The sequence below is a fragment of the Rhizobium sp. RAF56 genome (assembly GCF_052113965.1).
GTDB lineage: Bacteria > Pseudomonadota > Alphaproteobacteria > Rhizobiales > Rhizobiaceae > Rhizobium.
Genome location: NZ_JBFRDU010000003.1, coordinates 168,811 through 225,539 on the forward strand (window position 1 = coordinate 168,811; position 56,729 = coordinate 225,539).

Genomic DNA, 56,729 nt, shown 5'->3' on the forward strand with positions numbered 1-56,729 from the left:
TTCTCTTCGCTGCCGGTCGCATGGGTGCAACCGACACGCTCAACCTTCCCGCGGTTGGGCTGGAGGCGGACAGCCGCGGCCGTCTAAAAGTCAATCCGGAAACCTTCGCCACCAGCGTGCCGCATATCTTCGCCGCCGGCGACGTGGTCGGCTTCCCGAGCCTTGCCTCGACTTCGATGGAACAGGGGCGAATCGCTGCCCGCGTCGCCGTCGGTGCGATCGCCAAGGAGCCGCCGAAATATTTCCCCTACGGCATCTATGCGGTACCGGAAATCTCGACGTGCGGGCTGACGGAGGAAGAGGTAAAGGAGCGCGGCATCCCCTATGAGTGCGGCATCGCACGGTTCCGCGAAACCTCTCGCGGCCACATCATGGGCCTCGATACCGGCCTGCTCAAGCTGATTTTTTCCTTGAAGACACGCCGTCTGCTTGGCGTCCATGTCATCGGCGAAGGGGCGACCGAACTGGTCCACATCGGCCAGGCGGTCCTGAACCTTAAGGGAACCGTCGAATATTTCGTCGAAAACACCTTCAATTATCCGACGCTTGCGGAGGCCTACAAGATCGCAGGGCTCGACGCCTGGAACCGCATGGGCGACATCAAATCGGAGCTTTGATTCGGCTCCGGACCGGCTTCCAATTCGGAAAATGTGCTGTAGTCTGCCTCCACGGCCGGAGGCGGCCGGCAGCCCCGCGCTCCCTAGGGAGCATGGCGAACGCCTCCCATATCCTTCCTGACCGTTTCAATCGTCAGGCGAAGACGTCGGCAATGCGGGCACTGGCGAAGGCTTCGCCGGAGCGAAAGGAACGGATATGCGCGATTATCGCGATGCAAAAGTCATGGCGAAAGCAATGCGGGAAGCGCTTGCAGCACGCGGCGCCACGATCACCCATAGTGAAGCGCTGGAAATCGTCGCCCGGCAGTTCGGGCTAGCGAACTGGAACATCCTGTCGGCGAAGCTCGACGACGTCCCGGCCACTTCAGCCAATGGATCGATCGACTTCGAAGAGGTCGCACCGATCGTGCGCATCTTTGACGTCGAGAAAGCTCATGAATTCTATCTCGGCTTTCTGGGCTTTACCGTCGATTGGGAACATCGCTACGGCGACAACTTCCCGCTTTATACGCAGGTCTCTCGCGCTGGACTGAAGCTCCATCTTTCCGAGCACGCAGGCGACGCGACGCCGGGTGGCAACATGGTCGTCTATATGCGCGGGATCCGCGCGCTGCATGGTGAGCTTACGGCGAAGAACTACCGCTACATGAAGCCGGGCCTCGAAGACGAGGGCACGAGGCTGGAACTGACCGTGATCGACCCCTTCAACAATCGCATACGCTTCATGGAGCTGAAGGATAGGTAAGCCGCGTTGCGCGGCGGTCGATACGCAGCTCAAGGGCAAAAAAAGAAGCCACCCCGTGGGGTGGCTTCAGCAATCGTCGTGTAACGGCCGTTACTCGGCGCTGTCTTCAGCAGCCTTCTTCTTCGGAGCGGCCTTCTTCTTAGGGGCAGCGGCTTCTTCGCCTTCGCCAGCAGCTTCGGCGGTTTCAGCCTTGGCAGCCTTCTTCTTCGGAGCAGCCTTCTTGGTCTCGGCCTTCTCGGCGCCTTCGGCGTCGTCATCGGCGAGCAGCACTTCCTTCGAAACGGTCTTGTCCGTTACGTCGACTTCGGTGAGCAGGTGGTCGATTACCTTCTCTTCGAAGATTGGAGCGCGCAGGTTGGCCGAAGCGCCCGGGGTCTTGCGGAAGAACTCGAGGATCTCCTTTTCCTGGCCCGGGAACTGGCGGAGCTGGTCGTAAAGCGCACGCTGCAGTTCGTCTTCGCTCACGTCGACGCCGGCCTTTTCGCCGATTTCGGAGAGAACCAGGCCGAGGCGGACGCGACGCTCGGCGAGCTTGCGATATTCCTCGCGCGCCTTTTCTTCCGTCGTGTCTTCATCTTCGAAAGTCTTGCCGGACTGGGCGAGATCGGTCTGGATCTGACGCCAGATGTTGTCGAACTCGGCTTCCACCAGGCGCTGCGGCGTGTCGAACTGGTAGAGTTCGTCCAGCTGATCGAGGATCTGGCGCTTGACCTTCTGGCGGGTGACCGAGCCGTACTGGCTCTCGATCTGGCCGCGGACGATTTCCTTCAGGCGATCGGCCGATTCGAGGCCGAGCTTAGTGGCGAGTTCGTCGTTGATTTCGACTTCGCCCGGGGCCGCAACGTCCTTGATCTTGACGTCGAAGGTGGCTTCCTTGCCGGCGAGGTTCTTGGCCGGATAGTCGGCCGGGAAGGTAACGGTGATGGTCTTCTCATCGCCGGCCTTCACGCCGACGAGCTGGCCTTCGAAGCCCGGGATAAAGCGGCCGGAGCCGAGAACGAGCTCAGCGTCTTCGTCCTTGCCGCCTTCGAAGGCTTCACCGTCGACCTTGCCGAGGTAATCCATGGTGACGCGGTCGCCGTCGGCGGCCTTGCCCTTCTTGGCTTCGTAGGAGCGTGCGCTATCGGCGATGCGCATGATCTGCTCGGTGACTTCGTCTTCCGAGATTTCAGCGACTTCGCGGGTAACCTTGATGCCCTTGTTCGACTTCAGCTCGATCGCCGGAATGACTTCGTAGGAGAGCGTGAATTCGAAATCGGCCTGGGCGGCGAGGATCTTTTCCGCCTCGTCCTTGTCTTCGGTCATGGAAATCTCAGGCTGCGTCGCAGACTTTTCGCCGCGCTCCGTCAGGATCGCCGGCGGCTGGTCGCGCACGATCTCGTTGACGAGATCGGCCATGATCGACTTGCCGTAGACCTTCTTCAGATGGGCCGCCGGCACCTTGCCGGGGCGGAAACCGTTGATGCGGACCTTGTCCTTGACTTCGGCCAGGCGCTCATTCATCCGGCTTTCCATATCCTTGGCCGGAATAACGACCTTGATTTCGCGCTTCAGCCCTTCAGCGAGCGTTTCGATAACCTGCATTTTCTTACCTTCATTTCGTGGCGGCCGTGCCCAGACAGCCGTTTGTTTCGGTGAGCACGACGCCGGACGAGGGCCGGACGTGGCTTTCATGCAATCTATTCATCATTTTGCCGAGCAAAATGGCGCGTCGTATTGCGGGCGTTGGGAAAACAGGTCGGTTCCTCAACCTCTCCCCGCCAGCAAGGCAGCCTTGGTGCGGGTAGAGAGACTTGAACTCCCACGCCTTACGGCACCAGAACCTAAATCTGGCGTGTCTACCAATTTCACCATACCCGCGTTTCGCAAAACCTCATGGCAATGCCTGCGCATGACGCCTTCCGGAGCGCGGCGTCTCTATATCACCCGTTTCAAACCGCGCAAAGGAAAAATGACGGTTACGCGACGCTATACGCGGACCAACGGTAGCAAGGCTCAATAAAGTGGCTCGTCATAGACGGATTGCCCATCGAGCAGCAGGCTGCGGATCTGCGCCGTACCTTCGGGAGAGACGCGAGCGGCGATGGAAACGCGATGTTCGTTGCGGGCCTCCTCGAGATCTCGGCCCTTACCTTCCGGCACGTAGTATCGCTCTATGCCGTAGGTGACCCGCATCGTCGTGCCGGCCGATACTTGAGAATAGTTGCTGGGCAAGCTCTTGAGAATAACCGTGTCGGGCTTGGGCTCCAGCGTGCCGAAAGACGATTCGACGACGCTCCAGAACCCATCCTCGCCTTTCGCGAGCCGGACGGAAAGGATCTGGTCCGAGAGATCTTCGCTCGGAGGTCCGCCGACAAGGGTCGAGACCGGCACGCTGGAGATATCGTAGTTCAGCGTGACATAGTCGCCGCGCAGCAGATCGGTCGGGTCGATCGGGGCGGTTTTCAGCAACACCTCGGTGCCGCTTCTCAGTATCCAGATGCTTTGACCGACCATATAGCCGAGAACGGCCGTCTGCAGTCCGGCAACGACGATCGCCGCGATCCAGATGCGGCGGGCAAAGCGAATGCCTGTGATTTCGCTCGTAAGCATCATGACTGCGCCTCCGAGAGCCTCGGGTGAGAAAATCGCCGTTCCAGACGGATCACCAGCCAGGCGGCAATAGCTACAAAAATCCCGGCTACCAGGAAGAAGCCTGACGTGCCGATGATCGAGCCTACAGTCTGGTTGGCGATGTAAAGCACCTCGCCGGCGAACATTGCGTAGGCGAGATATCGGACAGCGCCGTTATCGCGGCCGGCGAGCACGATCGCCACCACCGCCGCTGTAAGCGTCGCGCCGCCGAGTGCCAGGAACCGCGGCCCGCTCGCGATTTCGATGTGAGCGAGGAAAAGCCCGATAGCGGCCAGAAGAAACGCGTAGAAAGCAGGTGCCGCCCCCGCCGATTGCGAGAGCCGCGCCAGCGGTGACATCGGCAAGCTCACCGCCAGGAAAGCGGCCATGCCGAACGCGGCGAAGAGAACGGCGGTATGCAGATTTGTGGGAGAGAGCCAGATCAACCAGCCGATCACCATCAGATACGCCAAATGTCGCGCGACCGGCGCGTCGGCGTAGCGGACAAGCGCAAGGATGATTGCCGCCATGACCGGCGGCGCCCAGGGCATCCAACCAGCACCAGCCGTCCAATGGCTATCATAATAACCAAGATAGAGGCCGCAGAACGCCCAGGCGAGAAGGCCGGCAACGACGACTTGAATGCCGGAGCGAAACATCAACGCCACTGTGCAGGCGGCCACGAACCAGACGAGTACCATCATCAATTCGTCGCCAGAAAGATTGTACATCTGTCCGACCAGGGACATGGCACCGCCGAAGGAGAGCGTGCCGACGACAAGGAGGCCGGCCGCGGCGGTCGTCCTGCCCCGCACCAGGCAATAGGCACCACCGAGGTAGAACCCCCATATCAGCGCGACGATGCCGATGAGGCGGGCGAGACGTGGGATCTCCTCCCAGTTGGACGCGATGAAGAGCAGTAGCGCCGCGCCGACGAGAAGGGCTGCAAGCACGGTCAGCACACGTCCGAGGCTGAAGCTTATCGGTCGACTATCATATTCCGCCATCATCGCAGCGGCAGCGTCGGCGCCGATCAGGCCCTTGTCCACCCATTGCGCAAGGTCTCTGGAAAGCCTGCCTCGATACATCTTCACCTCGCCTTGACGCCCTCGGCTCTTAAAAGGGCCGTTTCCTATCCCTATATAATCGGGAACCATGGCCCGGCACAAATCGTGCGACTATCTGATTTTTGGGGCACACAAATTCCTTACGCGGCCCGCAAAGCGCACTTGATGCCTCGGGTGGTAAAGCGAGGGTAGCAGCCTACGCGATGATATGCAGCAGCGACATGCCTCGTATGAATATATTGCAGTGCACAATCTTGGTTCGCATACTTATCTTCACATAGCGGAATGCGCAGGGAATGATTCCCTCGAACGAAACTCGGAGCCGCACCCTCCTCCTCCCAAAAGTGCGCTCCGATGGATCAGCAACACCTCCTCCCAGTTGCCGATCCCGCAAATGACGCCCACCGCCTCCTCCTCCCGCGGTGGGCGTTATTCTTTTCTTAACTCAACGCGTTATGGCCCGTCGTTACCGAAAGCGGAGTGCTACCCCGGCCTCGTCGTCGCCCGCAAGCAGCACTCGTCCAGCCGGGGAGGATAAAGACGCTCACAGCGTAGGCGTGGGACGATCGCGTCCAGGATCCCGAAGAGATCGACAATTGCCTCACCCCGATCCGCTTCCACAGGTGCTCCTGCACAACATCACGCCACTCCATTAGGCAATTCGGCCCTAGAGTTGCATCAGACGCATGGGTGGCATGAAACATTCGCTCTTTTAGTTTTTGCAGCGCACCATATATTCCAGTTCATCAGACAGAGGCCAGCGCCGAACGGCAGCTGGCAAAACCCGGAACCCTAGGAAAGGGGACAGACATGAACATCGCACGCTCTTTCAACAATTGGCGCAAGTACCGTCAGACCGTCAGCGAACTTGGCCGTATGACCTCTCGCGAATTGCACGACCTCGGCATCGACCGCGCTGACATCGGCCGCGTCGCCCGCGAAGCCGTCGGCCGCTAATCAAAAAGGCCTGGCGTCCGGGTAACCGGTAACCGCCTTCCATAACGCCCGTTGCGGTCTTCCGCGGCGGGCGTTCTTTTTGTGCATTGCAGCACGAACTTATTCATAAGCGTCGCTCAGAACAACTGCCCTCTGCCTGGATCCAAGGGCAGACTTCGTACGCCCACCTGCACGTAAGAAATCAATAATTTAGGCAAAAGATGCAGCGGTTTGCAGTCTGCCTCTAATTTGGTATGTGAGCGTTGAATAGGCACGTTATTGCACAATTGCATAGCAGCCGCCTTTTAATTGCACTGCACAATTATCCGCCGATCGCCTATATAAACGTCAACCCGCTGAGACGGCAATCACGCCGCTCGCGAATTGATCTTCGAGGAGAAATACCATGAACCCGCTTCGTATCGCCAAGAGCTGGATTAGCTACCGCCGCACGCTTAACGAACTCGGTGGCCTTTCCAACCAGACGCTTTCGGATATCGGCATCACCCGCCATGACATCCGCACAATCGCTTCGCGCTCCTTCCGTTAATCGGATCGAGCGTGCTGCCGGCACCGCAGGGTGCCGCTCAAGACGGCACCATACGGTGCCGTTTTTGATTCCAGGTGATTGGAACCGAGGCACTCTCATGATAATCACCCGCTCATGAAAACGACCTCCCCACACTCCCCCATTCATGTCGTCGGCGGCGGCCTTGCCGGTTCCGAAGCTGCGTGGCAGATCGCCAATGCGGGCGTCCCCGTCATTCTGCATGAGATGCGCGGCGTGCGCGGCACCGATGCCCACAAGACCGATGGCCTCGCCGAGCTCGTCTGCTCCAACTCCTTTCGCTCCGACGATGCCACCAGCAACGCCGTCGGCGTCATCCACGCCGAGATGCGCCTGGCGGGCTCGCTGATCATGGCCTGCGCCGACAAGCATCAGGTGCCGGCCGGCGGCGCGCTCGCGGTCGACCGCGACGGCTTTTCTGACGCCGTGACGCAAGCGGTCTCATCCCATCCGCTGATCACGGTGGTCCGCGAGGAGATCTCGGGCCTGCCGCCGACAGACTGGGACCTCGCAATCATCGCCACCGGCCCATTGACCGCGCCTGGCCTTGCCGCGGCGATCCAGGCGGAAACCGGCGCGGACTCGCTTGCCTTTTTCGATGCCATCGCGCCGATCATCCATCGCGATAGCATCAACATGGACGTCTGCTGGTATCAGTCGCGCTACGACAAGGTCGGGCCTGGTGGCACGGGCAAGGACTACATCAACTGCCCCATGGACGAAGCACAGTACAACGCCTTCGTCGACGCGCTCATCGCGGGCGATACGGTGGGCTTCAAGGAATGGGAAGGCACGCCATACTTCGACGGCTGCCTGCCTATCGAGATCATGGCCGAGCGCGGGCGCGAGACGCTTCGCCACGGCCCGATGAAGCCGATGGGGCTGACCAACGCGCATAATCCCACGGTCAAGGCCTACGCCGTCGTGCAGCTGCGCCAGGACAATGCGCTCGGCACGCTCTACAACATGGTGGGCTTCCAGACGAAGCTGAAATACGGGACGCAGGCCGAGGTCTTCCGCCTGATACCCGGCCTGGAAAACGCCGAATTCGCACGCCTCGGTGGCCTGCATCGCAATACTTATATCAACTCGCCGACGCTGCTCGACCCTTCGCTGACGTTGAAATCCCGTCCGGGTCTGCGCTTTGCCGGTCAGATCACCGGTTGCGAGGGCTATGTCGAGAGCGCGAGCATCGGCTTGCTCGCAGGCCGCTTTGCTGCCGCCGAACGCAAGGGTGAAGCGCCCGCTCTGCCGCCGGCTACGACGGCGCTCGGTGCTCTCTTAAATCATATCACCGGCGGCCACCTCGTCTCCGACGAGGAGCCCGGCAAGCGCTCCTTCCAGCCGATGAATATCAATTTCGGCCTCTTCCCGGAGCTGGAGCCCGGCTCGATCGTCAAGCCGGAGGGCGTTAAGCGCTTCCGCGGCAAGGATAAAACGATCATGAAGCGCCAGCTTGTCGCTAGGCGTGCACTTTCAGACTGCGCCTCGTGGCTGGGCGTCGAGCCTCCGGTCGCGCAAAGCGCCTGAGGCGCTGAACCGCGCCGCCTCGTTCTTGGAGCAATCCCAGGAAAAGTGTGACGCGGTTTTCCCTCCGGATTTGCGTGAAAACAAACAGATGGCGAGCGTCTGCGATTCGTAGAAAAGCAGAAACACTCTCAAGCGGCGGCGCAGGCACTCACCGCTGCGCGCGCGTGCCGTCGTCCGCTGTCCCGGGATGGTCTGCGGCGACATAGTTCCCAAGCAGCCAGAGCGCCACTTCGGCGGCCTCGGAAGGCGAGGCAAACTCGAATATCCCGTCATGATGCGGGGCATCCAGAAACTGGACCCGCAGTCCTCGGCCAGAGACCGTGTCCGTCGCGCGCGCCCTGCCCGGCTCGATCAGATAGCAGGCGTAATGTCTGCCCATGTTGCGCATGAAACCGGCCTTGTCGTCGTGCAGGCGCACGAACACCGACTTACCGTCCGCCGTGTTCTGCAGCTGACGGATCGCCTCCATCGGGAAAGCGCGCCCGAACTCCAGGATGACGAAGCCGGCATCCGCCAGGCCCTCGTCTTCCTTTCTGCGCGCGCTGATGCGTACCGCGGCAAATGCAAAAAGCACGACGAGCGCGAAAACGACACACCAGATGATCAGGCCCATGGCAATGCCTTCCTCGATATGGATGGGATCTTTGTCTTCTTACAACGCGAAGCTTACGCCAGCTTAGCCAGCGGGACAGCACTCGCTAGAGTTTGCGTGTATAGGCCGAAAGCGCCATGCGCAGCTGCCGTCGCCATTGTGGTTGCTGTAGCGATTGGCCAAGGATGCGAGCGCCGGCCTTCTGCGCGTGCAAAAGCACCGGCTCTGCAAGCGTCACCGGCAGGAAGGCGGGGAATACCGACCGTGCAACAGGTCCAGCCGCCCTCGCCTTCGCGAGGTGCTCCAGCCCAAGGCCAGCGAACGCATCGATCGCGGCGGATATGCGCGGCGTGTCCTTTCCGGCAAGGAAGCCGTCGCGATCAAGGCCGGTCGCCTTCAGGATTTCCTGCGGCAGATAGACCTGTCCTCGGCGCCTATGCAGCGGCATGAGCAACAACAGCCCGGCAATTGCCTGGGCCACGCCCGCGTGACCGGCGGCATCCGCGGACGCCCTTGCGTCGCCCGGAGACAGCACGATGCTTGCAAGCTGGATGAGCGCGGACGCCGTTTCGCCCGCATAGCCCTCGAGAGAGCTGCGCGTCTCCATCGGATCGTCGTAAAGATCAAAAATGCGCGCCTCGGTCATGTCGATCAGGCTCTTGACCGGCAGCCGGTGCTCGCCGACCACCTCAAGCAGGGCAGCGGCTATCGGATTGGCCGCGCTCGATCCGTGCGCCTGGCCTTCGAGCAGGTCGCGCCAATACTGCAGGCGGACTTCGCCCGGCAGCGGCTCGTGCACCAAGTCGCGCACGCGCGCCAATTCCGCATTGAAGGCATAGAGCGCCGCCAGCGCGCCGCGCTTGTCTGCCGGTGACAGCAGACAGGCAAGGTAGCGGTCGCGATCGGTCTCGCGCAGGGTTTCAAGGCAGATGTCTGTGTTGCTGCGAACGGCGGCGTTCATCGTCATCGTCATGCCACGCCTTGTCAGACCGCGATCAGGGCGGCCGCAACGGCCCGCGACTCGGCAAGCATGATGTTGAAGGTGCGCACGGCGGCACCCGTGCTCATGGGGTCGGATGAAATCTGGCGCGCCCGCAACGCCGCCTTGAGCTCCGCAGGCAGTACCCGCAGGTTCGGGCCTGTGCCGACAAGCAACACCTCGATCTGCGCCGCCTCGTCGAGCACCTTCTGGAAATGCGCAGGCGTGAGCGCGTCTTCAAGCGTCATGTCCCAGCCGTAGATGCCCGATGGAAGGCACAGCAGGGAGCCGCGATGGGACATTTCGGCAAAGCGGAAGCCGCCATTGCCATAGGCGTCGATCGGCGCGCGGCCTGGAAAATGAGCTTCGCGGATTTCTATACCTTTTGCCACGTTATCGTACCGCCCTCTCGCCGGGCTGGACCCCGCCCGCGGGCTTTTCCTTTTGCTTGGCGTCAGGCGAAATAGGGTCGCGACGCAACCCGTTCCGGCCCGCCGTTATACTGAGCTGCCGCCATGCATGGGCGCGTCTATCACAACGCGCCCGTGCCGGAACACTAAGCCGCGTCTGCCTTGACCGGTTCGCCCTTGACGCGCACTTCCGAGATGGCGCTGCGCACGACGCGTACACGCACGCCATCGGCGATTTCCACATCCAGTTCCTTGTCGTCGACGACCTTGAGCACCTTGCCGACGATGCCGCCGCCGGTCACGACCTGATCGCCACGGCGGATGTTCTTCAGAACATCCTCGCGCTTCTTGGCCATGGCGCGCTGCGGACGGATGAGCAAGAAGTACCAAACGACCATAAGCGGCACAAACAGGAACAGCATTTCCATGCCCGAGCCACCGAAAGCGCCGGCTACGGAATCTGTCGCGCTCTGCGCATAGGCGTTAGTGATAAACATTGAAAACTCCCTAGAAGTCACCGCGGGACCACTGCCCGCTGAGCCGCCGGACTATAGTTGCGATGATGATGAATGCAACAAAAACAACAGCCGACCGTACCGTTTTCCCGCCCCTTTAGCCTTTCGGCATGCAAGGGCTCGTGCTACCCGGCGGCATAGAGCAACATAGTACTACTTTCCCCACGAGTTTTCTGGAGGAATACGGTGACAAACGACCAGACCACCTTGATCCTGACTGAAATCCGCCGCCTGGCCGATGCGCTTGACCGGCTTGCCGGACCGCCGATGGCGCTCAACGATTGGGACGCGGCCGACTGCTTCGTCTGGGCGCCGGCACGCCTCCATCTGCAGCCAGTTCCGCGCCCGAACCGCGTGGCGTTGACGCTCATCCGTGGCGTCGATCATGTCCGGGACATCCTGCACGAAAACACCCTGCGTTTCGCCGACGGTTTTCCGGCAAACAACGTGCTCCTCTGGGGCGCGCGAGGCATGGGCAAATCTTCGCTGGTCAAGGCGGTGCACGAAGATGTCCGCAGTGCAACCGGCGTGTCGCTGAAGCTCGTCGAGGTGCACCGCGAGGATATCGCCACGCTGCCGCAGCTGCTCGACATGCTCAAGACCACGCCTCACCGTATCATTCTCTTCTGCGACGATCTTTCCTTCGACCATGACGACACGGCCTACAAATCGCTGAAAGCGGCGCTCGACGGCGGCATCGAAGGCCGGCCGGAGAATGTGCTTTTCTATGCCACATCGAATCGCCGCCACCTCCTGCCGCGCCACATGATGGAAAACGAACAGTCGACCGCCATCAATCCGTCGGAGGCGGTGGAGGAAAAAGTATCGCTGTCGGATCGCTTCGGCCTCTGGCTCGGCTTCCACAAATGCAGCCAGGAAGACTACCTGCGGATGATCGACGGCTACGCCGATCATTTCAAGCTCGGCGTCGAGCACGAAGAGCTGCATCGCGAAGCGCTTGAATGGGCAACCACGCGCGGCGCCCGCTCCGGCCGCGTTGCCTGGCAATATATTCAGGACCTGGCCGGGCGCCGGCGTATCGTTCTCGATCGCGACTGATCGAAAGGGAAGAACGACAAAAAGCCCGGGGTTACCCGAGCTTTTTGCACACTCCTTGAAACGCACTACCTACTCAAGGAAAGTCATCGGATTGACTGGCGACGCATTCTTGCGCACCTCGAAGTGCACCTGCGGCGACTTGGCATTGCCGCTCATGCCCGAGGTCGCGAGCGTCTGCCCGCGCTGAACCTTCTGGCCGCGAGCGACGCTCAGCGCATCGGCATGACCGTAGACGGTGACCGTACCGTCGTCGTGGCGCACGAGAACGGTGTTGCCGAGTTCCTTCAGGCCGTTGCCGGCATAGATGACAACGCCGTTTTCGGCGGCCTTGATCGGCGTGCCCTGGGGAACCGATATATCGATGCCGTCGTTGCGGCTGCCTTCGACGTTCGCACCGTAGCCGGCGACGACGGCACCGCGCACCGGCCAGCGATATTTGCCAATCCCCGTTGCCTCAGGCGCCACGGACGCGACGTCCGACTTCTCGGCGGCGTCATCGACCGATTGGGTCGCAACGACAGCAGCCTGCGCGGGAGCCGAAACCGTTTGCACGGGCTCCGCGACAGCCTTCACCACGGGTTTCTGCGAAACGATCGAGGCAGTCTTGACTGGATCTGCTGCCGGAGCGGTCGCTCCGTGCGGCAGGTTCAGGGTCTGTCCAACACGGATGCCACCCTTGCCGAAATCGTTCGACGCTTTCAGATCATCGATGTTTGCGCCGGTCGCCTTGGCGATCTTGGCAAGCGAATCGCCCGGCTTGACGACATAGGTGCCGCCGCCTGGCAGCCGGCCTTTGCCCGCGCCGGAGGCGATCTTGCCGGCCGATTGATCGGACTGCGACTTGTCACGCAGCGAATTTCCCGAAGGCAGCATGGCCGAATTCTGGTCCTGGCCCTTCGCCGGAGCTGGCAGTTGCCCGCCCTTGGAAAGGTCAGTCGCCGCGGAAGCGACCTTCGCGGCGCTGGCGCCGTTCATGGTCGGAATGATGATCCGGCGGCCCGGCTCGGCGGAATTGACGGTCTTCAGCTCATTCGCCCTCAAGATCTCCTTCGCGGGGACGCCATAGCGGCGCGCCAGCGTATCGATCGACTCGCCGGGACGAAGGGTGACACTCGGCGCATTGGCGGTTGTCCAGCCGTTGGCTGTCTTTTCCGCACTCGCCTGCAGGCCCGCCGGCGCAAGCCGCTGGGCGGCCGGCGCAGAGAGCATTTTCTTTACGGCGGGCTGCGGTTCGGCGAGCGCCGCGCGCTGCGTGCTGACTGCAACGGGAGCCGACGAAGCGGTCGGGGCCGCAAGCTCGGCGCGCTGCACGACCGCCGGAGCCGACGCGGCGCGTGCCGCTGACGGATTGTAACGGGGGGCTGGCGCGTTGGGATATGACTGGTTCATCGCCGAGCCCTGACCCGAGTAGTCCTGCTGGACCTGCCCGGCGGACGCGACATCCTGGCTCGGAACCGGATCGCCATCGAGACCACTCAGATTGCGACGCGGGATCGAGCTTGTCGTTAGATTGTCCGTACCGGAGAAAAGACCTCCGAAACGCGACGAATCCGAACTACAGCCCGTGGCAGCGCTCGCCAGGAAAGCTGCCATCAGAACTTTTCCTGCCGACTTACCGACGCTTGACGATACACTGAAACCCATGACTCGACCCACTTGAGACGCCACCATTCGCAGGTCTGATTAGAGCGCGTTAATCTTACCATGGGGTTAAGGCACTGGCGTCGCGGGCGTTTTTTTGAGGAATCGCTAACCATAGACGCGAATCGGGCGCGGAAGCGACAGATCGCCCCTGCCGAGCAGTCCAAATCTCAGAGATAGGAGGCGAGCTGCGGCACGATCGGCAGGTATGGAGCGTCGAACAAATCCTCGCGTTCGAAGCGGCTGCCGGTCTTTGTGAGGCGCACGAGGCGGCACTCATTCTCGGAAATCATCAAAGGCGCAATCATGGAACCGCCCGAGGCCAGCTGGTCCGCATAGAAGCGCGGCATGGCATTGAACGCTGACGTGACCAGGATCCTGTCGAACGTTCCCTCGCCCGGCATTCCCGCGCTGCCGTCCGCGTGCCGGATGACGATATTGCGCAGACCGAGATCGTCCATGCGCCGCTGCGCCGCCGCCGTCAGCGTCTTGTAGCGGTCGATGGTCAGCACCCGCTCAGCCATCCGGCCCATCACCGCCGCGGTAAAGCCGCTGCCGGTACCGACCTCCAACACACGATGGCCGGGCCTGACCTTCAGATGATGCAGAATGCGCACGACGAGGTCGGCGCCCTCCATGAAGGACCCGCAGTCGAGGGGAATTGTGCAACTCGAATAGGCATCGTCGGCAAACTGCGCCGGCACGAAAAGGGAGCGCGGCGTCTGCTCGACCGCGGTCAGCAGATCGATGTCGGATATGCCTTCGGCGCGCAGCCTGAGGACTACCGCCGCAAAGCCTTCCTTCTCGACCAGTCTGTGTGCCACTTCGCCACTCCTAAGCCAGTGCCCGCGCCACACGATCCTGCACCGAGTAATCGGTCAGATCGAGTTTCAAAGGAGTAACCGAAATACGATTCTGTCTCAACGCATGGATGTCGGTACCGGGGCGGAAATCCCCGCTTCGTTCGCCGAAACGCAGCCAGTAATACGGAAAGCCGCGACCGTCGGCGCGCTCGTCCACCTGGAGATTGAAGGCAAGGTTGCCCTGGGCGGTCACTTCGGTGCCCTCCACCTCTTCGGGACGGCACTTCGGAAAATTCAGGTTGAGGAACGTGCCGGTCGGGAGATCGACATGCATGAGCTTGTCGAGGAGTGCCGGTGCGTGCGTCTCGGCGACCTCCCACGGCACGCTGCGCCGGCCGTCGTCATAGATATAGGCCTGGCTTAGCGCAAAAGACCGCACGCCCTGTAGCGTACCCTCGATCGCGCCGGCGATCGTTCCGGAGTAGGTCACGTCGTCGGCAACGTTGGAGCCGGAATTGACGCCGGAAAGCACGAGATCGGGCTTGCCGTCCAGCACCTGCCGGATGCCCATGATGACGCAGTCGGTTGGCGTGCCGCGAAGCGCGAAATGCTTGTCCGACACCTGGCGCAGGCGCAGCGGTTCCGACAGGCTCAACGAATGGGCAAGCCCGCTCTGGTCAGTTTCAGGCGCCACGATCCAGACGTCGTCGGAAAGGCTGCGGGCGATGCGTTCCAATGACGCCAGCCCCTCTGCGTGAATGCCGTCGTCATTGGTCAGAAGAATACGCATCGTGCCCGCCTTACGCCGCCCGTTCTATCTTCTTCAAGCCGCCCATGTAGGGCAGCAGCGCGTCTGGAACAGTAACCGATCCGTCGTCGTTCAGGTAGTTTTCGAGAACGGCGATCAGCGCCCTGCCGACAGCGACGCCCGATCCGTTCAGGGTGTGAACGAACTTCGTCGCCTTGTCGTCCTTGCCGCGATAGCGCGCGTTCATGCGCCGGGCCTGGAAATCGCCGCAGACCGAGCAGGACGAGATTTCGCGATAGGCGTCCTGCCCCGGCAGCCAGACCTCGATATCGTAGGTCTTGCGCGAACCGAAGCCCATGTCGCCGGTGCACAACGTCATGGTGCGGAAATGCAGGCCGAGCCGCGTCAGCACCGCTTCGGCGCAGGCCGTCATGCGCTCATGCTCGGCGATCGCGCTTTCGGCATCCGTGATCGAAACCAGCTCGCACTTCCAGAACTGATGCTGGCGCAGCATGCCGCGCGTGTCGCGGCCGGCAGATCCCGCTTCCGAACGGAACGAAGGCGTCAGCGCGGTGAAGCGCAGCGGCAGCTTCTCCTGCTCCAGGATCTCGCCCGAAACGAGGTTCGTCAGCGTCACTTCGGCGGTCGGGATCAGCCAGCGGCCGTCAGTCGTCTTGAAAAGGTCCTCGGCAAACTTCGGCAGTTGCCCGGTTCCGAACATGGCGTCGTCTCGCACCATCAGCGGTGAGCTGACTTCGGTGTAGCCGTGCTCGGTGGTGTGGAGGTCGATCATGAACTGCCCGAGCGCCCGCTCCAACCGGGCAAGCTGGCTCGTCAGCACCGTGAAACGCGAACCGGAAAGCTTTGCCGCGCGCTCGAAATCCATGTAGCCGAGCGTCTCGCCGATCTCGAAATGCTCCCGAGCCGCATGGTTCCAGCCGGGCTTCTGCCCGACGACGCGCTTGACGACGTTGTCGTGCTCGTCCTTGCCGACAGGCACGTCGTCCAGCGGCACGTTCGGAATGCGCGAGAGCGCGTCGTTGAGTGCAGCCGTAAGCTCGCGCTCTTCCACTTCGGCGGCGGGAAGGGACGTCTTGATCTCGGCAACCTCTGCCTTCAGCTTCTCGGCGAGTTCGCTGTTCTTCTGCGCCATCGCGGCGCCGATCTCCTTCGAGGCGGCGTTGCGGCGCGTCTGCATGTCCTGGGCGGACTGGATGACGGAACGGCGCCTTTCATCGAGAGCGATCAGACTTTGAGACTGAGCCTCGGCACCGCGCTTTGCCAGCGCCGCGTCGAGGGCCTCGGGATTCTCACGGATCCATTTGATATCGAGCATCGTCGTTCCAGATCGCCAGATGGGAGAAAAGCCCCGGCGGGGACCTGACGGAGCACCCGGCCGGTGGTCGAAACCGGCCGCGCTTCAAGGGTCAGCTGGCCGTCCGCTCAAACGTTGTCCGTCCGGGCAACGTCGGTCGACTGGCCACTCTCGTCGAGCGCACGCCGGCTACGCTGGCGCTCCACGAGTCGCGCCGCATAGATGGAAATCTCGTAGAGAAGGATCGTCGGGACTGCAAGACCGATCTGGGACATCGGGTCGGGCGGCGTCAGCACCGCGGCGACGATAAAGGAGAGGACAATCGCGAATTTCCGCTTTTGCGCCAGCCATTCCGAGGTGATCAGCCCAACACGGGCAAGCAATGTCGTGATCACCGGCAGCTGGAAGACAAGGCCGAAGGAGAAGACGAGCGTCATGATGAGGCTCAGATATTCGGAGACCTTCGGCATCAGCGAAATCGCCACCTGCCCGTCGACCGGCGCCTGCTGCATCTTCAGGAAGAACCACATCACCATCGGGGTGAAGAAGAAATAGACGAGCGCCGCGCCCATCAGGAACAGGATCGGCGATGCAATCAGGAACGGCAGGAAGGCGTTGCGTTCGTTCTTGTAAAGTCCGGGTGCCACGAACTTGTAGATCTGTGCCGCAATGATCGGGAAGGCAATGACCAGCGCGCCGAACATCGCCACCTTTACCTGCGTGAAGAAGAACTCCTGCGGCGCCGTATAGATCAGCTCGGATTTGGAGAGATCCAGCCCCGCCCAGATCACCGCCCATTTGTAGGGGTAGACCAGATAGTTGAAGAGATGCTTTGCGAAGGCGAAGCAAGCCACGAAGGCAACGAAGAAGGCTGCCAGCGACCAGATCAGTCGCGTCCGCAGTTCCATGAGGTGTTCGATAAGCGGCTGGGGCTTATCGTTGATATCACCGGTCATGCATTGTCCTTCTTCCTAGGCGCGACGCGCTTCTTGGGTGCGGCCGGTTCCGGCGCGGGCACGGTGGCCACGCTCTTTCGCGGTGCGCGTTTCGGCTTTTCAGCGGCGATCTCCACGGCCGGAGCGGCCGCTGCGACCGCGCGCGGCTTGCGAGCCGCCTTCGGCTTTGCAGGCGCTTCCGCCACAGTCGTCGCTGTTGCGACCGGCATCGGAGCAACGGCGGATGCAGCCACAGCACCTAGGCTCATCGCCGGTTCGGCGACCGCGACCGCGGGCGTCGCCGCAGGCGGGGCGTCGACCGTGGTCGACCGTTGCAGATCGGCCTTGATATCGTGGCCCATCTGCCGCAGCGGATCCATCGCTTCGCGCAAGGTATTCATCGGATTAAGCTTCTGTGCATCGGCGATCGTCTGCCGGACGTCGTCCAAATCCGCTTCGCGCAGCGCTTCGTCGAACTGCGCGCGAAACTCGCCGGCGACCTTGCGCGCGCGCGTCGTCATCTTGCCGAATGCGCGAAGCATTGGCGGCAGGTCCTTCGGACCGACGACCACGATGAGAACCACCGCTATGACAAGCAGCTCGGTCCAGCCAATGTCGAACATGAAAGGCTCCTGAAAAGACGCCGCGGCAGAGAAGGCAGCAGCGTCCGAAGATAATTACTTCGTTTCGTCGGCCTTGTGATCGACGGTGCGGTTCGCTTCGGCGCGCGCCGCTTCGTCTTCGTCGGTCATGCCCTTCTTGAAGCTCTTGATGCCCTTTGCGACGTCACCCATCAGCTCGGGGATCTTTCCGCGACCGAACAACAACAGCACGATGACCAGAACGATCAGCCAGTGCACCATGCTAAAAGAACCCATGCCTATTCTCCCTGTTTTTTGTCATTCCGATGTAGGATGTTTGCCAATCTTTTTCAAACACCAAAATATGCGGCGGATCGGCATCCATGCGCATCGAGTGGCATTGCGGCAGTAAGCGCTCCGAAGATCGGAAACGCTTTCTTCCAAATTCGCATTTGCAGGTGGCAAAACAAAGACCGGCCGTCAATCCTCCGCGCCGCCAGGCGCCAGCAAGCCCAGTTCTTCCAGGTCCAGCTGCGTGATCGGATCCTCGTCCTCGGTCAACTCGTCGTTTGTCAACGGCGAGGGTATATTGAAATTCGCCGGTATGCGCCCGGAAAGCAGCCCCGCCCCCTTCAACTCTTCGAGACCAGGCAGGTCGCGCAGCTCCTCGAGCCCGAAATGGTCGAGGAAGTCCTTGGTCGTGCCGAGCGTCACCGGACGCCCCGGCGTGCGCCGCCGGCCGCGGAAGCGAACCCAGCCCGCCTCCATTAGCACGTCGAGCGTGCCCTTCGACGTTTGAACGCCGCGAATATCCTCGATCTCGGCGCGCGTCACCGGCTGGTGATAGGCGATGATCGCCAGTACTTCCAACGCCGCGCGCGAGAGTTTCTTGACCTCGTTCTCGTCGCGGCGAATGACGAAGGAGAGGTCGGCGGCAGTGCGAAACGCCCAGGAGTCGTCCACCTGGACGAGGTTGACGCCGCGGCCGGCATAGGCAGCCTTCAGCCGGAGCATGACGGATCGCACGTTTAAACCTTTGGGCAGGCGATTGGCGATGAAACCTTCCGAGACCGGCCCGGCCGAGGCAAAGACAAGGGCTTCGGCGATGCGTTCCGCCTCCAGCGTGCCGCGTTCGTCGATCGGGCTTTCCTCTGCCTCGCTGTCGCGCTCGTTTTCGGGGATTTCTTGGGGCTCGGACACGCGCCCTCTCCTATTCCGCAGCCTGAAGCGTCTCGTGGTTGGGGCCACGGCGCATGAATATCGGCTGGAAAGCGCCCTCCTGACGGATCTCCAGCGTTCCCTCGCGCACCATTTCCAGCGACGCTGCAAAGGCGCTGGCGATCGCCGTGGCGCGCTCGGCAGGATCGGCCAGGTAGCGCAGCAGGTAGTGCTCGAGCGCAGTCCAATCGACGATCTCTCCGATCATGCGGGTCAGGATCGTCCGGGCATCGGCTAGCGACCAGACGCGTCGGCGCTCGATCGTCACCTGCGTGATCGCCTGTCGCTGGCGCAAGCCGGCATAGGCCGTCAAAAGCTCGTAGAGGCTCGCGTCATAGGCCGACTGGCGACGGTCGGGAATGTGCTCCGGCGCGCCTCGTGCGAAGACGTCGCGGCCAAGCCGATTGCGGTTGACGAGGTCGGTCGCCGCATCGCGCATGGCTTCAAGGCGTTTGAGGCGAAAGGCGAGCGTCGCCGCCATCTCCTCGCCGCTCGGGCCGTCATCCTTGCTCTGCTGCGGGATCAAGAGCTTGGATTTCAGGTAGGCGAGCCAAGCCGCCATGACGAGATAATCGGCCGCGAGCTCGATACGAATGCGCCGCGCGCTTTCGACGAAAAGCAGATATTGCTCTGCAAGCGCCAACACCGAAATGCGCGACAGATCTACCTTCTGGGTGCGGGCAAGGTGCAGCAGAAGGTCCAACGGCCCTTCAAAGCCGGCGATATCGACAACGAGCGCCGGCTCCTGGCTGGAGCGTTCAGCGGAACCCTCCTCCTGCCACAGCCGATCCATGGGCGTTACCCCTTGGCTCGTCTCCGCGCTCTTGACCTTGTTCAACGCCGGTACCCCGTTTCCTATGAGGACTGTTCTAGACAGTCGCGAACATCGCATCGAATTCCGCGCGGATCGCGGCTTCGTCCGCTCCGTCGCCGCGACCGAAAGCGGCTTCGACCGCCTTCGCGCGGACGAGCGACTGACCCGCCAGCGGTCCGACATTGTGGACGACCTGTAGCATCTCGTTCATGACGCCGTTGCAATGCAGCACGATATCGCAGCCACCCGCCAGAATATTGGCAGCGCGTTCACCGATCGTGCCGGCAAGCGCGTTCATCGAGGTATCGTCGGAAAGCAGCAATCCATTGAAGCCGATATAGCCTCGGATGATCTCCTGGATGACCCTGTGCGACGTCGTCGCCGGATTGTGCGGATCGATGTCGGAAAAGACGACGTGGCAGGTCATGCCCATCAATTCGTCCCTCAGGGCAACGAAGGGCGCGAAGTCATGCGCCTCCAGCTCGGCCCGCGGCACCGCGACAACAGGCAACTCGTGGTGGGAATCGGCAAAGCCGCGGCCATGGCCGGGGATATGCTTCATGACCGGCAGCACGCCGCCGGCCTTCAGGCCTTCCGCCGCCGCCCGTCCCATTTCGGTCACCGTCTTCGGGTCGCCGCCGTAGGCGCGATTGCCGATGACATTGCTGCTGCCTTCGACCGGCACATCGAGTACCGGCAGGCAATCGACGTTGATGCCGAACTTCAGGAGATCAAAGGCATGCAGCCGCGACATCAGCCATGCCGCGCGCAATCCCGCCTCCCGGTCGCGCCGGTAGATATCGCCGAGCGCCTGGCCGGAGGGGTAGTGTTGCAGGATCGGTGGACGAATGCGCTGCACCCTTCCGCCCTCCTGATCGATTAAGACGGGCGCAGCGCGGCCGACGCTGTCGCGCAGTGAGGCAACGAGATCGGAAATCTGCTCGGGCTCGGAAATATTACGGCCGAAGAGGATGAAGCCCCAAGGCTGCTCGCCCGCATAAAGGGACTTCTCTTCCGATGTAAGGGATAGGCCGCTGCAGCCCAGGATCATCGATTTTGATTCGGTCATCCTCGAATCATAAGGGACGCCGGTGAAATTGCGAGTGACGTCAAGTTTGCATACACAAAAAACAACGGCGAGCCCGCGCCCGCCGTTGTTTTCATTGCTATAACGTCTGCCTTTACTTCGATATGAGGCAGGTACCGCCGACCTGGCGGAGCTTCACGCAGAGATCGGCGGCCTCATCCTTCGAGCTCGCCAGGACGCGAACGCGATAGTAGGTGCCCTTGCCGGCAATATCCGCCCGCTTCACCTCGGTCGAGTGACCGCCGATGACGGACGCGAACTTGGAAGTAAGGCTGGCCTGCGACTTCCTGGCTTCGGCTTCGGAAGGCAGAGAGGCAATCTGCACCGCATAGCCGCCCGCACCGGCAGCAGCTGAGGGCGCGGCCTTGACCGGTTGCGTCGCCGGGCTCGCCGACGCGACCTGGGTCACCGGCTGTGCCTTCGGCTTGTCTGCAGCAGCTGCGACCACAGGCTTGGCGGCGGCAACAGCAGGCTTCTCGGCGACAACTGCGGGCTTCACAGGTTGCGTCGCTGGGGCTGCCGGCGCAACGGCGCTCGGGGTTGCCGGCGCGGATGCGACCACGGCTGCGGCCGGCTTGGCCACGCCTTCGGTCTTTGTCGTCTTCACGACGCGGATCGGCGTGCTCTCGGCGCTTGCAGCATCGCTGTCGGCTGCCTCGGCAAGCGCTGAAGCGGGAGCGGATGCGGCCTTCTCGCTGGCCGGACGGAGGGTCGTCGACGCGACCTTGCCGCTGGTCTTGTCGATCGGCGGTGCGGCGGGAGAAGCGGATGTCTTGACCGATGTGTCGACGGTTGCCGGCGCGGCATCTTCGCGAGCGACAAGCGTACCGTCCGGCTTGACGATCATGGTTCGCACCTTGCGCGGCGAGACCGACGGGATAGCCTGATCGGTGTCCGCAGCGGCGGTATCGGCACCGGAATCGTGGTTGGGCAGCAGGCGGGGATCTTCCGTTTCGCCGACGGGCGTCGGGCTTGCCTGCATCTCCGGATTGTCGCTTTCGTCGGGCGCTTCCGTCTCCAGCGTCTTCTGGACGACGTCGATGGGCTGCTCGGCCGAGGCGATCAGTTCCTTCTGTTTCGGCGCGGCTGCCGCGTCGCCAGCGACACGATCGTAAACAGCCTTGTCCTGGTTGGGCACGACCTTGCCACCCGGATCTTCCGGCACGACCTTGACGGGGTCCTTGTCGGCGGTGATCACGCGTGGTTGGCCGGCTGCAATCCCGATTGACGAGCCGCCCGAGACCCACTCGCGCACGCCATAGACGCCGACGCCGAGGACGACGATCGCTGCAATTCCGGCAGCAAGGCCCCGCATTGAGCGGACGCGCCGGCGATCGGCGACGGCACTCGCGGATTCCAGCGTCATGCGGGTGGCGGCTTCCGTGGGGCCGGGGCTCGAAGCCTCGCGCACGCTCCGGCGGAAATCCTCCTCCAGCGCCCGTTCGAATTCGTCGAGCTCGTCGTCCTTGCTTGGCGCAGCGGAGACCTTGGCCACAGCATGCTTGGCCCAGGCCGCGGGCATTGCCGGATCGGCAGACTTTGCCGGCGTCACCGCTTCGCTGACTTCCGCCTTCTCGGCCGCGCTGAACAGGCTTGCCATTTCGGCGTCAATATCGAAATCAAACTCCGGCGAGACCGCGACCGGCTCTTCGTGGTCGGTGTGCGGCAGAGCCGGCACATGGGTGCCCTCGAACGTTTCGAGGCGCTCGCCCGTGTCGGAAATTTCCGACGGATCGAAGGGAAGCGGCTGGTCTGCATCTTCTACAACCCGGCGTCCTCCCGACATCGGCGCCGAAGCAGGCGCGACGGCTGCCGGAGCAGGCCGATCGGCCATTTCTGGCCGTACGGCTTGGGCGAATTGCGATGCTGCGACCGCAGCCGCCGCAATCGTCGGGGTGATCGGCGCCGGACGGGAACCCGGGGCCGCAGCTACGGGCTGCGGAGCAACCTGGCTCGACTGGGATGACCGGAAATCGAAATCAGCCAGTTCCAACTCGATGCCTGCGAGATCGAGTTCAAAATCGTGGCCGGCAAAGGGATCTTCCTCGTCCGCCGCTTTCGCTTGCGGCTGGACAGCAGACGGAGCCGCCGCCACAGGCACTGCCTGCCGCACGGGCGCAACGTCGGCTACCGGCGTCTCTATGGACGGCTTCATCGCGTCACGTTCGGGAACCGGATAGCGGGAAACGTCGTCCAAGAGATCATCGATTTTGCGCGACAGCGAGGCTGGTTCGTCGGCGTAGGCCGGCTCGGTCAGCGCGGCATCCGCCTGCACGGCGCGGGCATCACCCGCAGCCGCGGCAAGATCAAATACATGCTCGGATGGAGCGACTACGGGCTCGGCGACCGTCTCGGTCGACTGATGGGCGACCTCTACCTCGTGACGATCCTGTTCGGCAGGAAAGCCGAGGGTCGGCGACTGCTGGGATCCAGGCGACGCATCGAGCGCCGGCAGATTTTCCTCAACGACCACGACCGGCTCGGGCTTCACTTCCAGGCGACGCGCCGTATTGAAATTGGCAAGCGGCAGGCGAATGCTGGCAGCGGCCCATTGCGGGGTGCGCTGGGCAGGTGTCGGGGACGAAACCGGAGCGATCGACATTTCCAGCTCGTCGGCCAGATCCTGCGCCTCCGAAGCCAGCGCCTGGGGCGCTGCTGCAGCAGGGGGGATCCCGTCACCGTAGACAGGCGCGAGCTCGACTGCCGGCACTTCCTCGAACTGCCAGCCCGAGACTTCCTCGGCCTCCGGTTCGACTGCCGTGAATTCATCTGCCCGATCGAGGGCGGCGAATTCCGGATCGGCGCGCTCGGCCTGCACTTCAGCCACGATGGGGGCTTCGAGATCCGCCTCCGGCTCAGACTGAGCATGGCGGTGAGCCTCAACGTCGTCGGAGGGGATGACGATGTCATCAACGGGACTCAAAGCCGGCGCATCATAACGCTCGAACTCGTGCAAAAGCTCGTCTTCGAGGTTGAACTCCGGCTCCCGGCGAGGAGCGGCCTGCGCCGCGGGAGCAGCGGACCGTTCGTCGAAGCCGACGATACGGGCGAGTTCCGCAAGCGGATCATCATCCGCAAAGAACTCTTCTTTTCCGCTTGCGCGATACGCCAACTGTTTTTCAGCCATCACCAAATCCACTCGCAAAAGCAAAACGCTTAATGCCAGCGCATTATGGGGAAAAGGTGACGTTTATCGCATTTCATCCGGAGCAGCGGTCCCGGTTATACCGAGACCAGACTTCAAGACAGACGCGACAGCGTACACCAGCCCAAGTCTGGCAATGCTCAATTCTCGGTTTTTATCGTTAACAAATCGTAATTCCGGTGAATCTTTACCTTTATTCCAGTGAGCATGGAAAGAACTTGCGAGATCATAGAGGTAAAAAGCGATGCGATGCGGCTCGTGAGACTGTGCCGCAGCTTCCACGACGCGCGGGAATTCCGATAGCTTCGAGACGAGTTGCAGCTCGGTCGGATCGGTTATGCCCACAACCACCGCTTTTTCGAGCTCGGGCGCAGAGAAATCGGCATTTGGAAACGCCTCTTTCGCCTGTCGAAACACAGACATACACCGGGCGTGGGCATACTGGACGTAAAACACCGGATTGTCTTTCGACTGCTCTGTAACCTTGGCGAAATCGAAGTCCAGCGGCTCGGAATTCTTGCGATAAAGCATCATGAACCGCACCGGATCACGGCCGACTTCATCGACCACCTCGCGCAGTGTCACGAAGTCGCCTGAGCGCTTCGACATTTTCACCGGTTCGCCGTTCCGGAACAGCTTCACCAGCTGGCAAAGGAGGACGGTGAGTCGCGATTTGCCTTCCGAGACCGCCCGCGCCACCGCTTCCAGCCGCTTGACGTAGCCGCCGTGATCGGCGCCAAGAACGTAGATCATCTCGGAGAAACCGCGATCGAACTTGTTCTTGAAGTAAGCGACGTCGGCCGCGAAATAGGTATAGGAGCCGTCCGACTTGATCAGCGGGCGGTCGATATCATCCCCGACCTCTGTCGAGCGGAACAGGGTCTGCTCCCGGTCTTCCCAGTCTTCGGGGAGCTGGCCCTTCGGCGGCGGCAGCGTACCCTTGTAGACGTGACCCTTGAAGGTCAGATCGTTGATCGCGGTGCGGATGGCGGCTGCACCGTTGTCATGCAGCGTCCGCTCCGAAAAAAACACGTCGTGCGTCACGTTGAGCGCGGCCAGGTCCTCGCGGATCATCACCATCATCGCGGCAATCGTGCGTTCCTTGACGATCGGCTGCCACTGGTCTTCCGGCATCGCCCTCAGTTTGCTGCCGAACTCTTCGGCCAGCGCCTTGCCGACGGGAACCAGATAGTCGCCGGGATAGAGACCTGCCGGAATCTCGCCGACCGGTTCGCCGAGCGCTTCGCGATAGCGGATGAAGGCCGAGCGCGCGAGCACGTCGATCTGAGAGCCGGCGTCGTTGATATAGTATTCCTTGGTAACATCGTAGCCGGCAAAGCCGAGCAGGTTGGCGAGCGCGTCGCCAAGGACGGCGCCGCGGCAATGGCCTACATGCATCGGTCCCGTCGGATTGGCGGAGACGTATTCGACGTTGATCTTCTTGCCGGCGCCGAGCGTCGAGCGGCCATAGCCGCTGCCGGCGGCGACCATCGCGGCCAGCAGACGCTGCCAATAGCCGACAGAAAGGCGGATGTTGATGAAGCCGGGGCCGGCGACGGATACGTCCGCCACATCGGCATCCTCTTTCAGCTTGGCAGAGATGATATCGGCCAGCGCCCGCGGATTGGTGCCGACCGCCTTGGCAAGCACCATCGCCGCATTCGTCGCCACGTCGCCGTGGCTCGGATCGCGCGGCAGTTCGACGCCGACACGCGCGAAATCGAGCTCTGATCGCTTTTCCTTAACGATATCAATTTGCTCGAGAACGTTCTTAATTCTGGCTTCGAAGTCTGTGAAAAGATTCATCTTATTGTCCACGCAAAGGCTTCGCCAACGGTCTGCCGCGGCGACCGCTGCCTAGCGCAAATCGGGAGTCTGGTCAAACAGCCGCCTATGGGTGCTGACGGCGTAGGTGTCGGTCATACCGGCCAAATAGTCGCCGACGTGGCGCGCGCGCGCCGCCTCGGAAAGCCCGGCAATGTGGTCGACCCAGTAGTGGCTCTGCATTTCCTTGGGGTTCGCCATATAGGCCCGGAACAAGTCGGTGACGATCTGTGCGGCGCCGGCGCGGATGCGCATGATATCGGGATGACGATAGATACGCTTGAACAGCATCGCCTTGATCTGTTTGTCTGTTTCGGCCATCGCCGCAGAGAAGGTAGCGATGATGCGCCCGGCCGAGCGGATATCGTCCGCACTTGCCGGCTTGATCTCGGCGAGCGCGTCCTGCGCAACGGAGATGACGTCTTCCACCATGCGCGTGATCTGGCGACGCATGATCTCGTGGGTGAAGCGGCTTTTTTCGAGACCCGGATATCGGTCCCGCACTTCCGCCATCAGCTCGGCGAGAAACGGAATGTCCTCCAGCATGTCGAAGGTCAGATACCCCGAACGCAGGCCGTCATCGATATCGTGCGTGTTGTAGGCGATGTCGTCGGCGATCGCGGCGGTCTGTGCCTCGAGGCTGGCGTAGGTTGCGATTTCCAGATCATGGACCTCGCAATAGTCGAGGATCGGCTGCGGCACCGGGCCGCGCGTGCCTTGCCCGTCGGCCGTGAGCAAGGGGCCGTTGTGCTTGACCAGGCCCTCCAGCGTTTCCCACGTCAGGTTAAGGCCGTCGAAATCCGCGTAGCGCCGCTCCAGCTTGGTGACGATGCGCAGCGACTGGGCGTTGTGGTCGAATCCGCCATAGGGCAACAGCGCCTCGTGCAAGGCATCCTCGCCGGTGTGGCCGAACGGCGTGTGGCCGAAATCGTGTACCAGTGCCACGCCCTCCGCCAAGTCTTCGTCCAGCTTCAGGGCGCGGGCGAGCGCGCGAGCTACTTGGGCCACCTCGATCGTGTGGGTGAGCCGGGTGCGATAGTGGTCGCCGTCCTGGGCAATGAAAACCTGCGTCTTGTGTTTCAGCCGGCGAAAGGCGGTCGTGTGGACGATGCGGTCGCGGTCGCGCTGGAAATCGGAGCGCGTAGGGCTATCACCCTCGGGAAAAAGACGTCCGCGCGTCCGCCAGGGATCCGCCGCGTAGACCGCCCTCTCTCCATAGCCGAAACCTAATGCATGCCTGTCGATCGTCATTGTCCGTCCCATTCCGGCGTCAGCCCATTGACGCCGCTTCTCAGCCTTCATACCTATAACCTAGGCAAACAGCAAAGCGGCCCATCGCCCCAGCTGTCCCCGGCGGCCATTCGATGGTAAAGGCATAAACCGCAAGCCATTTAAACGGCCAAGGCAATTTGAGAGTCTCTCCGGATCTTGACCCCGGCAGGAGGAAAGCATGACGGATCAAAGTGTAACTCTTTCGGACTCGGCAGCAAAGCGAATCGCGGCGATCGTCGGCGCCGAGGCCGGCAAAAGCGCGCTCAGGGTCGCCGTCGAAGGCGGCGGCTGCTCCGGCTTCTCCTATAAGTTTGACCTCGCCGAAGGGCCCGAGGCGGACGATGTCGTCGTCGAAAAAAATGACGCAAAGGTTCTCATCGACCAGCTGTCGTTGGTCTACATGGCCGGATCCGAGATCGATTTCGTCGACAACCTGCTCGGCCAGTCGTTTCAGATAAAGAATCCGAACGCGGTCGCAAGCTGCGGCTGCGGCACGAGTTTTTCCATCTGACGCGAAGCAGACGGATCCCTAATACCGCCGGCCGGCGCGAGACGCTCGGCCGGTTTTCTTTTGCGCGCAACCGGGTGGCCAAGCGCGATCGGCCTCGATAAAAGAAGGCTGTCGCGGAGGAAACATCGCCCATGAAGATCGCCACCTGGAACATCAACGGCGTCAAGGCCCGGATCGAGAACCTGTGCCAGTGGTTGAAAGATTCCAGTCCCGACATCGTCTGTCTGCAGGAGATCAAGTCGGTTGACGACGGTTTTCCGCGTTTCGAAATCGAGGCGCTCGGCTACCACGTCGAGACCCACGGCCAGAAAGGCTTCAACGGCGTCGCGATCCTCTCCAAGCAACGGCCGGACGAGGTGACCCGCGGCCTGCCGGGTGACGACACCGACGAGCAGGCGCGCTTCATCGAAGCAGTCTTCTCCCTGCCGAACGACAGTGCGCTGCGCGTCTGCTGCCTCTACCTTCCGAACGGCAATCCGATCGAAACCGAGAAATACACCTACAAGCTTGCCTGGATGGAACGGCTTGCGGGCTTCGCCGCCGAGCGCCTGCTGCTAGAAGAGCCGCTCATTCTTGCCGGCGACTACAACGTCATCCCCGAGCCGCATGACTGCTTCGACCCCAAGGTCTGGGCCAACGATGCGCTGTTTCTACCGCAGACACGCCAGTCGTTCCGGCGGCTCGAAAATCTCGGCTTCACCGACGCCGTCCGCGCCACGACCGACGCGACGAAGCTCTATTCGTTCTGGGATTACCAGGCGGGCGCCTGGCAGAAGAACAACGGCATCCGCATCGACCATTTGATGCTGTCGCCGGAAGCCGCGGACCGCCTCTCCTCCGCCGCGATCGAGAAGCACGTCCGCGCATGGGAAAAACCCTCGGACCACGTTCCGGTCGTCGCGCATTTTGATTTCGAGGGATGAGGTTTTTATGCGCCTTTGATCGATCGCGATCAAAGGCTGGAGCTGCCAGAACGTTTCCGTCTTTCTTCGAAACACGTGAACGTTCTATCTGTTTGTTTTTACGTTGCTCTAGTCGTTACCGGCAACATCGAGCTGATGGGCCATCGACACCGCTACGCGGCGATCGTTCTCATTGGCGACAGAGAAAGCCTGCTCCTGCAGGTCTTCCATCCACTTGCACTCCTTCGGCGCGCACTTGTCGAGCGCCGCGGTCATGAAGGCAAGCCCGCGGGGCGCCTGCCCTTCCTGGAAGAGCAGATTGCCGAAGACCGCCATCGCGCCGGGATGGCCGCTCTTGCGCGCCTGATTGAGCCACTTCTTGGCCTGCTGGACGTTGGCCGAACCGCCCTCGCCGTTCAGCATCATCTCGGCAAGCTGGAACTGTGCTTCGGCAACGCCGAAGGTGGACGCGACCTGGAAATAGAGCTGGCGGGCTTGGGTCAGGTCGGTCTTGACCGGGCTGTTGGGAATGCCGGCCTTGTAATAACCGGCGAGCGCCAGCAATGCGTTGATGAAGAAGCCGGTATCTTCCGATCCGGGCTCGACGCCCTGCTGGGCGATTTCGTTGTAGATCTTGAAGGCTTCGAAATCGTTCTGCGTCACGCCGTCGCCGTCTGCATACATGTTCGCAAGCGCCCAGCGGGAACCGGTGTGGCCCTTTTCGGCGGCATATTTGTAGGCCTCGACCGCCTCTTCCTTCTGCCCGTTCTTGTACGCCTTGAATCCGAATTTGAAGAGGTCGAAGGGACCGGATTCCTTGGAGACTCCGGCATTGATATCGAACGCTCCGGCCGGCTGAGCAAAGCCGCATGCGACAGCCAGGGAAACGCCCAGCACCGCCATTCTCAAAGATATGAACTCGGACTTAAACATAGCAGTCGATTTTCTTTCGCTCCCGTCCGCGTTCGCTCCAGTGACTCCAACCGCACTGCCAAGCGTACCGACGTATTCCCTACGGGCAGCCCTGCCGTCACTGAGCGCCTCAACGGACGCCCGCGCCTTGCATTCATGCCCTTGCCTCCGAAAAGCGGAGACCCATTCCTGTGCGCCCCTCTCAGCCGGCAATATCCGGCAAAGGATTGGGCACTTCCGTATCTTCCTGGCGGCGCCGATTAACACCGTCCGCCACAATCCGCAGCCTATCGCAAAATTGTGACCAAACCGGTATTGACGCACGCCCAAACGCCACGCGACCTTCGAGCAGCGTTAACAGTCGCGCTCCCAGATGCATTGCATTCAATCATGTGAGATGAAGGATTTCCTTGAAGACAGGCGGCTTGCGGCGTCGGGGGAGCATCCTGCGCTCCTTCGCCCTCATACCACTCCAGCCAAAGCGGAAACTCACTCATTTACCAACTACGCACTTTCTACCCCAGGCCCGACACCTGCCCGCCTCTACCGCTGCGCTCAATTTGTGGCGGGAAATGGACGAATTAGGCCGCATTTGGGTTACGAAATCAGTTCAAAAGGAGTGTTGCGGATTCGTCACAAGCGCATATGCCGTATAGGCGCTACTCACCTCCGACATGGTGCAAAAAAGGCCCGACGTTGTGCCGGGCCTTTCGGTGATTGGGTCTAGGACGAGACCAAGTTCAGAACCTCACCTTCAGCGAGGTAGAGAGCGCGCCGACGATGTCATTGCCGTAGTCGTAGGTGACATCGCCGCCGTAGACGACCCCGTCCTTGGTCACGGTGCCGGAATGACCGCTGGTCAGCACGCCAAGCGCGCCGGCAAACAGCAACTCAACCTGCTTCGTCGGCTTGTAGGAAACGCCTGCACCCATCGTCCATGAGTCCGAGGAGATGCCGATATCGGTACTGGTGCCACGATCCCACGTCAGGCTGAGGGCGCCGCTCCACTGCTCGTTGAACTGGTGGCCAATGCCGCCGGTCACCGTCCATCCGTCCTGATAAAGCAGATCGAGCGAAGTCGCCGCGCTGCCCGGCTTGCATGCAACTTTGCCCTTGGTCGAGGTGGGGCAGAAAGCGATGCTTTGCATCGTGCTCCAGTTGGTCCACTTGACCGAACCGAACGCTAGCCATTCTGGCGCGATGCCGGTCTGGAACTTCAATTCCAGGGAGTCCGGAGCCGTCGCCTCGCCATAGACTGCGGTATTGCGACCGAACAACAACGTCTTCTGATTCTTTGGATTGACCAAGGAGGACGGGACCTGCCTCAAATCCAGCGTGCCCGTGAGGTCGTCGTATTTCACCTGACTGTTGTAGACCAGGCTCGTGCGGAAGGCATACTCAGGAATTTCGTAGGCAACGCCCCCGCGCCAGCCCCACGCGCTGTCCTCCATGTGCAAATGGCCAACGCCATTGTAGAGGGCAGCAGCCGGGCCGGGAACCGGGACGACCAGCGCTTCCTTGTCACCGTCCACGGTCTGATAGAACGTCCCACCGATCAGGCGGACCTGGCCCTTGCCGGCATCGAACTTGTACGAGCAGGTCGCCCCATAGTTGTCGGTACTGAGTTTGATTTCCGATTCCGAATTGGCGCCGGCCCAGTTCAATCCGGGATTCGAGTGCGCGCCAAACGGCTGGGAATAATCGACCAAGCAATCGACATCATCAGTAATGCCAATCTTCGCGCCGCCGTATGGAATTGCGTAGTTTTCAGTATCTCTGGCCGAACTCGAGCGGTTGTTCAGATTGCCGTTCTGCGGGTTCACGTCCTTCGCATTCTTCAGCTTGCGATCCGGCATGACGTAGGTCACACCTGCCTCGAACGCGTAACGCGACTTGTCGAACAAAAGATCGATATCATAGCCGCCGCGCTCGAGGCCGCCAGCAAGCGCGGTCTGCGCGAACGAGGCGCCGATGGCGAGCGTCAACACGCCCTTCAATGCAATACGAGATACCATAAATGTCTCCCCCCACTTCGTATTGAGACTACTTCATACGGGCATCACCCAAATAGGCAATGCGCCGCTCCCTGTGCGGTGGCTTCACGCCGGTTGGTCGGATTTACGTAAAACTGCGACGAAATGCGCAGTTCGGTCATAGTTTGAAAATACTTTCGCAATTCCGGCGCAAAAACGGCGTATTTGAGATGAAATTTCTTCAAGCTGACACCGCTGTCACAATAAGACAACAGTCCGCGTTTTCGCGTAACCTACCAAATTTGGGTTAGTCGCTCAGCGTGAAATTCGCCCCGAAACGCCCCGGATCAGGCATTTTCCGCGTGATTCGCGTCGCTCTAATGCAAAAAGGCATGCGGAGCGACCCGCATGCCTTTCGATTGAAACGATCGGAACCTGAACTGCGTCCGCCTCCAGGCCCTCAGAGCCTCATTCGACCTCGCTGACGCGTGCCAGCGCCGTCATCAGGCTCGCGCGCTGGCTTTCGAGTTCAGCGCGCCGCTCGCGTTCTGCGGCAACGATGTCCGGATTGGCGTTCGCCACGAACTTTTCATTCGACAGCTTGCCGACGATGCGGGCAATTTCCGCATCCGCCTTGGCGATCGCTTTTTCAAGGCGGGCTTTTTCGGCCGAGAGGTCGATGAGACTGCCAAGCGGCAGGCAGACGGTCGCCTCTGCAACCACGATCTGCGCGGCACCCTTCGGCGCCGTGTCCGCGAGCGAAATGTCCGTCACGCGCGCAAGTCGCTTGATCGCGGCATCGTGCCGGTGAAGACGCTCGCGCGTCAGGCTGTTGGCGCCGATAACGACGAGCGGTGCGGTCGCCGACGGCGGCACGTTCATTTCCGCGCGAACCGAGCGCAGACCCGAAACGAGGTCGATCAGCCAATTGATCTCATCGGCGGCCACGTCGTCCGCATAAGACGGCGCCGGCCACGCCGCAAGGCAGATCAGCCCGTCGCGCTCGGCGCCCTCGGCCGCGGTATGGGCCCAGAGTTCCTCGGTCATGAACGGCATGAAGGGATGCAGCAGCTTATAGGTTTCTTCCAGCACATAAGCCGCGCAGGATTGGGCCTCTGCCTTGGCGTTGGCATCGTCGCCGCTGAAGATTGGCTTCAGTAATTCCAGGTACCAATCGCAGAACTGGTTCCAAATGAAGCGGTAGAGCACACCGGCCGCGTCATTGAAGCGGTAGGCTTCGAGAGCCTCGGTGACGTCGCGCTCGGTCCTTGCCAACTCCGTCAGGATCCAGCGGTTGATCGTCAGCTCGGCCGCTTCCGGCACGAAATGCGGATCGCTCTTGGCGCCGTTTATCTCGGCGAAGCGGGTAGCGTTCCAGAGCTTCGTGCCGAAATTCCGGTAACCGGCGATGCGGGCCGGATCGAGCTTCACGTCGCGCCCCTGCGCCGCCATGATGGCAAGCGTGAAGCGCAGGCTGTCGGCGCCGTATTCGTCGATCAGCTCCAGCGGATCGATGACGTTGCCCTTCGACTTGGACATCTTCTGGCCGTTCTTGTCGCGGACCAGCGCATGAACGTAGACCGTCTCGAACGGCTCGACGGGATTGCCGTCGTCGTCCTTCATGAAATGCAGCCCCATCATCATCATGCGGGCGACCCAGAAGAAGATGATGTCGAAGCCGGTCACGAGAACGTTGGTCGGATAATAGCGGGCAAGCTCCGGCGTCTGTTCCGGCCATCCAAGCGTCGAGAACGGCCAGAGCGCCGACGAGAACCAGGTGTCGAGCACGTCTTCATCGCGCGCCAGGATCTCGCCCGGCTCGAAGTTTTCGAGCTTCTCCTCGACCCAAGCCTTCCACGGGCCCTCGTGCGAAAGATAATGCTGGATGGCGGCCTGCAGCGCTTCCTCTTCGCTCTTCTCGACGAAGACCTGACCGTCCGGACCGTACCAGGCCGGGATCTGATGTCCCCACCAGAGCTGGCGGGAGATGCACCAGGGCTGGATGTTTTCCATCCATTCGTAATACGTCTTGTCCCAGCTCTTCGGCACGATCTTGGTGCGGCCTTCGCGAACCGAGGCGATTGCCGGCTGGGCCAGGGTCTTGGCGTCGACATACCACTGCTCGGTCAGCCGCGGCTCGATCGGTACGCCGCCGCGGTCGCCGTGCGGCACCGTGTTCTTGTGCGGCTCGATCTTGTCCAGCAAGCCTGCTTCTTCGAAGATGCGCACGATGATCTTGCGCGCCTCGAAGCGGTCCTTGCCCTCCAGTTCGTCCCAGGCGCCGTGAAGCGCTGCGGGATGCTCCAGACCTTCAAGGAAATCCTCGTTGTCCTTGATCGTGATGCTGCCTTCCGGGGTCAGCACGTTGACGGCGCGCAGGCCGGTGCGGCGGCCGACGTCGAAATCGTTGAAATCATGCGCGGGCGTCATCTTGACCGCGCCCGTACCCGCCGTCGGATCCGGGTATTCGTCGGCGACGATCGGAATGCGGCGACCGACGATCGGCAAAATGACGTGCTTGCCGACGATCGCCTTGTAGCGTTCGTCGCTGGGGTTCACGGCGACGCCGGTGTCGCCCAGCATGGTTTCGGGGCGGGTCGTGGCAACCACCAGATAGTCGCGGGTCTCCCATTCGGTCGGCTTGCCGTCTTCATCGAAGGCGATCGGATGCTGGTAGGTAACCCCCTCCTCAAGCGGATAGCGCAGATGCCAGAGGTTGCCGTTGACCTCGACCTGTTCGACCTCAAGGTCCGAAATGGCGGTCAAAAGCTTCGGGTCCCAATTGACCAGCCGCTTATCCTTGTAGATCAGGCCTTCCTTGTAGAGCGACACGAAGACTTCGACGACAGCCTCGGACAGGCCCTCGTCCATGGTGAAGCGCTCGCGCGACCAGTCGCAGGAAGCGCCGAGACGCTTCAGCTGGTTGAAGATCAGTCCGCCGGACTCGGCCTTCCATTCCCAAACCTTCTCGATGAAGGCCTCGCGTCCCATCTCTCGGCGTCCGGGCAGCTTCTTCTGGGCAAGCTGGCGCTCGACCACCATCTGCGTCGCAATGCCCGCATGGTCCATGCCAGGCTGCCACAGGACGTCCTTGCCGCGCATGCGCTCGAAACGCACCATGATGTCCTGCAGCGTGTTGTTGAGCGCATGGCCCATGTGCAGCGAGCCGGTCACGTTCGGCGGCGGGATCACGATGGTAAAGGATTCGGCACCCGGCTTCGCATTGGCGCCGGCGCGAAAGGCATCCGCCTCATCCCACTTCTTGGCGATCTTCGGTTCGACTGCGGCGGAATCATAGGTCTTGTCGAGCATTTTGGGACCGGATCTGGAGGGTTCGATGATGCCCGGTTGTAAATAGGATGGTGGCGGGCAAGTCAATAAAAAAGCCGCCCCGGCGGCCGGAGCGGCATGGTTCCATAAGCGGTGCGAAGAGCTTAGCGGCGCGGGCCTCGCGCCACCCGTTCGATCTCTTCGCGGACGAGGCGTTCGACCAGCGTCGGAAGGTTGTCGTCCAACCATTCCTGCAGCATCGGCCGCAGCATCTCCTGGGCAATCTCGTCAAGCGAGCGGCGCTCGCTGCCATCGACCGCAGCGACCAACTCGTCGAAAGAGCGTGCGACCTGGGCGCCGGCGGCTTCCGACAGCAGCGCCGGGTGATTTTCCTCTTGCGTGAACGGCAGAAGATAGTCGCTGCTCCCCTGCACGGCGGGCAGCGAAGTCTTCACGGCGGCATTGGCCGGCACGGCGAAAGGAGCCTCCATGCTTGCCTCTGCGGCGACCGGTGCCGCTTCGACAGGCATCTTCTCATCGGCTGGAACGTCGACAGTCGCCTGGGCGGGAAACGGCGCGATAACCGGTGCTGGGGAAACGATCGCCGGCTGCAAGGGCTCGGACGCAAAAGGCGACCTGGGAGCCGCGGGTTCCGGGCGCTCGTCTGGCCTACCCTCCATATCGGCGGCAGAGCGAGCCTCGGCGAAACGCGCCGCCATTGCGGGCGGCAATTCGCGCTGCTGCGGCGCCTCGCGCGTGCCGGCCGTTTGCGCGGCACCCCGTTCGGATGCGGCTCGAACGCGCGCTGCAACATCGGCAAGCGACATGGTGCGCTGCGGAGCCTCGACGGGCGCCGCCTCGCCGGGCGAATTGGCCGCAACGAAGCGCGGATCGGCTACGCGTCCGCCGCTGAACTCTTCGGTCTCGAACGCGTCGTCGACGGTCAGGTGAATATCGCCGTCATCGTCTTCATCGGACACGGCATAGAGCGGCGGCGACGCGGGCTTTCCGGTAGCCGGCTCATTGCTTTCGATAATCCGGCGAATCGACGCCAGGATTTCTTCCATGGACGGTTCACGCGCAACATTTGGCTGAGCCATTTTTCATCCCCGTTGTCATCTGCAACGATCGGATTCCGTTAACGACGGCTCCGAATCACCGTCACCTTAGGATAGTACCACGAGGAAAAAAATTACTGAAAATCAACCAAATCCGGTGATGCACAGCTTTTATCGCAGCTGGCGGAGGCGTTAACTTTTACCACGAAAAACGGGCGCCTCGGCGCCCGTTTGAATGAGATCGTCAACGTGTCCCGTCGGCTTAAAAAACGAATTCCCTGGCCTTCGCAAAGCCCGGAAGCGGCTTGACGGACGCATTGAAGAAAGCATTTTCGGAGAAGGTGTCGCGTTCGCGAACGAATACCTTTGCGCAGGCGGCGTTACCGTAGCCCTGAACGGCTACCAGCCGGCCACCGTCGCGAAGCTGGGAAAGAAGTGTTGCCGGGACTTCCTTCACCGCACCGTCGATGAAGATAAGATCATAGGGTGCGGCCGCGGCGTGACCCTGAGCAAGATTTCCGGTGACAACGGTGACGTTGGCGCAATTCAGTCGAGCAAGGGCCTCTTTTGCCTGGGCAGCAAGCACATCGTCGCATTCGAGCGCGACGACCGCGCCGGCCAGCTGCGAAAGCAGAGCAGACGTGTAGCCAGTGCCGGCGCCGACTTCGAGCACGACGTCATCCTTGGTGATCGCTGCCAGCTGCAGCAGCTTGGCAAGCGGGGAAGCCTCCATCAGGTAACGGGGCTGCCTGCCATCAGCGGCGGCGGCTATCTGTACGTCGTTGTCGATATAGGCGAGCGGTTTCGACTTTTCCGGAACGAAGGCCTCGCGCGGCACGCTCAGGAATGCGTTGAGAACGGAATGCGACGTAACGTCCGTCGTCCGGATCTGGTTCTCGACCATCTTCACGCGCGCTGCTTCGAAATCCATCTTAAACCTGCCGTCCAGCCCGAGGGCGCAATTGCTTCTGCTGCTTGTGTCTTAATCGCGAGCCGCCACGCTTTCAAGACGTCGGGGCAGTGGCGCGACAAATACTTGGGTCGTTGCGGCGCGGATGCCACGGCGCTGAAGACCCGCCGCAGCGATCGCTCAGGCAACCGACCAGCCTCCATCCACGAGCAGGTTCGCGCCGGTGATCAGCGAAGCTGCCGGCGAAGCAAGGAAAACCACCGCGCCGACGACATCGCCGGTCTCGCCGATCCTGCCGAGCGGAATGTGGGCAAGCGTCCAGTCATGGAAGCTGCTATCTGAAAGCGCCGGCTTGGTTCCGTCAGTCCAGATGAAGGTCGGTGCAACCGTGTTGACGGTGATGCCGTACTCGGCCCACTCGGCCGCAAGGCAGCGGCTGAGATGATTGATGGCGGCCTTGCTCATACAATAAAGGGCTTCGCCGCGAAGCGTGACCGTGCCTGCCTGCGAACTGATGCTGATGATGCGGCCCGATCGCTGGGTGATCATCTGCCTGGCAACGGTCTGCGTCATCAGGAACGTGCCCTTGATGTTGACCTGGAGAATCTCATCGAGCGCCGATTCGTCGACCACTTCGGCGAGGTCGCCGGGTGCAACCCCAACGTTGTTGATCAGGACGTCGATCCGCCCAAAGGTCTCGACGGCAGCCTGAACCGCCGCCTCGATCTCCGTGCGGCTTGAGATGTCGAGCCGCACCGGCAGGATTTGTCGCCCGATGTCTTGGAGTTCAGCGATGAGTTCTTTCGATGCTGCGAGGTCCCGAACGCCGAGGACGATGTCCGAACCGGCGGCGGCGCATGCAAGCGCGCAAGCCCGGCCGATCCCGCGCGATGCGCCAGTGACCAGCGTCACCTTGCCGGCAAGACTGAAATCGGGAGCGTAATTCGTTTGACCTGCCACCTTATCCTCCCTCGATTTCGCCTCTTTTCAGACCGGGCTTAAACACGAGAATACGTGCTTTTGCGGATATCCGAAAGCCGCCGCCCTTGCCGACGAGGTCCTGTCGCTATCGCGATACGCGAAGTCTGCCATGAAAATACCTCACGGCTTACAAATATGGTTAATCTTTCGTTGCTAATATTCGAGACGGCAGCAGCCGGTGGGCTGTTTACGCCACGAAACGGAGGTAGACCGACGATGTTGAAGATCTTCACGAGCAAGCGCGTTGAAATCGAGCCGGGCGAGGATACCGGCACGTTCCCCGACGGCTACTTTGAAGTCCAGACCGCCGATTCCCGCCGCAACACTTCTCCGCGCAACGCCCATGAAAGGGATTACGGGGCGCTGCGTCAGGCAACCGAGGTGCGGCACGGCTTTGCATGATCTGCGAAGCGACGGATGGTCCGCTCCGGACCATCCGATAGCGACGGCGGTCGATCAGTCGATATCGACAACGAGTTTGCCGTCGATCTTGCGCATTTCGATCGCCTCGTAGGCCGCTGCGACATCGCTAAGTCCAAAACTGCGATGGTCGAGCCGGGGTTTGATCTTGTCTGCCTCGACCAGTTTGGTCGCTTCTCTCATGATCTCGCCCTGGTGCTCCCGCCCCTCGCCCGACAACAGCGGCGCAAGGGTAAACACGCCCGAATAGGTCGCCGATTTGAAAGATAGCGGCGCAAGGGCGTGTGTCCCCCATCCCAGGCTACTGACGACGTGGCCGCAGCGCTTCACCGCCTTGAAGGCCGCATCGAGGCTCGGCCCTCCCAAGGTGTCGTAAACGACGTCGAACCCGCGACCGCCGGTATACTTGCGTACATAATCGTCCACATCTTCAGAAGCGTAGTCGATCGGTGTCGCGCCGAGACTGCTGAGATAATCTGCCTTGCGAGCGCCGTCGACCGCACAGACGTCCGCGCCGAGGGCCATCGCAAGCTGAACTGCGATATGGCCGACACCACCGCCGCCGAGTACAAGCACGCTCTGTCCCGCCCTTGCGCCAACGCGGTCGACCAGGCCTTCCCACGCGGTGATGAAGACGAGCGGCAATGCCGCTGCTTCGCGCATCGTCAGGTTAGACGGCTTTCGCGCCAACAACCGGGCGTCAACCGCGGCATACTCGGCCAGCGAACCCTGGATACCGCCAACGCCCCCGGTCATTCCGTAAACCTCGTCGCCAGGTCTGAACCCTGCGACATCAGGCCCGACCGCCTCCACCACGCCGGCAAGATCTATGCCAAGGATGGCAGGCACAGGATGCCGCGCATGCGCGGCCGCGCCTTTACGGATTTTCGTGTCCAGCGGATTGATCCCGCTGGCATGGATTCGAACGAGGACTTCTCGCTCCGCCGGTGTGGGCTTTGGGATTTCCGCCAACCGGAAAGGAGCATCATGACTATCGAGAACCAACGCCTTCATAGTGGCCATTGCGAACACTCCTGTTTTTTGATGGCCGATATTGCGTTCAATGCGTTTGAATGAAAATCATAGAGTTTGAATAAAGCTCATGCGTTTTTGAATGGAGAACGGGATGGCCCCGGAGTGGAGTGACTTGCGTATCTTCCTCGCGATCGCCCGCGAGGGCACACTCGGTGCCGGCGCCCGTGCAATCGGATTGACCCAGCCGACCATGGGCCGCCGGCTGAAAGCATTGGAAACAGTCCTTGGCCACACGCTCTTCCAGCGCACGTCCGACGGCTTCGTGCTGACCGACGAGGGCCAACTGCTGATGCCGCATGCCGAACACATCGAAGAGGAACTGCTGACCTTTCAACGTCAACTCTCCGGGACCGGCGATGCACTCGACGGATTGCTGCGGGTCTCCTGCTCTGACTGGTTCGGCCTTCATATCCTTGCACCCATCGTCGCCCGTTTCTCCAAGGCCTATCCCAAAGTCGTGGTGGAACTGCTGACGGATCAGCGATTGCTCAATCTGTCGCGCCGCGAGGCCGATCTGGTCTTCCGCATCCGGCCTTTCACAGAGACCGACGTCGTATCGCGGCGGTTGATGCATATTCAGTACGGTCTCTACGCCCCAAAGGACGCCGCGGACCCCGTTGATGGCGATGGGGAGGGCTCCTGCATCATCACCATGGATGAAGCCTTTGCCGGCATGCCTGATGTCGCTTGGCTGCGTGAGCACTTTCCAAACGCCACAGTCCCCGTCCGCAGCAACAGCCGCGATGTGCAAGCGGCGCTCTGCGCGGGCGGCGCGGGCATGGCGGTTCTGCCTGTTCCGCTTGGCGACGAAGTCCCCGGTATTCGCCGCCTCGCACTTTCGCAGCCGCCTCCCGGCCGCGACACGTGGGTCGGCTATCATCGTGATCTGAGGCGACTGCCGCGTCTCAGGGCATTCCTCGACATGGTGGTTCAATCACAATCAGGTCATCCCTCGCCGGAGGCGCGCGGAACGATTTGAAATGTCTTCCCCTTGCGCCATATTCGTCAGGGTTGGAGAAGGAGTTGCCCATGAAGGCAGTCAGCTACACGCTATGGACTATCGGCCTGTCGCTAGTCGCGGCGGTGCTTGCCAATCCTGAAGCAGCAATGGCCTGCAATCGGATACTCGGCAACAGTTGAATATGCCGCGGCTCTCTGGCAGCGGCGCAGGAAACGGTGGCGTCGCGGCAATACCGCGACGCGCTTTCGGAGCTATTTGACGTATACCTGCGTATACCCCGCGCCGCTTCTACCTGCGTATACCCCGCGCCGCTTCGGACGAAATAACCTCCGCCACATCCCCGTTCGTTATGATGGAGCCGAGCCTCTGGCCACCGGCCTTGATACCAGCGCCCCTCATCACCATCTCGAATCTGTGAGAAACAGGAGGATGTCATGAGATCCAAGATCATCGGCAACGGCTAACAGGCAGCGGATGCGCCCTGAGCAAGTAGCCGTCTCCAGGTTTTCGATTGGTTTCAGCGCCACGGACTTAACAAGAGTCCGTGGCGCTTCGTTTTGACAGATACCGGCTTGGCGTCGTCGCTCAGCCGGCCTGGGCTTGCGCTTCGGCCGCCTTCTTCTGCGCAATCGCGGTGTTGGTCGCAAGTGCTGCGGCAGTCGCGGTCGCGTCGGCGCTCTTTGTTCCGCCATGGTCGTCGCCGGCCACCTGCACCGTCGGCGAGGCAAATTCGATGCCGTTGGCGATGAAGGCTTCACGGATCATCGCATAGGCGCGACGGCGAATGCCGGACTGATGGCCCGGCTTGGTGGTCATCGCAAAGCTGAGATTGATGCCGTAGTCGGTGAATTGCTCGACGCCTTTCATCTTTACGGTCTCAATGATCTGCGATCCGACATCGGGATCCTCGAGCAGCTCAGCGCCAACTGCCTTGACCAGCTTTTTCACCTTGGGGAGATCCGTCTGAAAGCTGACGGAGATGACGAATTTGTCGATCGCCCAGTCGCGCGACATGTTCTGCACGGCGCCGAGCACGCCAAACGGCACGGTGAAAACAGGGCCCCGGTGATGGCGGAGCCTCACCGAACGGATACTGAAGGATTCGACCGTCCCCTTGTAGCTGCCGCTCTGGATATATTCGCCAACGCGGAAAGCATCGTCCGTCATATAGAAGATGCCGCTGATGACGTCCTTGACCAGCGTCTGCGACCCAAAGCCGATCGCAACGCCGAAGATGCCGGCACCCGCGATCAGCGGACCAACCGCGATCCCGAGGCCCGAAAGCACCATCAGAACCGCAATCGTTGCGATGATAACCGCAAGGAAGTTCCGGAAGATCGGCAGAAGCGTCAACAGGCGCCCGCTTCGCGCCAGCTCTGCCGGATCGCCCTCGGCATGCCGCGCCCGATCGAGGCGATAATTTATCAGCGCCTTGACCATCTGCCAGACGATATCGGCGGCCAGGAGAATAACCACGCCGCTCAGCGCCCCGCGCAGGATGCGGCTCGCGGTTTCTTCCTGCATCATCATCGTCGAATTGACACGCATTACGGTGGCCAGCCAAAGAACGGCAACGGCGATGAAGGCAGCCCTTGCGCTACGCTCGATCAACACTTCAAAAAACGGACTGTCTCGCCCCTCGTCACTACTATGACGCCTGAAAGCGGTGTGCACCACCGAGCTGACGATTTTCAACCCCAGGGGGACGAGGATCAAGTAGGCGCAGATCCACATCAGTAAATAGGCGCCCGAGACCCAGAGTAGCCAGATCAGGCAAAACCAGAAGGTCAGCAGCCATTCGAATGCGCCGGACCGCCCCTGGCGCTCGGCGCCGCGCGGCCGCCGCCACACCATGTTGATCGCGGTCGCCAGCAAGCCAATGCCGACGGCATAGACGATGACCTCCCTGACCGCAGGCAGGAAGCCTAACGCCATCATTGCCCCGTTCGCCGCCCATCCGACGAAGAATATGCTGAAGAAGAGGGCAATGCGGCTTTGCCAGAATTTGGCGGCGGCGTCGCCGACCGGGACTAGCCGCTTCGCGGGTTCGCCGCTCGCGTCTGGATAGGCCGTCAGCAGCACATTCAGGATTCGAATGAAGAACCGAGCGGCAATCACCGCAAGCAGCGTCGGGACGATGAGTTTGGTCAAGAGCTCAGGCCACGTAAAGCTCAGAAACAGACCGATGCTCGCGAAGCCGAAGACGACGAGCGGCGCGAGCTCGGCAAAGATATGCCGGCCGAGCGCATGGAAACCGTTTGCTTGAGCGGCGGGATGGGCAGTGGCACGCCCTGCATGGATGCGCCGGACAATGCGTCCGAAAATCCACTCGGCCGCGCGCCCGATCGCCACCAGCAGCAAAAAGAATAGGAAAACGCCGATCGGTCGCCGCCCGTCGATCTCGGCCATCGTGGTATCGGCGGCCTTCTCGAACTCGCCCGGCACCAGCGGCACCGCCTGCGTAACCGATAGGAGATGCGCGCGGATGCGATTGATCCAAAGGGTGAAATCGTTGGCAGACATACTCTCGGGCATAGCGGCCGATGGTACTGTCTCCTTGGCGCGAGCGGTGAGCACGGCATGAATATCGGGATCATCGAGGAGCTTGGCGAGCTGGTCGATTTTCTGTTGGGTGGCCGCGGACATCGCCGCTTGTTGCGCCGCTGCCGGGTTCAGCGCACCGCCAAGCACCAGAAGGAACGCAGCCACCAAGGCCAGCACTCGCGTCCGGACGCCAAAAAACTCGACAAATCGCATGTCACTTGCCCTTCCAACTCGCCATAGTATCCCACTATCCTCTTATTTTCGAAGAAAAATACAATAGCGAACGAACGGCCGCGCCAACACGCCGGCGCAGCGCGGCACGCGCAGGCTATGAAATTCCTATATTCGCGGCAGGCGGCAGGAATGGAATTCCTATGCGACGCCGCCCTAAGATTCGGGCAATAGATGAGGTTTCGCTCGATGTCGTCACGCCCGTTTTCAGCAGCTTCGAAACCATCCAAGCCTGGCGGGCTGCCAGACGGCGCCCATAAAGGCAGAGGGGAGCCGCGCCGGCTGCTTTGCTGCCGCCCGAGCCGACAAATGCGCGAGCGGCGCACAGCCTACGTTTTGATGGCATTCGGTCTGCTGCTCGGCGGCATCGAGCTGTTCATCGTCTTTCAGTACGTTGAATGGGCCAGTGCGCACCGACCAACGCTTCTTTAACCGGCCCGCTGATAGGTTCGAGCGGACGCCTCTGAGATCGGATATTTTGAAGTCATATGTCGAAGCCTGCATTCCGCTATACGCACTACGATCTTGGGGAACAGCGCGCTGGGTCCACCATCGAGATAACGCTGTCCGCCGTTGCCAATGTCCGGCTGTTGACTGCCTCGAATTTCGAACGCTTTACCGAGACGCTGAAGCATCAGTTCATAGGCGGCACCGCAAAGAAATCGCCGATCCGCCTGACCATCCCTGAGAACGGACACTGGCATCTCGTCGTCGATATGGAAGGCCACAACGGCTTTGCGGAATCGAGCGTCAAAACGGTGGAAAAGCCTGTGGCGCCACGTATCCAGAAGGCATCCTAGGCCGCAGGCCGCAGTGATCAGCCGCCTCCCCGCTCCCGGCGCAGCTTGTTCCACCAGTCGAGCCGCTTTCTGATCTCGCGTTCGAAACCGCGCTCCGGCGGATCGTAGAAAGTCTGGCGCCCCATCTTCTCAGGAAAATAATCCTGGCCGGAAAAGGCATCCGGTTCGTCATGGTCGTAGCGGTAGCCATCTCCATAGCCCTCGCCCTTCATCAGCTTGGTCGGTGCGTTGAGGATATGCTTCGGCGGCAGCAGCGAACCGTTTTCCTTGGCGGCACGCGTCGCCGCCTTGAAGGCGGTGTAGACCGCATTCGATTTCGGCGCCGTCGCCAAATAGACGCAGGCTTCGGCCAGGGCCAATTCGCCTTCCGGTGAGCCGAGGTAGTCGTAGGCATCCTTTGCGGCATTGCAGATCACCAGCGCCTGCGGATCGGCAAGGCCGATATCCTCCACCGCCATCCGCACCAGCCGGCGACCGAGGTAGAGGGGATCCTCGCCGGCATCGAACATGCGCGCGAGATAATAGAGAGCGGCATCTGGATCCGAACCGCGGACGGATTTGTGCAGCGCGGAGATCAGATTGTAGTGACCGTCCTGCGCCTTGTCGTAAACCGGCGCACGTCGCTGGACGATGCGGGTAAGGCCTTCGGTATCGAAGATCTCGTCCTTTCGCGCCGCACGCCAGACCTCTTCGGCGAGCGTAAGCACGGCGCGGCCGTCGCCGTCGGCCATGCGCAGCAGGCTTGCCCGAGCGTCGTCGCTCAAGGGCAGCGGCTTGCCCTCCGCCGTCTCGGCTCGCTGCAGAAGCTCGTTCAGGCTCTCCTCGTCATGCGAGCGAAAGGTCAGGACCCTTGCGCGCGACAGCAGCGCGGCGTTGAGCTCGAAAGACGGATTTTCGGTCGTGGCGCCGACGAGGATGACCGTGCCGTCCTCCATGACGGGCAGGAAGCTGTCCTGCTGCGCACGATTGAAGCGATGGATCTCGTCGACGAACAGCAGCGTTTGCCGCCCGTCCATGCGGCGCATTCGCGCCCCTTCGAAAACCTTCTTCAGATCGGCGACACCGGAGAAAATTGCCGAGATTTGTTCGAAGGCAAGGCCCGCTTCGCCCGAGAGAAGCCGCGCCACCGTCGTCTTGCCGGTGCCGGGCGGTCCCCAAAAGATCATCGATCCCAGAGAACCGGACTCGATCATCCTCTTCAGCGCCCCGTCTTCGCCGGTGAGGTGAGGCTGGCCGGTGACCTCGCCAAGCGATTGCGGCCGCAGGCGATCGGCCAGGGGCCGCCGGTTGGCGACATCCTCGGGAACTCGGGGCGCGAAGAGATCGTTGCTCATCGGAAAAACTGCCTGATGCGTTGACCGTCGCGCTCGATCTCGACACGCCAGAACTCAGGTGTCTCCTTGACCACGGATTGCAGCGTATTCGTCGAGGTTATCTCGACGCCGTTGACGGATACGATGATGTCCTTCGCGGCAAAGCCGAGATGCTCGGCAGGCGATTCCGGCTTCAGGCGCTCGACCACGACGCCCGTCGCGTCGGTCGACATATGGAGTTCGTCCGCCACGCGCGGCGAGAGATTGGCAACCGTCGCGCCCGCGAACGGATTGTTGCCCGAGATCAGCTTTTCCTCGCGTGGCTGCGTTTCGGGCGCACTGGCAAGCGTCAGCTTGTCCTCATGTTCCTTGCCGTTGTTCAACACCGTCAGGGAGACAGTCGCGCCGAGACCGGCGGTGGTCAGCCGATAACCGAGCGCGTCCGGATGCTCGACCGGGATACCGTTTAGCGCCATCACCACCTCACCCGGCTTCAGACCCGCCACAGCGGCCGGGCCGCCCTCGGTAACGCGTGTCACCAACGCACCGCGCACTCTTTTGAGGCCGAGGGCATCGGCGACCTCGGACGTCACCGGCTCGAAAGAAGCGCCGATATAGGGCCGGACAAAACTCTTGTCGCCCCGGTCGGCCGCCGCCAAAAATACGCGAACAAGATTGGCGGGAATCGCGAACCCGACACCGTTCGAACCGCCCCCTTGAGAGAATATCGCCGTGTTGAGGCCGATCAGCTCGCCCTTGGTGTTCATAAGTGCGCCGCCCGAATTGCCGGGATTGATCGCCGCGTCGGTCTGGATGAAAAAGCCGACCTCGTTCTTTACCTGGTTGCGAGCCAGCGCCGAGACGATGCCGCTCGTCACCGTCTGGCCGACGCCGAAGGGATTTCCGATCGCAAGCACCAGATCGCCCACCTCGACGACGTCGGAATTGCCGATCGGCAGCGCCTCAAACGTGTCCTTGGCGTCGATCTTCAGCACCGCGAGATCGACGCGATCATCCTTCAACACCACCTTGCAAGGGTACTCGCGCCCATCCGAGAGTGCCACCTTGATGTTGTCTGCACCGTCGATGACGTGATTATTGGTGACGACGGTGCCGTTCGCCTCGACGATGACGCCCGAACCGAGGGATGCCTGCTTCTCGGTACGATTCGGCATCTGCTGGCCGAAGAACTGCTCGAAGAACGGATCGCCCGCGAATGGCGAGCGCTTCTGCACCTGCCGCTCGGCATAGACGTTGACCACGGCGCCTGCCGTCTGCTTGACGAGCGGCGCAAACGACAGCTGCATCTCCATCTGGCTCTGCGGAACGGCCTTCGCCGTCTCCGCACGGGCGGGCAGCGGGGAAAGGACCAATACGGCAACCATCGGAACGACGGCGCGTCTCAGGAAAGCATGCATTCAGATACCCTTGAGAAAACCTGTTGAAGCAACGTTGTAACGCCGGACGCTAGAAAGAAAAGAGGGCGGAACAGTGAAGGATCAAGACCTGCAAGCTGCGGCCAAAAGCCCCCGAAATGAACAAAAGAGCGTGATCACTCGTTTTGCAACACTAACACGCAAAGTCTCCGGTCGGAGACGCTGGACGCCAAACCGAAGGATGAATGGATGATCTACAACCAACGCCTGAGAACATTGACGCGCTTTGCGGGCTTAAGCGGCTTCATCCTCATCTCCCCGTTGATCGCGATGATCGGCTTCAGTCCAGCGCCCGCCTATGCCGCCAGCTTCGATTGCGACGCGGCAAACCTCCAGGCGGATGAAAAAGCCATCTGCGACAACCGCTCTCTCAACGATGCCGATGTGAAGATGGTCACCACGTTCGATTTGCTCTCAGGGCTGCTCGCGATGGGCGCGCGCGGCGCCTTGAAGGATGAGCAATCGGCCTGGCTGAAGAAACGGCAAGCGTGCGAAGCCGATACGGCCTGCCTCAAGACTGCCTACGAGGAGCGGATCAAACAACTTGGCGAGACCTATAAAATGATCGGCAGGCCGCTTTAAGCTCCGGCGGACACCTCAAGGCCAATCAATCCGGCCAGAGGAAACGGCAAGGCGGGCCGCCGGGCTCGTATCCTTTTCGGCATAACGAAACGACGCCCTCGATATAGCAAGATAGGCGATAGGCCGCTCTTAACGCAAACCACGGATCTTCGCCCGCCCCGCGCCGGGGAGAGGAACGAGGCCAAAGACAAGACCGCAAAGGCCAAGGTTACTCCGGCAGAAGGCGCACCGCACCCTTGTCGGCGCTGGCGGCGAAAGCGGCGTAGGCTTTCAGCGCCGTCGTGACGTTGCGCTTGCGCGGCGCCGAGGGCTTCCAGCCGAGCGCGTCCTGTGCCTTGCGGCGCGCGTCAAGCTCGGTTTCGGAAACCTTGAGGTTGATCGTCCGGTTCGGGATGTCGATCTCGATCGTATCACCCTCGCGCACGAGGCCGATCAGGCCGCCGTTGGCTGCTTCCGGCGAGCAATGGCCGATCGAGAGGCCCGACGTGCCGCCGGAGAAACGGCCGTCGGTTACAAGCGCGCAGGCCTTTCCGAGGCCCTTCGACTTCAGGTAGCTCGTTGGATAGAGCATTTCCTGCATGCCCGGACCACCCTTAGGGCCTTCATAGACGATGACGACGACGTCGCCAGCGACGATCTCGTTGGCGAGGATCGCCTTCACGGCGGCATCCTGGCTTTCGAAGACGCGTGCCGGGCCGGTAAACTTCAGGATCGATTCGTCGACGCCGGCCGTCTTCACGATGCAGCCGTCAAGGGCGATATTGCCCTTGAGAACCGCAAGGCCGCCATCCTTCGAGAACGGATGCTCGACAGAGCGGATGACGCCGCCGACGCGGTCGGTATCGAGCTCGTCCCAGCGAGCCGCCTGGCTGAAGGCAACCTGGGTCGGGATGCCGCCGGGCGCTGCGCGATAGAAACTGCGCACCGTCTCGCTGTTGGTGCGGGTGATGTCCCAGCGGTCGATGGCGTCGCCGAGCGTTTCGGCATGCACCGTCGAACAATCGCGGTTGAGCAAACCGCCCTTTTCCAGCTCGCCGAGGATCGACATGATGCCGCCGGCGCGGTGGACGTCTTCCATGTGAACGTCGCTCTTGGCGGGCGCGACCTTGGACAGGCACGGCACCCTGCGCGACAGGCGGTCGATATCGTCCATGGTGAAATCGACGTCGCCCTCATAGGCGGCGGCGAGAATATGCAGCACGGTATTGGTCGAACCGCCCATGGCGATGTCGAGCGCCATGGCATTCTCGAAAGCCTGCTTGGTGGCGACGTTGCGCGGCAGGACGCTTGCATCCTCCTGCTCGTAGTAGCGCCGAGCGAGATCGACGATCAGATGACCAGCCTCGACGAACAGACGCTTGCGGTCCGCATGCGTGGCGAGCGTCGAGCCGTTGCCGGGCAGCGACAGGCCAAGCGCTTCGGTGAGGCAGTTCATCGAATTGGCCGTGAACATGCCGGAGCAGGATCCGCAGGTCGGACAGGCCGAGCGCTCGATGACGTTCACTTCCTCGTCCGTCATCTTGTCGTCGGCAGCCGCGACCATGGCGTCGATCAGGTCGAGCGCGTGGGTCTTGCCATGCAGCACCACCTTGCCGGCCTCCATCGGCCCACCGGAGACGAAGACGGCCGGGATATTGAGGCGCATCGCGGCATTCAGCATGCCGGGCGTAATCTTGTCGCAGTTTGAAATGCAGACCATCGCATCGGCGCAGTGGGCGTTGACCATATATTCGACCGAGTCGGCGATGATTTCGCGCGATGGCAGCGAATAGAGCATGCCGTCGTGACCCATGGCGATGCCATCGTCAACGGCGATCGTGTTGAACTCCTTGGCGACACCACCGGCCGCTTCGATTTCGCGGGCCACCAGCTGGCCGAGATCTTTCAGGTGAACGTGACCCGGCACGAACTGTGTGAACGAGTTCACCACCGCGATGATCGGCTTGCCGAAATCCGAATCCTTCATGCCCGTCGCGCGCCAAAGTCCTCGCGCACCCGCCATGTTGCGGCCATGGGTCGTGGTTCTCGAACGATAAGCTGGCATGGTGTCTTCCTCGACGTCGTGGAATGGGATGCCGACGGCGTGCGCCTATCGCCGAAATGAGGGCAAATCCCGTGCTTTTCGGCATTGTCCTAATCCAATCGGCCGTGACTGTCACTATCAGTCGAGCCGAATCCGGTACGCCGGCGGAGACGCGCACTTGGCCATCGATGATTTCAGGTCTGACTCTGTTACAAAGCGGCGTCGATGAGCGCTTCAGACTTCGACGGTAAGTGTAGCCCGAACACCAGAAAGGCCGGACGATCGCTCGTCCGGCCTTTAGCTATTCGCGGGAAACCCGAGCCTTAAGCGGCTGCGGCTTCTTCTTCGGCTGCTACGCGGGCCTTGTCGGCTGCGCCCTTGGCGAAGGTGTCGCGTTCGACGAACTCGACGACAGCCATGGCGGCGTTGTCGCCCTGGCGGAAGCCGGCCTTCATGATACGCAGGTAGCCGCCGTTGCGGGTGGCGTAGCGGGTTGCGATCGCGTCGAACAGCTTCGAGACGACGGCAACGTCACGGATCTGCGAGATGGCCTGACGACGGGCGTGCAGGTCGCCGCGCTTGCCGAGCGTGACGAGCTTCTCGACGATCGGACGGATTTCCTTGGCCTTCGGCAGGGTCGTAACGATCTGCTCGTGGGTGATGAGCGAAGCCGCCATGTTGGCGAACATCGCCTTGCGATGGCTTGCAGTTCTATTCAGCTTGCGGCCGGCTTTACCATGGCGCATTGCTATTCTCCTTTATCGCAGGTGCCCTTTCGTTCGGGCCTGCCGTTTCCTGGCACATGCAGGCGATTTGCCTGCTGTTTGACGGGGAAAGGCAGTCAAAACCTGCCTTTTTGTTGTTTAGTACTGGTCTTCGTAGCGCTTGGCGAGATCTTCGATGTTCTCGGGCGGCCATGCCGGCACTTCCATGCCGAGGTGCAGGCCCATGGAAGCGAGAACTTCCTTGATTTCGTTCAGCGACTTGCGACCAAAGTTCGGCGTACGGAGCATTTCTGCTTCGGTCTTCTGAATGAGGTCGCCGATGTAGACGATGTTGTCGTTCTTCAGGCAATTTGCCGAACGAACGGACAATTCGAGCTCGTCCACCTTCTTGAGGAGCGCCGGGTTGAAGGCGAGTTCGGTAACTGCCTCTTCTTCGGTTTCCTTCTGCGGCTCGTCGAAGTTGACGAATACACCGAGCTGGTCCTGGAGAATGCGCGCCGCGAAAGCAACCGCGTCTTCGCCGGTGATCGAGCCATCGGTTTCGATCGCCATGGTCAGCTTGTCGTAGTCAAGAACCTGGCCTTCGCGCGTGTTTTCAACGCGGTAGGATACCTTCTTGACAGGCGAGTAGAGGCTGTCGACCGGGATAAGACCGATCGGAGCATCTTCAGCGCGGTTACGTTCAGCCGGGACATAACCCTTGCCGTTGTTGACCGTGAACTCCATACGGATCTCGGCACCCTCGTCGAGCGTGCAGATGACATGCTCGGGATTGAGAATTTCGATATCGCCGACCGTCTGGATGTCGCCAGCCTTTACAACGCCGGGTCCCTGCTTGCGCACGACCATACGCTTGGCGTCATCGCCATCCATCTTGATGGCGATTTCCTTGATGTTGAGCACGATGTCGGTCACGTCCTCGCGAACGCCCGGGATCGAGGAGAACTCATGCAGCACGCCGTCGATCTGCACCGCCGTCACAGCGGCACCGCGCAGCGACGACAGCAGAACGCGGCGAAGCGCGTTGCCGAGGGTCAGACCAAAGCCACGCTCAAGCGGCTCTGCGATAAGGCTTACCTTGGCGCGGCCATTGGACGTGAACTCGACCTTGTTCGGCTTGATCAGTTCCTGCCAGTTTTTCTGAATCATATTCTTGCCTTCCGTTCGTTGCCACTATCCAATCGTGGCAACCGAGCTTGAGAAGCACCGGGAGGAGCGCTCGCGCGCTCACCGATGCCATGTATGGCGATGATCAGACGCGGCGCTTCTTGCGCGGGCGGCAACCATTGTGCGGGATCGGGGTCACGTCGCGGATGGACGTGATCATGAAACCGGCAGCCTGGAGCGCGCGCAGAGCGGACTCACGACCCGAACCCGGGCCGCAAACTTCGACTTCCAGCGACTTCATGCCATGTTCCTGGGCCTTCTTGGCGCAGTCTTCAGCGGCGATCTGGGCGGCAAACGGGGTCGACTTGCGCGAGCCCTTGAAACCCTTGGCACCAGCGGACGACCAGGCAATCGCATTGCCCTGAGCGTCGGTGATGGTGATCATCGTGTTGTTGAAGGTCGAGTTGACGTGAGCGACACCCGACGAGATGTTCTTGCGCTCGCGACGGCGAACGCGGACGGCTTCCTTAGCCATGGGTATTCCTTTCCTGGATCTCTTCACCGCCGTAATACCAGCGGCTACACCGGCAAAAGGCCCACAGAGCCGCCTGCCAAACTCAAAAGAGGCCAGCGGACCGCCAGCCTCCCCCACCCGGTTTCCCGGAGATTACTTCTTCTTACCAGCAATCGCCTTTGCCGGACCCTTGCGGGTGCGGGCATTGGTGTGCGTGCGCTGACCGCGGACCGGAAGGCCGCGGCGATGGCGCAGGCCGCGGTAGCAGCCAAGGTCCATCAGACGCTTGATGTTCATCGCGGTATCGCGACGCAGATCACCTTCGACCTGGTAGTCGCGGTCGATGGTTTCGCGAATCTGCAGGACTTCAGCGTCCGTCAGCTGGTGGACGCGGCGCTCAGCCGGGATGCCAACCTTTTCGCAGATTTCATTTGCAAACTTCGGTCCGATCCCGTGAATGTAACGAAGCGCGATTACAACGCGCTTTGCAGTCGGGATGTTGACGCCAGCGATACGTGCCACGCCTATTCTCCTTGCGTTCCATTTGCCGTGCGGCAAAGGTCTTCGTTATGCCGACCCTTAAGGCCGCCTGTTCAAGTTTGTGTCCGTAACATGTCAAAACGACCGAACCGGACTTCCTTGCGGAAATCCGCGCCGATCGCATGGTATGTCGCGAGTTGGCGCGGTGTTTAACGGAATCAGCGCAAAAAAGCAACCGCTCCAGCAAGTTATTTTAACACTCCAAAGCCCTGCTGGTTTCCAGCTGATCTTTGCGGTGCCAGGGTGTTTGACGCCTCGCATTTGGCCGCGAGGCGGTAGATGCTCACAGCTTTGCGAGGATAGCCTCGATATCCGCCGTCACATGGTCGATATCGGCCATGCCATCAACGGAATGAAGCTTGCCCTTGGCATAGTAGTAGCCAATGAGCGGCGAGGTTTCCTTGTAGTACGCCTGCAGACGGGTCACCACGGTGTCGCGGTTGTCGTCGGCGCGGCGCTTGAAATGCGTGGAACCGCAGCGGTCGCAGACCCCCTCGACCTTCGGCCTGAGGTTTTGGTCGTGATAGCCCGCGCCGCAATTGGCGCAGGTATAGCGGCCCGAAACACGATCAGCGAGAACGGCGTCGTCCACCTTGATCTCGATCACGGCTGAAAGCGCAATTCCCTTGGCCTTCAGCATCGCCTCGGTCGCATCCGCCTGCACGAGCGTGCGCGGAAAGCCGTCGAGGATGAAGCCTCGCGCGCAATCCGGCTGGTCGATCCGCTCGGAAACGATCGCGTTGACGATCTCGTCCGAAACAAGCTTGCCGGCGTCCATTACCGCCTTGGCCCGCTTGCCGACTTCGGTCCCGGCGGTAACCGCCGCCCGAAGCATGTCACCCGTGGAGAGCTGCGGAATGCCGTTCTTCTCCACGATTCGCTGAGCTTGGGTCCCCTTACCCGCGCCCGGCGGCCCCAAAAGTATTAGTCTCATCTCCCCCGCTTCCCTCCCCGCAGTTTCGACTTCTTGATCAGGCCTTCGTACTGCTGTGCGATCAGATGACCCTGAATCTGTGCCACCGTGTCCAGCGTTACGCTAACCACGATCAAAAGCGAAGTGCCACCAAGGGCTAACGGAATACCGGTCTGGGATACGAGGATCTCAGGCAGGATGCAGACAAATACGAGATAGATCGCGCCGATCACCGTGATTCGCGTCAGCACGTAATCGATATATTCGGCGGTGCGGTCACCGGGGCGGATGCCGGGGATAAAGCCCCCATGCTTCTTCAGATTGTCCGCGGTGTCCTTCGGATTGAACACGATCGCGGTGTAGAAGAACGCGAAGAAGGCGATCATCAGCGCGTAGAGCACCATGTAGAGCGGACGGCCGTGGCCAAGCGAGGCAACGATGGCCGTCGCCCAACCGGGCATCGCAGCGTTGTTGGCAAAGCCCGCGATCGTTGCCGGCAACAGCAGCAACGAAGACGCGAAGATCGCCGGGATAACGCCCGAAGTGTTGAGTTTCAGCGGCAGGTGCGAGGTGTCGCCCTGGAACATGCGGTTGCCGACCTGGCGCTTCGGATACTGGATCAAAAGGCGTCGCTGCGCACGCTCGACAAAGACGATCAGGCCGATGACGCCGATCGCCACCAACAGCACGACAAGAATGAGGCCGGTCGACAGCGCGCCGGTGCGGCCAAGTTCGAGCGTCCCGGCAAGGGCCTGCGGAAGGCCGGCCGCGATGCCGGCAAAGATGATCAGCGAAATGCCGTTGCCGATACCGCGCGACGTGATCTGCTCGCCGAGCCACATCAGGAACATCGTGCCGCCGAGCAGCGTGATGACGGTAGAAATTCGGAAGAACCAGCCCGGATCAACGACAAGCCCGCTGCCGCTCTCCAGTCCCACGGAGATGCCATAGGCCTGCAATGCGCCGAGCAATACGGTGCCGTAGCGCGTGTACTGGTTGATGATCTTGCGGCCCTGCTCGCCTTCCTTCTTCAGGTTCTCGAGCGCCGGTACGACCGAGGTCATGAGCTGCACGATGATCGAAGCGGAAATGTAAGGCATGATGCCGAGGGCGAAGATCGCCATGCGCTGCACGGCGCCGCCCGAGAACATGTTGAAGAGGCCGAGAATGCCGCCTGCCTGGCCCTTGAAGGCCTGGGCATAGGCTTCCGGGTTCAGGCCCGGCAGCGGGATATGGGTGCCCAAGCGATAAACGAGGAGAGCGCCGAGGGTGAACCACAGGCGCTTCTTCAAATCCTCGGCTTTAGCGAAGGTCGAAAAATTGAGGTTGGACGCCAACTGTTCCGCTGCAGATGCCATGCGATTCTCCGCGATACCAATTCCGGACAAATCGGCCGGTTCCGAAATCAGTATAAAAATTGATCAAGCAGGGCGTCGCGCGGATTGCGGTGCAATCCGATGCCTCACCCTGGGTTCCCGTTATGACCCGGAAGGACGCGGACGCGTCGTTCAGGTTTTGTGAGGCTCACATATGGGAGCAAAATCGCCCGGTGTGAAGCACCCCGGGCGATATATAGTCAGATTATTCTGCGGCTGCAGCAAGAAGCTTGACGGTACCGCCAGCCTTCTCGATCTTTTCAACCGCGGACTTCGAGGCACCGGCAACTTCCAGCGTCAGCTTAGCCTTCAGTTCGCCGTCAGAGAGGACGCGAACGCCATCCTTGATGCGGCGGATAACGCCGGCGGCCTTGAGGGCTGCGGCGTCGACCGTTGCCTTGGCATCGAGCTTGCCGGCATCGACGGCAGCCTGGAGGCGAGCCAGCGAAACGACGACATAGTCAGATGCGAAGATGTTGTTGAAGCCGCGCTTCGGCAGACGACGGTAGATAGGCATCTGACCGCCTTCGAAACCGTTGATGGCAACGCCGGAACGGGACTTCTGACCCTTCACGCCGCGACCACCGGTCTTGCCCTTGCCCGAGCCGATACCACGGCCAAGGCGCTTGCGGCTGTGGGTCGAACCTTCGTTGTCGGTGATTTCATTCAATTTCATGAAACTATCCTCCGGCTTACTTCTCGTCGACGACGCGAACGAGATGCTGCACAGCGCGGATCATGCCACGAACAGACGGAGTATCCTCCAGCGTGCGGCGGCGGTGCATCTTGTTGAGGCCCAGGCCGATCAGCGTCTGCTGCTGTACGGCCGGACGGCGGATGGGGCTACCGATCTGTTCGACGGTGACCGTCTTTGCTTCGGCTTTCTTGGTCTTCGCCATAGGTCAGACTCCTCTTATTCTTCAGAGGCGTTGCCGGAGGCGCTACGACGAGCCTGAAGCGTTGCATACTTGATGCCGCGCTGAGCTGCGATGTCCTTCGGGTGAACCTGGTGCTTCAGAGCGTCGAACGTGGCGCGAACCATGTTGTACGGGTTCGACGAACCGGTCGACTTGGCAACGACGTCGTGAACGCCGAGCGTTTCGAATACGGCACGCATCGGACCGCCGGCGATGATACCGGTACCGGCCTTGGCAGAACGCAGCAGCACCTTACCGGCGCCGTGGCGGCCATGGATGTCGTGGTGCAGCGTACGGCCGTCACGCAGCGGTACGAAGATCAGTTCGCGCTTGGCGGCTTCGGTAGCCTTGCGGATGGCTTCCGGCACTTCGCGTGCCTTGCCATGACCGAAACCAACGCGGCCCTTCTGGTCGCCGACGACGACGAGAGCGGCAAAACCGAAACGACGGCCGCCCTTGACGACCTTGGCGACGCGGTTGATGGCGACGAGCTTGTCAACGAATTCGCTGTCGCGCTCCTCGCGGCTCTGGCGATCGTCGCGCGAGCCTCTTCTTTCTTGTGCCATTGTCCTTTTCCTTTTTCTTTTCCGGGTGCAACGGGCAAACAACAAATGGACCGCACCGGCCTTCCAACTGGAAGCGTTTGCGGCCCGGTGAAATCCGGCCGGATCTCAAGGATCCGGCCGGAAACTTACTTAGAAGCTCAGACCGCCTTCGCGGGCTGCATCGGCGAGAGCCTTGATGCGGCCGTGAAAGATGAAGGCGCCGCGGTCGAAAACCACTTCCTTGACACCGGCCTTGGAGGCGCGCTCGGCAACGAGCTTGCCAACAGCAGCGGCAGCTGCGGTATCGGCACCGGTCTTCAGAGAACCGCGCAGGTCCTTGTCGAGGGTGGAGGCGGACGCAAGCGTCTTGCCGGCCACGTCATCGATAACCTGAACGTAGATGTTCTTCGACGAGCGATGAACCGACAGGCGCGGACGGCCGTTGGCCACCGACTTGATTTGACGGCGCACGCGGTTGGCGCGACGTGCAAGTGTTTCTTTCCTGCTAGCCATTTCGCGTGATCCTTACTTCTTCTTGCCTTCTTTGCGGACGATCCGCTCGCCGGCATACTTAACACCCTTGCCCTTGTAGGGCTCGGGGCCACGGTATTCGCGGATTTCCGCGGCAACCTGGCCGACCTGCTGCTTGTCGATGCCGGTGACGACGATTTCCGTCGGCTTCGGCACAGCGATCGAGATACCGACCGGCGGCTCATAGACCACGTCGTGGCTGAAGCCGAGTGCCAACTGCAGGTTCTTGCCCTGCAGGGCAGCACGGTAGCCGACGCCGCTGATTTCGAGCTTGCGCTCGTAGCCGTCCTTGACGCCCTTGAAGATGTTCTCGATCATCGTGCGGGACATGCCCCACTTTGCGCGAGCATCCTTGCTGTCGTTGAGCGGCGTTACGAGAACCGCGTTGTTTTCGAGCTTGAGGCCGACTTCGTCGTTAGCGACGAAGAACAGCTCGCCCTTCGGGCCCTTGGCAGTCACCTTCTGGCCATCAATCGTGGCCGTGATTCCTGCAGGTACCTGAACGGGCTTCTTACCGATACGAGACATTTTTTCAAACCTGTCTGTTTCGAGGGGAGATCTCTGTCCGATCTTAGAAGACCGAGCAGAGAACCTCGCCACCAACATTCTGTTCACGAGCCTGGTGATCGGCCATCACACCCTTCGGAGTCGAAAGGATGGTGATGCCGAGGCCGTTCGCGACCTG

The 56,729-nt window shown here is 61.3% G+C and carries 55 protein-coding genes and 1 tRNA gene (2 of these 56 only partly in view); 12 read left to right on the forward strand and 44 right to left on the reverse strand.

Translation table 11 applies throughout. The features are described 5' to 3' along the window. Both sthA and AB4048_RS04075 read left to right on the forward strand, forming a co-directional pair. On the forward strand, positions 1–617 hold the 3' portion of the coding sequence (gene sthA, locus AB4048_RS04070) for a Si-specific NAD(P)(+) transhydrogenase (RefSeq protein ID WP_442200639.1). It extends 790 nt beyond the left edge of the window; 617 of the gene's 1,407 nt are visible here — the last part of the coding sequence; its start codon lies off the left edge, out of view; its stop codon occupies positions 615–617. Between the two features lie 196 nt (positions 618–813). Continuing rightward, entirely contained in the window at positions 814–1,362 is a 549-nt protein-coding gene (locus AB4048_RS04075; RefSeq protein WP_442200640.1) for a glyoxalase superfamily protein, read from the forward strand. A gap of 90 nt (positions 1,363–1,452) precedes the next feature. Here AB4048_RS04075 and tig read toward each other — a convergent pair whose 3' ends face one another. The 4 genes from tig to AB4048_RS04095 form a co-directional block, all read right to left on the reverse strand. After that, positions 1,453–2,946 (reverse strand): trigger factor, encoded by a 1,494-nt coding sequence (tig, locus tag AB4048_RS04080; protein ID WP_442200641.1) that lies wholly within the window; start codon positions 2,944–2,946, stop codon positions 1,453–1,455. A 191-nt stretch (positions 2,947–3,137) separates the two neighbouring features. Continuing rightward, a tRNA-Leu gene (locus AB4048_RS04085) sits at positions 3,138–3,222 on the reverse strand. A gap of 135 nt (positions 3,223–3,357) precedes the next feature. Further along, positions 3,358–3,957: a GDYXXLXY domain-containing protein gene (locus AB4048_RS04090; RefSeq protein WP_442200642.1), complete on the reverse strand. Its 600-nt coding sequence runs from the start codon at positions 3,955–3,957 to the stop codon at positions 3,358–3,360. Next, positions 3,954–5,063, reverse strand: coding sequence for a DUF2157 domain-containing protein (locus AB4048_RS04095; RefSeq protein ID WP_442200643.1), 1,110 nt, complete (start codon positions 5,061–5,063; stop codon positions 3,954–3,956). Before AB4048_RS04095 ends, AB4048_RS04090 begins: the two co-directional genes overlap by 4 nt. Positions 5,064–5,852: 789 nt before the next feature. Between AB4048_RS04095 and AB4048_RS04100 the strand changes: the two genes are divergently transcribed. From AB4048_RS04100 to trmFO, 3 genes are all read left to right on the forward strand, one after another. Further along, positions 5,853–5,999 (forward strand): DUF1127 domain-containing protein, encoded by a 147-nt coding sequence (locus AB4048_RS04100; RefSeq protein ID WP_442200644.1) that lies wholly within the window; start codon positions 5,853–5,855, stop codon positions 5,997–5,999. A gap of 385 nt (positions 6,000–6,384) precedes the next feature. Then, positions 6,385–6,528, forward strand: coding sequence for a DUF1127 domain-containing protein (locus AB4048_RS04105; protein WP_442200645.1), 144 nt, complete (start codon positions 6,385–6,387; stop codon positions 6,526–6,528). Between the two features lie 114 nt (positions 6,529–6,642). Further along, entirely contained in the window at positions 6,643–8,076 is a 1,434-nt protein-coding gene (gene trmFO, locus AB4048_RS04110; RefSeq protein ID WP_442200646.1) for a methylenetetrahydrofolate--tRNA-(uracil(54)-C(5))-methyltransferase (FADH(2)-oxidizing) TrmFO, read from the forward strand. A gap of 148 nt (positions 8,077–8,224) precedes the next feature. Here the strand turns inward: trmFO and AB4048_RS04115 are convergent, their stop codons facing one another. From AB4048_RS04115 to yajC, 4 genes are all read right to left on the reverse strand, one after another. Further along, positions 8,225–8,689 carry a hypothetical protein gene (locus AB4048_RS04115; protein WP_442200647.1) on the reverse strand — a complete coding sequence of 155 codons (465 nt, stop codon included), beginning with the start codon at positions 8,687–8,689 and terminating at the stop codon, positions 8,225–8,227. Positions 8,690–8,774: 85 nt separating this feature from the next. Further along, entirely contained in the window at positions 8,775–9,635 is an 861-nt protein-coding gene (locus tag AB4048_RS04120) for a phytoene/squalene synthase family protein (protein WP_442200706.1), read from the reverse strand. A 17-nt stretch (positions 9,636–9,652) separates the two neighbouring features. After that, positions 9,653–10,039, reverse strand: a complete 387-nt coding sequence (locus AB4048_RS04125; RefSeq protein ID WP_442200648.1) for an Mth938-like domain-containing protein — start codon at positions 10,037–10,039, stop codon at positions 9,653–9,655. 164 nt (positions 10,040–10,203) lie between these two features. Continuing rightward, positions 10,204–10,554, reverse strand: coding sequence for a preprotein translocase subunit YajC (yajC, locus tag AB4048_RS04130; RefSeq protein ID WP_442200649.1), 351 nt, complete (start codon positions 10,552–10,554; stop codon positions 10,204–10,206). A gap of 204 nt (positions 10,555–10,758) precedes the next feature. Here yajC and AB4048_RS04135 point away from each other — a divergent pair, with 204 nt between their 5' ends. Then, on the forward strand, positions 10,759–11,631 hold the full coding sequence (locus tag AB4048_RS04135; RefSeq protein ID WP_442200650.1) for an ATP-binding protein: 873 nt from the start codon (positions 10,759–10,761) through the stop codon (positions 11,629–11,631). Between the two features lie 69 nt (positions 11,632–11,700). On the opposite strand, the gene AB4048_RS04140 is transcribed toward AB4048_RS04135, so the two are convergent. The 13 genes from AB4048_RS04140 to AB4048_RS04200 form a co-directional block, all read right to left on the reverse strand. Further along, positions 11,701–13,302: a peptidoglycan DD-metalloendopeptidase family protein gene (locus AB4048_RS04140; protein ID WP_442200651.1), complete on the reverse strand. Its 1,602-nt coding sequence runs from the start codon at positions 13,300–13,302 to the stop codon at positions 11,701–11,703. Positions 13,303–13,442: 140 nt separating this feature from the next. Further along, the gene (locus AB4048_RS04145) at positions 13,443–14,096 is read right to left on the reverse strand and encodes a protein-L-isoaspartate(D-aspartate) O-methyltransferase (RefSeq protein WP_442200652.1); all 654 of its coding nucleotides are present in this window, start codon (positions 14,094–14,096) and stop codon (positions 13,443–13,445) included. A 10-nt stretch (positions 14,097–14,106) separates the two neighbouring features. Continuing rightward, on the reverse strand, positions 14,107–14,865 hold the full coding sequence (surE, locus tag AB4048_RS04150) for a 5'/3'-nucleotidase SurE (RefSeq protein ID WP_442200653.1): 759 nt from the start codon (positions 14,863–14,865) through the stop codon (positions 14,107–14,109). 10 nt (positions 14,866–14,875) lie between these two features. Then, positions 14,876–16,159 carry a serine--tRNA ligase gene (gene serS, locus AB4048_RS04155; protein WP_442200654.1) on the reverse strand — a complete coding sequence of 428 codons (1,284 nt, stop codon included), beginning with the start codon at positions 16,157–16,159 and terminating at the stop codon, positions 14,876–14,878. A gap of 107 nt (positions 16,160–16,266) precedes the next feature. Further along, a complete protein-coding gene (tatC, locus tag AB4048_RS04160; RefSeq protein ID WP_442200655.1) occupies positions 16,267–17,094 on the reverse strand; it encodes a twin-arginine translocase subunit TatC in 828 nt (275 codons plus the stop codon). After that, on the reverse strand, positions 17,091–17,696 hold the full coding sequence (gene tatB, locus AB4048_RS04165) for a Sec-independent protein translocase protein TatB (protein WP_442200656.1): 606 nt from the start codon (positions 17,694–17,696) through the stop codon (positions 17,091–17,093). Before tatB ends, tatC begins: the two co-directional genes overlap by 4 nt. Before the next feature lie 54 nt (positions 17,697–17,750). Then, positions 17,751–17,951, reverse strand: a complete 201-nt coding sequence (locus tag AB4048_RS04170; protein WP_442200657.1) for a twin-arginine translocase TatA/TatE family subunit — start codon at positions 17,949–17,951, stop codon at positions 17,751–17,753. A gap of 183 nt (positions 17,952–18,134) precedes the next feature. Beyond that, a complete protein-coding gene (gene scpB, locus AB4048_RS04175; RefSeq protein ID WP_442200707.1) occupies positions 18,135–18,836 on the reverse strand; it encodes an SMC-Scp complex subunit ScpB in 702 nt (233 codons plus the stop codon). 28 nt (positions 18,837–18,864) lie between these two features. Next, positions 18,865–19,710, reverse strand: coding sequence for a segregation and condensation protein A (locus tag AB4048_RS04180; RefSeq protein WP_442200658.1), 846 nt, complete (start codon positions 19,708–19,710; stop codon positions 18,865–18,867). Between the two features lie 31 nt (positions 19,711–19,741). Continuing rightward, positions 19,742–20,755 (reverse strand): beta-N-acetylhexosaminidase, encoded by a 1,014-nt coding sequence (gene nagZ, locus AB4048_RS04185; protein ID WP_442200659.1) that lies wholly within the window; start codon positions 20,753–20,755, stop codon positions 19,742–19,744. A 112-nt stretch (positions 20,756–20,867) separates the two neighbouring features. Next, positions 20,868–23,900, reverse strand: a complete 3,033-nt coding sequence (locus AB4048_RS04190; protein ID WP_442200660.1) for an SPOR domain-containing protein — start codon at positions 23,898–23,900, stop codon at positions 20,868–20,870. A gap of 63 nt (positions 23,901–23,963) precedes the next feature. Then, the gene (gene argS / locus AB4048_RS04195; RefSeq protein ID WP_442200661.1) at positions 23,964–25,724 is read right to left on the reverse strand and encodes an arginine--tRNA ligase; all 1,761 of its coding nucleotides are present in this window, start codon (positions 25,722–25,724) and stop codon (positions 23,964–23,966) included. Between the two features lie 51 nt (positions 25,725–25,775). After that, entirely contained in the window at positions 25,776–26,993 is a 1,218-nt protein-coding gene (locus AB4048_RS04200; RefSeq protein ID WP_442200662.1) for a deoxyguanosinetriphosphate triphosphohydrolase, read from the reverse strand. Between the two features lie 199 nt (positions 26,994–27,192). Here AB4048_RS04200 and erpA point away from each other — a divergent pair, with 199 nt between their 5' ends. Both erpA and xth read left to right on the forward strand, forming a co-directional pair. Continuing rightward, the gene (gene erpA / locus AB4048_RS04205; RefSeq protein WP_442200663.1) at positions 27,193–27,525 is read left to right on the forward strand and encodes an iron-sulfur cluster insertion protein ErpA; all 333 of its coding nucleotides are present in this window, start codon (positions 27,193–27,195) and stop codon (positions 27,523–27,525) included. A gap of 131 nt (positions 27,526–27,656) precedes the next feature. Further along, on the forward strand, positions 27,657–28,448 hold the full coding sequence (xth, locus tag AB4048_RS04210) for an exodeoxyribonuclease III (RefSeq protein WP_442200664.1): 792 nt from the start codon (positions 27,657–27,659) through the stop codon (positions 28,446–28,448). Positions 28,449–28,556: 108 nt separating this feature from the next. Here xth and exoR read toward each other — a convergent pair whose 3' ends face one another. The 6 genes from exoR to AB4048_RS04240 all read right to left on the reverse strand — a co-directional run bounded on the left by exoR (position 28,557) and on the right by AB4048_RS04240 (position 37,510). Further along, the gene (exoR, locus tag AB4048_RS04215) at positions 28,557–29,360 is read right to left on the reverse strand and encodes an exopolysaccharide production regulator ExoR (RefSeq protein WP_442200665.1); all 804 of its coding nucleotides are present in this window, start codon (positions 29,358–29,360) and stop codon (positions 28,557–28,559) included. A gap of 719 nt (positions 29,361–30,079) precedes the next feature. Continuing rightward, positions 30,080–31,354: an OmpP1/FadL family transporter gene (locus AB4048_RS04220; protein WP_442200666.1), complete on the reverse strand. Its 1,275-nt coding sequence runs from the start codon at positions 31,352–31,354 to the stop codon at positions 30,080–30,082. 426 nt (positions 31,355–31,780) lie between these two features. After that, a complete protein-coding gene (locus AB4048_RS04225) occupies positions 31,781–34,624 on the reverse strand; it encodes a valine--tRNA ligase (protein WP_442200667.1) in 2,844 nt (947 codons plus the stop codon). 122 nt (positions 34,625–34,746) lie between these two features. After that, a complete protein-coding gene (locus tag AB4048_RS04230; RefSeq protein WP_442200668.1) occupies positions 34,747–35,682 on the reverse strand; it encodes a DUF2497 domain-containing protein in 936 nt (311 codons plus the stop codon). A gap of 220 nt (positions 35,683–35,902) precedes the next feature. Then, positions 35,903–36,571, reverse strand: a complete 669-nt coding sequence (locus AB4048_RS04235; RefSeq protein WP_442200669.1) for a protein-L-isoaspartate O-methyltransferase family protein — start codon at positions 36,569–36,571, stop codon at positions 35,903–35,905. A 159-nt stretch (positions 36,572–36,730) separates the two neighbouring features. Next, on the reverse strand, positions 36,731–37,510 hold the full coding sequence (locus AB4048_RS04240; RefSeq protein ID WP_442200670.1) for an SDR family NAD(P)-dependent oxidoreductase: 780 nt from the start codon (positions 37,508–37,510) through the stop codon (positions 36,731–36,733). A gap of 237 nt (positions 37,511–37,747) precedes the next feature. Here AB4048_RS04240 and AB4048_RS04245 point away from each other — a divergent pair, with 237 nt between their 5' ends. After that, positions 37,748–37,933: a hypothetical protein gene (locus AB4048_RS04245; protein WP_442200671.1), complete on the forward strand. Its 186-nt coding sequence runs from the start codon at positions 37,748–37,750 to the stop codon at positions 37,931–37,933. A 54-nt stretch (positions 37,934–37,987) separates the two neighbouring features. On the opposite strand, the gene AB4048_RS04250 is transcribed toward AB4048_RS04245, so the two are convergent. Further along, positions 37,988–38,974, reverse strand: a complete 987-nt coding sequence (locus AB4048_RS04250; protein WP_442200672.1) for a zinc-dependent alcohol dehydrogenase family protein — start codon at positions 38,972–38,974, stop codon at positions 37,988–37,990. Between the two features lie 103 nt (positions 38,975–39,077). Here AB4048_RS04250 and AB4048_RS04255 point away from each other — a divergent pair, with 103 nt between their 5' ends. Continuing rightward, entirely contained in the window at positions 39,078–39,965 is an 888-nt protein-coding gene (locus AB4048_RS04255; RefSeq protein ID WP_442200673.1) for a LysR family transcriptional regulator, read from the forward strand. 567 nt (positions 39,966–40,532) lie between these two features. On the opposite strand, the gene AB4048_RS04260 is transcribed toward AB4048_RS04255, so the two are convergent. Continuing rightward, on the reverse strand, positions 40,533–42,704 hold the full coding sequence (locus AB4048_RS04260; protein WP_442200674.1) for a mechanosensitive ion channel domain-containing protein: 2,172 nt from the start codon (positions 42,702–42,704) through the stop codon (positions 40,533–40,535). A 506-nt stretch (positions 42,705–43,210) separates the two neighbouring features. On the opposite strand from AB4048_RS04260, the gene AB4048_RS04265 reads away from it, so the two are divergent. After that, entirely contained in the window at positions 43,211–43,522 is a 312-nt protein-coding gene (locus AB4048_RS04265) for a DUF1883 domain-containing protein (RefSeq protein WP_442200675.1), read from the forward strand. Between the two features lie 17 nt (positions 43,523–43,539). On the opposite strand, the gene AB4048_RS04270 is transcribed toward AB4048_RS04265, so the two are convergent. Together AB4048_RS04270 and AB4048_RS04275 are read right to left on the reverse strand one after the other, a co-directional pair. Then, positions 43,540–44,856 (reverse strand): replication-associated recombination protein A, encoded by a 1,317-nt coding sequence (locus AB4048_RS04270; RefSeq protein WP_442200676.1) that lies wholly within the window; start codon positions 44,854–44,856, stop codon positions 43,540–43,542. Further along, positions 44,853–46,253 (reverse strand): DegQ family serine endoprotease, encoded by a 1,401-nt coding sequence (locus tag AB4048_RS04275; protein ID WP_442200677.1) that lies wholly within the window; start codon positions 46,251–46,253, stop codon positions 44,853–44,855. The genes AB4048_RS04270 and AB4048_RS04275 overlap by 4 nt, the downstream gene beginning before the upstream one ends. 288 nt (positions 46,254–46,541) lie before the next feature. On the opposite strand from AB4048_RS04275, the gene AB4048_RS04280 reads away from it, so the two are divergent. After that, positions 46,542–46,853 carry a lysozyme inhibitor LprI family protein gene (locus AB4048_RS04280; protein WP_442200708.1) on the forward strand — a complete coding sequence of 104 codons (312 nt, stop codon included), beginning with the start codon at positions 46,542–46,544 and terminating at the stop codon, positions 46,851–46,853. Positions 46,854–47,061: 208 nt separating this feature from the next. Here AB4048_RS04280 and ilvD read toward each other — a convergent pair whose 3' ends face one another. From ilvD to rpsH, 13 genes are all read right to left on the reverse strand, one after another. Further along, a complete protein-coding gene (gene ilvD, locus AB4048_RS04285; RefSeq protein WP_442200678.1) occupies positions 47,062–48,897 on the reverse strand; it encodes a dihydroxy-acid dehydratase in 1,836 nt (611 codons plus the stop codon). 302 nt (positions 48,898–49,199) lie between these two features. After that, positions 49,200–49,622, reverse strand: coding sequence for a 50S ribosomal protein L17 (rplQ, locus tag AB4048_RS04290; RefSeq protein ID WP_442200679.1), 423 nt, complete (start codon positions 49,620–49,622; stop codon positions 49,200–49,202). 117 nt (positions 49,623–49,739) lie between these two features. Next, entirely contained in the window at positions 49,740–50,750 is a 1,011-nt protein-coding gene (locus AB4048_RS04295; protein ID WP_442200680.1) for a DNA-directed RNA polymerase subunit alpha, read from the reverse strand. 103 nt (positions 50,751–50,853) lie between these two features. Continuing rightward, complete coding sequence (gene rpsK, locus AB4048_RS04300) at positions 50,854–51,243, reverse strand: 30S ribosomal protein S11 (RefSeq protein WP_003547577.1); 390 nt, start codon at positions 51,241–51,243, stop codon at positions 50,854–50,856. Between the two features lie 132 nt (positions 51,244–51,375). Next, a complete protein-coding gene (rpsM, locus tag AB4048_RS04305) occupies positions 51,376–51,744 on the reverse strand; it encodes a 30S ribosomal protein S13 (protein ID WP_442200681.1) in 369 nt (122 codons plus the stop codon). Positions 51,745–52,045: 301 nt separating this feature from the next. Beyond that, entirely contained in the window at positions 52,046–52,696 is a 651-nt protein-coding gene (locus AB4048_RS04310; protein ID WP_442200682.1) for an adenylate kinase, read from the reverse strand. Next, on the reverse strand, positions 52,693–54,033 hold the full coding sequence (secY, locus tag AB4048_RS04315; protein WP_442200683.1) for a preprotein translocase subunit SecY: 1,341 nt from the start codon (positions 54,031–54,033) through the stop codon (positions 52,693–52,695). Before secY ends, AB4048_RS04310 begins: the two co-directional genes overlap by 4 nt. A gap of 223 nt (positions 54,034–54,256) precedes the next feature. Continuing rightward, entirely contained in the window at positions 54,257–54,727 is a 471-nt protein-coding gene (rplO, locus tag AB4048_RS04320) for a 50S ribosomal protein L15 (protein ID WP_442200684.1), read from the reverse strand. A gap of 16 nt (positions 54,728–54,743) precedes the next feature. After that, the gene (gene rpmD, locus AB4048_RS04325; protein WP_442200685.1) at positions 54,744–54,950 is read right to left on the reverse strand and encodes a 50S ribosomal protein L30; all 207 of its coding nucleotides are present in this window, start codon (positions 54,948–54,950) and stop codon (positions 54,744–54,746) included. A gap of 14 nt (positions 54,951–54,964) precedes the next feature. Further along, complete coding sequence (gene rpsE / locus AB4048_RS04330; RefSeq protein ID WP_442200686.1) at positions 54,965–55,534, reverse strand: 30S ribosomal protein S5; 570 nt, start codon at positions 55,532–55,534, stop codon at positions 54,965–54,967. Between the two features lie 129 nt (positions 55,535–55,663). Beyond that, on the reverse strand, positions 55,664–56,026 hold the full coding sequence (rplR, locus tag AB4048_RS04335) for a 50S ribosomal protein L18 (protein ID WP_442200687.1): 363 nt from the start codon (positions 56,024–56,026) through the stop codon (positions 55,664–55,666). A gap of 12 nt (positions 56,027–56,038) precedes the next feature. Further along, positions 56,039–56,572, reverse strand: coding sequence for a 50S ribosomal protein L6 (rplF, locus tag AB4048_RS04340; RefSeq protein ID WP_442200688.1), 534 nt, complete (start codon positions 56,570–56,572; stop codon positions 56,039–56,041). Positions 56,573–56,615: 43 nt separating this feature from the next. Continuing rightward, a protein-coding gene (rpsH, locus tag AB4048_RS04345) for a 30S ribosomal protein S8 (RefSeq protein WP_442200689.1) crosses the window boundary here: on the reverse strand, positions 56,616–56,729 show its 3' portion. It continues 285 nt past the right edge of the window; the window shows 114 of its 399 coding nt (coding positions 286–399); the start codon falls outside the window, past its right edge; its stop codon occupies positions 56,616–56,618.

Coding starts and splice junctions, on each gene's coding strand:
- AB4048_RS04075 (WP_442200640.1), top strand. CDS start 814: ATGCGCGATTATCGCGATGCAAAAGTCATGGCGAAAGCAATGCGGGAA.
- tig (WP_442200641.1), bottom strand. CDS start 2,946: ATGCAGGTTATCGAAACGCTCGCTGAAGGGCTGAAGCGCGAAATCAAG.
- AB4048_RS04090 (WP_442200642.1), bottom strand. CDS start 3,957: ATGATGCTTACGAGCGAAATCACAGGCATTCGCTTTGCCCGCCGCATC.
- AB4048_RS04095 (WP_442200643.1), bottom strand. CDS start 5,063: ATGTATCGAGGCAGGCTTTCCAGAGACCTTGCGCAATGGGTGGACAAG.
- AB4048_RS04100 (WP_442200644.1), top strand. CDS start 5,853: ATGAACATCGCACGCTCTTTCAACAATTGGCGCAAGTACCGTCAGACC.
- AB4048_RS04105 (WP_442200645.1), top strand. CDS start 6,385: ATGAACCCGCTTCGTATCGCCAAGAGCTGGATTAGCTACCGCCGCACG.
- trmFO (WP_442200646.1), top strand. CDS start 6,643: ATGAAAACGACCTCCCCACACTCCCCCATTCATGTCGTCGGCGGCGGC.
- AB4048_RS04115 (WP_442200647.1), bottom strand. CDS start 8,689: ATGGGCCTGATCATCTGGTGTGTCGTTTTCGCGCTCGTCGTGCTTTTT.
- AB4048_RS04120 (WP_442200706.1), bottom strand. CDS start 9,635: ATGACGATGAACGCCGCCGTTCGCAGCAACACAGACATCTGCCTTGAA.
- yajC (WP_442200649.1), bottom strand. CDS start 10,554: ATGTTTATCACTAACGCCTATGCGCAGAGCGCGACAGATTCCGTAGCC.
- AB4048_RS04140 (WP_442200651.1), bottom strand. CDS start 13,302: ATGGTGGCGTCTCAAGTGGGTCGAGTCATGGGTTTCAGTGTATCGTCA.
- surE (WP_442200653.1), bottom strand. CDS start 14,865: ATGCGTATTCTTCTGACCAATGACGACGGCATTCACGCAGAGGGGCTG.
- serS (WP_442200654.1), bottom strand. CDS start 16,159: ATGCTCGATATCAAATGGATCCGTGAGAATCCCGAGGCCCTCGACGCG.
- tatC (WP_442200655.1), bottom strand. CDS start 17,094: ATGACCGGTGATATCAACGATAAGCCCCAGCCGCTTATCGAACACCTC.
- tatB (WP_442200656.1), bottom strand. CDS start 17,696: ATGTTCGACATTGGCTGGACCGAGCTGCTTGTCATAGCGGTGGTTCTC.
- AB4048_RS04170 (WP_442200657.1), bottom strand. CDS start 17,951: ATGGGTTCTTTTAGCATGGTGCACTGGCTGATCGTTCTGGTCATCGTG.
- nagZ (WP_442200659.1), bottom strand. CDS start 20,755: ATGACCGAATCAAAATCGATGATCCTGGGCTGCAGCGGCCTATCCCTT.
- AB4048_RS04190 (WP_442200660.1), bottom strand. CDS start 23,900: ATGGCTGAAAAACAGTTGGCGTATCGCGCAAGCGGAAAAGAAGAGTTC.
- argS (WP_442200661.1), bottom strand. CDS start 25,724: ATGAATCTTTTCACAGACTTCGAAGCCAGAATTAAGAACGTTCTCGAG.
- AB4048_RS04200 (WP_442200662.1), bottom strand. CDS start 26,993: ATGACGATCGACAGGCATGCATTAGGTTTCGGCTATGGAGAGAGGGCG.
- erpA (WP_442200663.1), top strand. CDS start 27,193: ATGACGGATCAAAGTGTAACTCTTTCGGACTCGGCAGCAAAGCGAATC.
- xth (WP_442200664.1), top strand. CDS start 27,657: ATGAAGATCGCCACCTGGAACATCAACGGCGTCAAGGCCCGGATCGAG.
- exoR (WP_442200665.1), bottom strand. CDS start 29,360: ATGTTTAAGTCCGAGTTCATATCTTTGAGAATGGCGGTGCTGGGCGTT.
- AB4048_RS04220 (WP_442200666.1), bottom strand. CDS start 31,354: ATGGTATCTCGTATTGCATTGAAGGGCGTGTTGACGCTCGCCATCGGC.
- AB4048_RS04225 (WP_442200667.1), bottom strand. CDS start 34,624: ATGCTCGACAAGACCTATGATTCCGCCGCAGTCGAACCGAAGATCGCC.
- AB4048_RS04230 (WP_442200668.1), bottom strand. CDS start 35,682: ATGGCTCAGCCAAATGTTGCGCGTGAACCGTCCATGGAAGAAATCCTG.
- AB4048_RS04235 (WP_442200669.1), bottom strand. CDS start 36,571: ATGGATTTCGAAGCAGCGCGCGTGAAGATGGTCGAGAACCAGATCCGG.
- AB4048_RS04245 (WP_442200671.1), top strand. CDS start 37,748: ATGTTGAAGATCTTCACGAGCAAGCGCGTTGAAATCGAGCCGGGCGAG.
- AB4048_RS04250 (WP_442200672.1), bottom strand. CDS start 38,974: ATGGCCACTATGAAGGCGTTGGTTCTCGATAGTCATGATGCTCCTTTC.
- AB4048_RS04255 (WP_442200673.1), top strand. CDS start 39,078: ATGGCCCCGGAGTGGAGTGACTTGCGTATCTTCCTCGCGATCGCCCGC.
- AB4048_RS04260 (WP_442200674.1), bottom strand. CDS start 42,704: ATGCGATTTGTCGAGTTTTTTGGCGTCCGGACGCGAGTGCTGGCCTTG.
- AB4048_RS04265 (WP_442200675.1), top strand. CDS start 43,211: ATGTCGAAGCCTGCATTCCGCTATACGCACTACGATCTTGGGGAACAG.
- AB4048_RS04270 (WP_442200676.1), bottom strand. CDS start 44,856: ATGAGCAACGATCTCTTCGCGCCCCGAGTTCCCGAGGATGTCGCCAAC.
- AB4048_RS04275 (WP_442200677.1), bottom strand. CDS start 46,253: ATGCATGCTTTCCTGAGACGCGCCGTCGTTCCGATGGTTGCCGTATTG.
- AB4048_RS04280 (WP_442200708.1), top strand. CDS start 46,542: ATGATCGGCTTCAGTCCAGCGCCCGCCTATGCCGCCAGCTTCGATTGC.
- ilvD (WP_442200678.1), bottom strand. CDS start 48,897: ATGCCAGCTTATCGTTCGAGAACCACGACCCATGGCCGCAACATGGCG.
- rplQ (WP_442200679.1), bottom strand. CDS start 49,622: ATGCGCCATGGTAAAGCCGGCCGCAAGCTGAATAGAACTGCAAGCCAT.
- AB4048_RS04295 (WP_442200680.1), bottom strand. CDS start 50,750: ATGATTCAGAAAAACTGGCAGGAACTGATCAAGCCGAACAAGGTCGAG.
- rpsK (WP_003547577.1), bottom strand. CDS start 51,243: ATGGCTAAGGAAGCCGTCCGCGTTCGCCGTCGCGAGCGCAAGAACATC.
- AB4048_RS04310 (WP_442200682.1), bottom strand. CDS start 52,696: ATGAGACTAATACTTTTGGGGCCGCCGGGCGCGGGTAAGGGGACCCAA.
- secY (WP_442200683.1), bottom strand. CDS start 54,033: ATGGCATCTGCAGCGGAACAGTTGGCGTCCAACCTCAATTTTTCGACC.
- rplO (WP_442200684.1), bottom strand. CDS start 54,727: ATGAAATTGAATGAAATCACCGACAACGAAGGTTCGACCCACAGCCGC.
- rpmD (WP_442200685.1), bottom strand. CDS start 54,950: ATGGCGAAGACCAAGAAAGCCGAAGCAAAGACGGTCACCGTCGAACAG.
- rpsE (WP_442200686.1), bottom strand. CDS start 55,534: ATGGCACAAGAAAGAAGAGGCTCGCGCGACGATCGCCAGAGCCGCGAG.
- rplR (WP_442200687.1), bottom strand. CDS start 56,026: ATGGCTAGCAGGAAAGAAACACTTGCACGTCGCGCCAACCGCGTGCGC.
- rplF (WP_442200688.1), bottom strand. CDS start 56,572: ATGTCTCGTATCGGTAAGAAGCCCGTTCAGGTACCTGCAGGAATCACG.